Origin of the sequence: Enterobacter cloacae complex sp. SYL001 (assembly GCF_049237025.1) — a bacterium.
GTDB classification, from domain to species: Bacteria; Pseudomonadota; Gammaproteobacteria; order Enterobacterales; family Enterobacteriaceae; genus Enterobacter; species Enterobacter intestinihominis.
Map to the genome: position 1 here is coordinate 1 of NZ_JBMKJI010000025.1, position 57,671 is coordinate 57,671.

Genomic DNA, 57,671 nt, shown 5'->3' on the forward strand with positions numbered 1-57,671 from the left:
AAGTGAACGGAATGACCACCACCGCCGTATGTTCCCCTCACCCTAACCCTCTCCCCGGAGGGGCGAGGGGATTGCTCAGTGCTCGCATTAATTTGTGGGGAACCCTCTCCCACGGGGAGAGGGGAAAAGAATGTTACTGTGCTTCCGCCAGCTGACGATCGCGGCGACATTTAAACATCCAGCCCACCAGCAGCAGGACGATCCACGCGAAGCCTACGTACAGGGAAATGCGGGTATCCGGGTGGTAGCCAATCAGGCCGATGATAAACACCAGGAAGATGAGGCCAACGACGGTCGTCGCAACACCGCCCGGCACTTTAAACTTCAGCGCTTTGGCCTCTTCTGGCGACAGGCGGCGACGGAACGCAATCTGCGACAGCAGGATCATGATCCACACCCACACCGTCGCAAAGGTCGCCAGCGACGCAATCACCAGGAAGACGTTCTCCGGCATAATGTAGTTCAGGTAGACCGAGAACAGCAGCGCCACGGTCATGACCAGCACCGTTACCCACGGGGTACCGCGACGCGACGTTTTGGCAAACACCTTCGGCGCACTGCCCTGCTCCGCCATGCCGTGCAGCATACGGCCCACGCCGAACACGTCACTGTTGATGGCCGACAGCGAGGCGGTCAGCACCACAAAGTTGAGAATGCTGGCGGCAAACGCAATGCCCATATGCTGGAAAGTCAGGACAAACGGGCTGCCGTTGGTGCCCACCTGGTTCCACGGGTAGATGGACATAATCACAAACAGCGTGCCCACGTAGAACACCAGGATGCGCATCGGCACCGAGTTGATGGCGCGCGGAATAGACTTCTCCGGATCTTTCGCTTCCCCGGCGGTGATGCCGATAATCTCGATTCCGCCATAGGCGAACATGACCATCTGCAGCGACATGACCATCCCGAGCCAGCCGTTGCTAAAGAAGCCGCCGTTGCTCCACAGGTTGTGAATGCCGGTTGGCTGTCCACCGTTGCCGATCCCCCAGATGATAATGCCGAAACCGGCGAGGATCATGATGATAATGGTCGCGACCTTGAAGAAGGAGAACCAGAACTCCAGCTCGCCAAACACCTTCACGCTCATCAGGTTAACGGCGCAGATAATCAGCACCACGCTCAGCACCCAGATCCAGTGCGGCACGGCGGGGAACCAGACCCCCATATAGATACCAAACGCCGTCACATCGGCAATGGCAACAATCAGGATTTCGAAGCAGTAGGTCCAGCCGGTGATAAACCCGGCCAGCGGGCCTAAATTTTCCTGCGCGTAGCGGGAGAAGGAACTGGCAGAGGGGTTGTGAACCGACATTTCGCCAAGGGCGCGCATGATGATATACGCCGCCACGCCGCCGATGATGTAGGCCAGCAGAACGCTTGGACCGGCCATTTTGATGGCATCTGCCGAGCCATAAAAAAGACCGGTACCGATAGCCGAGCCCAGCGCCATAAAGCGGATGTGGCGGGTGCTCAATCCACGTTTAAGTTTGTTAGTGCTTTCCATTAAAATCTTGCCATTCAACACGAAAAAAACAAAAAACCACGGGGCCTTAAGCCCCGTGGTTAAACAATTTGTTGCCGTTGATTAATGGGCGTTGGATGTCACCTGACGCCCTGCCGCACGGTCCCAGATAATCGCCAGAACCAGCGCTACAACGGAAGGCATCAGCCAGGCCAGGCCCTGCTCGGACAGCGGCAGACGCTGTGTCCAGGCTGGCAGGATTTCTGCAAATGCTGATGCTTTGATCCCGTCAAGGATACCAAAAATCAGGCTGATAAACATGGCTGGCGCAATAATTCGCGTGGAGTTATGCCACCACGGACGGGTGAAGCTCAGCACTACCAGCACGATACATGGCGGATAGATCGCCGTCAGCACCGGAATTGAGACCTGAATCAGGTGGCTCAGACCGAGGTTTGACACCGCCATGGAGAAGATGCCGAGGATAAACACCAGCGTGCGGTAAGAAAGCGGCAGATACTGAGCGAAGAACTCCGCGCAGGCGCAGGTCAGACCCACCGCCGTCACCAGACAGGCCAGGAAAATCAGCGCCGCCAGCAGCATGCTGCCTGCACCACCAAAGGTGTGCTGCACGTAAGCATGCAGGATCGCCGCGCCGTTTGCGCTCTGATCGACCAGCGTTGCGCTATCTGACCCCAGACGGAACAGCGCCAGATACAGCAGCGTCAGGCCGACACCGGCCATCAGGCCAGCCCAGATGGTGTAGCGAGTCAGCAGACGCGCTTCGGTCACACCGCGGGAACGCGCGGCGTTAACGATAACGATACCAAACACCATCGCGCCAAGCGTATCCATCGTCAGATAGCCGTTCACGAAACCGTTTGAGAACGCCGCGTTCTGGTAGGCGTCCATCGCGGAGCTGATGGGCCCCGCAGGCCAGACGATGGCCGCAACCGCCAGCACAATCAGCGCCACAATTTTCAGCGGTGCCAGGAAGTTACCCACAGTATCCAGCAGTTTGCCCGGATAGAGAGAAACCAGAATCACGATGGCGAAGTAAATGAGGCTGTAAATAAACAGCGGCATCGCGCCGTCACCGGTCAGCGGGGCAATACCCACTTCAAAGGAGACGGTCGCCGTACGCGGGGTCGCGAACAGCGGGCCAACAGCCAGATAGCAGACGGTTGCCAGCAGAACGCCAGCCACTTTGCCAATCGGGGTGCTGAGGCTGTCCACACCGCCACCGACTTTCGCCAGCGCGATAACGGTCAGTACCGGCAGGCCCACGGCAGTAAGCAGGAAGCCAAACGCAGCCGTCCAGACGTGTTCACCCGCCTGTAAGCCAACCATTGGAGGAAAAATGATGTTACCTGCGCCAACGAACAGCGCAAATGTCATAAAGCCCAGCGCGATAATGTCACGCGATTTCAAGTGATGGGTCATAAAACCTTACTGCCTGTGGATGTGGTGTTGAATACGTTGAGATTTTCGCCATCCCTGACGGGACGATACAGCGGAAAATTTGCTCAATTTCAGCGGGATATGCTCCCGTCCAGGCGTGGCGAAGAATAGTTTTTCGATTTACCACGCAAATACAGTCGGTCTGACAGTATATGGGGGGCAATTTAAACGCTTATAACGTTTAAAGGCAAGAAGGGATCGTAAAACCAGAACAATATGCCAGCATGAAAATTCAGACCAAAATAATATGCCATGTATAAGAAAAACTCATGGCTAATCATGCGAACAAAAAAGCACCAGCCGTATAATATTCACTCGCGTTTCGCTTGACTGCAAAGCAAACGGGCCAGCAATCGCTGGCCCGTGGAAAGGTAGCCTGACACACACGCTGTCAGGCACTTTTTTTGGCAATTAATCGTTCCGGGATCACGAAGCTAAAGCGCGTGCCCTTACCCAGGGTGCTTTCGATATTGAGCCGGCTTTCGTGGTGGCTGACGGCATGCTTCACAATTGCCAGCCCCAGTCCGCTCCCGCCGGTCTGCCGCGAGCGCGCCTTATCCACCCGGTAGAACCGTTCGGTGAGACGCGGGAGGTGTTCAGGCCCAATCCCCGGCCCGTTGTCCTCGACGCTAAACTCAGCCCCTGCCGGAGTATGCTGCCACCGCACCGCGATATGCGTCCCTGTCGGGGTATGATTCACGGCGTTATAGACCAGGTTTGAGATAGCGCTTCGCAGCTCATCTTCACTGCCGAGCACTTTCAGCGTGTTATCAACATCAAAACTCAGGGTGTGTTGATTATGGCTCAGCGTTTGGGCTTCGCGCTCCACCACTCGCAGCATCATCGGCACATCAATGATGTCGTTTAGCGCCAGCGACGGGGCAGCCTCAATTTTTGAAAGCGTTAGTAGCTGTTTGACCAGCCCTTCCATGCGGAACGTCTGTTCCCGCATGGTATGCAGCGCTTTCTCACGCGGCGCCCCCTCAAGCGTTTGCTCCTGCATCATCTCCAGATAGCCCTGAAGCACCGTCAACGGCGTACGCAGCTCGTGGCTGACGTTGGCAAAGAAGTTACGTCTTGCGCCCTCAAGCTGATGCATCTGGGTGACATCCCGCGCCACCATCAGCCACTGCCGATCGCTGTAGGGCATCACGCGAATTTCAAGATGGCGACCGTTATTGAGCTTCAGATTGTGCGGACGACTAAAATCACGCGTTTTCAGATACAGCGTGAACTCGGGATAGCGCAGAAGGTTGAGGATGTTCTGACCGTTATCATCCGGCCAGCGCAGGCCCAACAGCTGCTGTGCGAGGCCATTGCACCAGAAGATGGTCCCTTCTTCCGTCGTCAGGATCACTGCGTCCGGCAGCGACTCCGCGCCGCTGCGAAAGCGTTTTATCAGGCTTCCCAGCTCACGACGGCGCTTTTTATTACGCATCTGCATCTGGTGCAGGCCGTAGAGTAGCGGTTCCCAGCTTCCGCTTCCCGGCGGGGGTGTCATACTTCTGTCGACCCACAGCCACCAGGAAAGACGCAGTAAATTCCAGAAATGCCAGACGAGCAACCCCGTCACGGCCACCAGTAAAAACCACGGCAGATAGCCAAAAATAGCCCCCAGAATGAGGGCCGGAATACAGCATAAGATCAGTTCAAAGACGAGCCTTTTCCATGACAGACGTTCCAGCACGCGTCACACTCCTGTCATTGTTCAGAAACGGGTCGAGAAGCGATAACCCGTGCCGCGGACCGTCTGTACCATGCGATCGTGGCCGCTCAGTTCCAGTGCTTTACGCAGGCGGCGAATATGGACGTCAACCGTTCGGTCTTCGACATAGACGTTAGTTCCCCAGACGTTATTCAGCAACTGTTCGCGGCTGTAAACGCGCTCCGGGTGTGTCATAAAGAAGTGCAGGAGTTTAAATTCGGTGGGGCCCATATCGAGGGGATTTTCACCGGTCATGACCCGGTGTGAGGTAGGATCCAGGCTCAGACCCTGCATCTCAATCACCTCTTCCACCGCCATCGGTGAAATACGGCGCATCACGGCTTTGATACGCGCCACCAGCTCTTTTGGAGAGAATGGCTTGGTGATGTAATCGTCCGCGCCAGTTTCCAGACCGCGCACGCGATCCTCTTCCTCACCGCGCGCCGTCAGCATCACCACCGGGATATCGCGGGTCATCGCCTCGCGTTTGATATGCTTGATAAACTGCAATCCTGAACCGCCAGGCAGCATCCAGTCCAGCAGGATCAGATCGGGCCAGGGTTCATTCAGCTGGTTCACCGCGCTGTCATAATCTTCCGCTTCAACCGGCTGGAAGCCATTTTGTTCAAGCACGAAGCACACCATTTCACGGATCGGAGCTTCATCTTCTACGACCAGAATACGTCTCGCCATACTTTGCCCTGTCTTATCGTATTTAAGTTACAAGTCTGTAATGCGGCGTCATTATGCGTCAGATTTATGACAGATTTATGAAAAACATTACCACGATAAATAGCAAACTGTTGTTTTATTACAGCGGTTATTTTCCGTTCCCCGAACGTTTATAATCCTGCTTTCTTATTATTGCCACGGATCTTTTATGCGCATACTTCACACCTCAGACTGGCACCTGGGTCAAAATTTTTACAGCAAAAGCCGCGCCGCGGAACATGACGCGTTCCTGAACTGGCTGCTGGAGACGGCTCAGGCTCACGAGGTGGACGCAATTATTGTGGCGGGCGACATTTTTGATACCGGATCGCCGCCGAGCTATGCGCGTGAGCTGTACAACCGTTTTGTGGTCAACCTCCAGCAAACCGGTTGTCACCTGGTGATTGTCGCCGGAAACCATGACTCGGTGGCGACGCTGAATGAATCCCGCGATATTCTGGCGTTCCTCAATACCACCGTGGTGGCCAGCGCCGGACACGCGCCGCAGATCCTGAAAAAACGTGACGGCACGCCGGGCGCGGTGCTATGCCCAATTCCGTTTTTACGCCCGCGCGATATCGTGCAAAGCCAGGCAGGCCTGTCCGGGAGCGAAAAACAGCAGCATCTGTTGCAGGCCATCACCCGCTATTATCACCAGCAGCATACGGAAGCCTGCGCCCTGCGCGGCGAACAGGCCATTCCGATCGTTGCCACCGGGCACCTCACCACCGTCGGGGCCAGTAAGAGTGACGCGGTGCGCGAGATTTATATCGGTACGCTGGACGCGTTTCCAGCGCAAAACTTTCCCCCCGCCGACTACATTGCCCTCGGGCATATTCACCGGGCCCAGATCGTCGGGGGATGCGAGCATATTCGCTATTGCGGCTCGCCCATTTCCCTCAGTTTTGACGAAACGGGCAAAGCCAAATCCGTGCATCTGGTGAGCTTCACCGAAGGCAAACTTAGCGCCGTTGAGACGCTTGAGGTGCCGGTCACCCAGCCGCTGGCGGTGCTGAAAGGCGATCTGGCCGCCATTACCGCTCAGCTTGAGCAGTGGCGCGGCGCAGCGCTTAATCCCCCCGTCTGGCTCGATATCGAAATCGCCACCGATGACTACCTGTACGATATGCAGCGTAAAATTCAGACGCTGACGGAAGACCTTCCCGTGGAGGTGCTGCTGGTACGTCGCAGCCGCGAGCAGCGCGAGAAAATTCTGCTGAACGCCCAGCGTGAAACGCTTAGCGAACTTCGGGTTGAAGAGGTGTTCGCGCGGCGGCTTGCGCATGAAGAAGTGGACGAGGCCAGGCGCACCAGGCTTAACGAGCTGTTTGCCCATACCCTGCATTCCCTCAATGACGAGGACGAAAACGCATGAAAATTCTGAGCCTGCGTCTGAAAAATCTGAATTCGCTAAAGGGTGAGTGGAAAATCGATTTCACCGCAGAGCCTTTCGCCAGCAATGGGCTGTTTGCCATCACCGGCGCAACCGGCGCGGGTAAAACCACGCTGCTGGATGCCATCTGCCTGGCGCTTTACCACGAAACACCGCGTCTTAATAAGGTCTCTCAGGCACAAAACGACCTGATGACGCGCGATACCGCCGAATGCCTGGCTGAAGTGGAATTTGAGGTCAAAGGCGTTGCTTATCGCGCTTTCTGGAGCCAGAACCGCGCCCGCAACCAGCCAGACGGGAACTTACAGGCACCGCGTGTTGAGCTGGCCCGCTGCGAAGACGGCAAAATTCTGGCCGATAAAGTCACGGATAAGCTGGAACAAACCGCCGCACTCACCGGGCTGGACTATGGTCGCTTTACCCGCTCGATGTTGCTCTCACAGGGGCAGTTTGCCGCCTTCCTGAATGCTAAACCGAGCGATCGCGCAGAGCTGCTGGAAGAACTGACCGGCACGGAAATTTACGGCCAGATTTCCGCCATGGTTTTTGAAAAACACAAAGCGGCACGCAACGCGCTGGAGATGTGCGAAGCGCAGGCCGCAGGCGTTGTGCTGCTGAGCGAGGAACAGCAGCAGCACTTGCAGCAAAGTTTGAAGGCACTTACTGATGAAGAAAAAATCCTGCTGGCACAGCAGCAGAGCCAACAGAAAGATTTTCAGTGGCTTACGCGTAACGACGAGCTGATACGTGAGCAGCAACGCGCAGCCGCTTCGCAGCAGCAGGCGCAACAGGCTCTGACGGACGCAGCGCCGCAACTGGCGAAGCTCCAGCTGGCACAGCCCGCCGCCCAGCTACGTCCGCTGTGGGAGTATCAGCAGGAGCAGACCACCCGCCTGGCGCAGACAACAGCGCGAATTGTTGAAGTAAACACTCGCTTACTCGACAGAGCGGCGCAGCGCTCGCGTATTCGCAACGGTGCGCTGCGCAACCGTGAACAGTTGCAGACAGAGCACAGGGTACTGACGCAGTGGCTAACAGAACACGAACGTTTCCGTCAGTGGGGGCAGGAAATTGCCGGCTGGCGGGCGCATTTTACGCAACTGAGTCGCGATAAAAATCAGCTTGTGGCCCAGTCAGCGCGTATGGCTGAGCTTCGTCAGAAACTGGCTGAGATGCCGGAGAGTACGCTGACGCTGACGGCTGAGGATCTCGCGACGGCAATGGAGCAACAGGCACAATCGCGGGCGCTCCGCCAGCGTCTGACTGCGCTTCACGCTCGCTATCAGCCGCTGCAAAAACGGCTGCGCCATAATGCGGAAAGCGTGCAGAAAGCGCAGGCTGAGCAGGGTAAGCTCAATGAAACGCTGATCCTGCGGCGTCAGCAGTTCAAAGAGAAAAATCAGCACTATGCCGACCTGAAAGCGCTCTGTGAGCGTGAGGCGACAATCAAGGATCTTGAGAACTATCGTGCACAGCTCGAAGCGGGTAAACCTTGCCCGCTCTGCGGTTCAAGCGAACATCCGGCAGTTGTGCAGTATCAGGCGCTTGAACTGACCGACAATCAGCGCCGCCGCGACGCGCTGGAGAAAGAGGTTGCCGCGCTAAAAGAGGAAGGATTGCTGGTGCTCGGGCAGGTGAATGCGCTCACCCAACAGATCCAGCGCGAGACAGAGGAAGTACAGGCCCTCTCTCAGGAAGAGCAAGCACTCACTAAAGAGTGGCTGGAGGTCTGCGCCTCCCTGAACATAGCGCTGAATATTCAGGATGATATTGCCCCCTGGATGAGTGAACAGGAGCAGTATGAACGCCAGCTGTATCAGCTTAGCCAGCGTCTGACGCTGCAAAACCAGCTCAATGAACAGGAAGATCAGGCGCGCCAGTACCAGCAGCAGCTGACGGCGACGCGTCAGGCGCTGGCGGCCTCGTTACAATCGCTGTCGCTTAGCGTGCCCGATGAAGGGGCTGAAAGCGCCTGGCTGAGCGCGCGCGAAAGCGAATATACCCTGTGGCAGGAAAAACAGGCCCAGCACGGTACGATTCAGGAAGGTATTAACGCCCTGATGCCCATTCTGGAGACGCTGCCGGTTACCAATGATGCAGAAGCCGACGCGGTTATCCCTGAGAACTGGCGCGGCATCCACGACGAATGCGTGTCGCTGCAAAGCCAGCTCGCCACCCTACAGCAGCAGGAGACGCTTGAGCGTGAACGGCTTCAGCAGTCGCAGGCTCAGTTCAGCGCCGCGCTGACCGCGAGCTGCTTTGCCAGTCAGGAGGCATTTCTCTCCGCCCTGCTGGATGAAGCGTCGATCCGCCAGCTTGAACAACAAAAGCAGACGCTGGAGAACCAGCTCCAGCAGGCCACGGCGCTCTCCGTACAGGCAAACCAGCAGCTTCAGGCGCACCAGGCACAACGCCCGGAGGGGCTGGAAACCGACGCCGCAACCCTTCAGGCGCAGTTACACCAGCTGGCGCAACAGCTTCGTGAAAACACCACGCGTCAGGGGGAGATCCGCCAGCAGCTCAAACAGGACGCCGATAACCGTCTGCACCAGCAGGCGCTTATGCAGCAGATTGAGGAGGCGGCGCGTCAGGCTGACGACTGGGGCTATCTCAATGCGCTGATAGGCTCCAGCACCGGCGATAAATTCCGTAAATTCGCCCAGGGGCTTACGCTGGATAATCTGGTGTGGCTTGCCAACCAGCAGCTCAACCGTCTGCATGGCCGCTATCTGCTTCAGCGTAAAGCCAGCGACGCGCTGGAGCTGGAGGTGGTTGATACCTGGCAGGCCGATGCGGTACGCGATACCCGTACCCTGTCCGGCGGGGAAAGTTTCCTCGTCAGTCTGGCGCTGGCTTTAGCGCTTTCCGATCTGGTCAGTCACAAAACGCGCATTGACTCGCTTTTCCTGGATGAAGGGTTCGGCACGCTCGACAGCGAAACGCTGGACACCGCGCTGGATGCGCTCGACGCGCTGAACGCCACCGGGAAAACCATCGGCGTGATCAGCCACGTAGAGGCAATGAAAGAACGTATTCCGGTGCAGATTAAGGTGAAGAAGATCAACGGGCTGGGGTATAGCAGGCTGGACAGGGAGTTTGCGGTGCAGTAAATGGGGGATGTTGCCCTCACCCTGGCCCTCTCTCTGTGGGAGAGGGTACAAACATCAAAAACGGCAACGCAAGTTGCCGTTTTGCGTTTATTCCGGCCAGAGCCACGCCGCGCCGCGCACACCGCTGGAATCTCCATGGACGGCTTTGCGGATCGGCGTTTCGCATTCGCCCCCAAATACCCACTGTTTCACCAGCGTTGGCACCGTCGCGTACAGCCGGTCAACGTTGCTCATGCCGCCGCCCAGCACAATCACGTCCGGATCGAGGATATTGATCACATGCGCCAGTGATTTAGCCAACCGCATTTCGTAGCGGCTGAGCGCCAGTTCAGCCACCGGATCCTGTTCCTCAACCAGACGCATAATCTCGTTGCCTTTCAGCGGCTGGCCGCTCAGACGATGATAATCAGTGGCAAACCCCGTGCCGGAAATAAAAGTCTCAATACAGCCCTGCTTGCCACAGTAGCACGGCACCTCGGCACGGTATTTGAGTTCATCTTCGTCCATCCACGGTAACGGGTTGTGCCCCCACTCACCTGCGGTGCCGTTGCCGCCAATATGCGAGCGCCCACCGAAGGCCACGCCCGCCCCGCAGCCGGTACCGATAATGACCGCAAATACGGTCTGCGCGCCAGCCGCTGCGCCATCTACGGCCTCAGAGACCGCCAGGCAGTTAGCGTCATTTGCCAGACGCACTTCCCGGTTCAGACGCTGGCTTAAGTCTTTATCAAACGGCTGACCGTTGAGCCAGGTAGAGTTGGCATTTTTCACCACGCCGGTATACGGCGAAATGGAGCCGGGGATCCCCATCCCGACCGTGCCCGTCTCGCCCGTTGCCTGCTCTGCCATATCGACCAGACGGGCAATCGTCTCTATGGTCTGGTGATAATCATCGCGCGGCGTAGGCAGACGGTGGCGAAACAGTTGCTCCCCCTGCTCGCTCAACGCAATAACTTCTGTTTTGGTGCCGCCCAAATCAATCCCAATACGCACAAGACACTCCTCATTATTTTGATTATCAACAGAGTAGAAGCCCACTTCCCGATTAGCAATGCAAGCGATGCGACAATTCGTTATCATGCCCGCTGATTTAACGACAAGGCCGTGGAAATTATCATGCTGTGGTTCAAAAATTTGATGGTTTACCGTCTCAGCCGCGACGTTTCGCTGCGTGCAGAAGAGATGGAAAAACAGTTAGCCGCTTACTCCTTTACCCCTTGCGGTAGCCAGGATATGGCAAAAACCGGCTGGGTTCCGCCAATGGGTTCTCAAAGCGATGCGCTGACCCACGCCAGCAGCACGGGGCAAATCATCGTTTGCGCCCGCAAAGAAGAGAAGATCCTGCCGACGCCTGTGGTGAAGCAGGCGCTCGAAGCGAAGATCTTCAAGCTGGAAGCTGAACAGGGCCGTAAGCTTAAAAAAACCGAAAAAGATTCACTGAAGGATGAAGTGCTGCACTCGCTGCTGCCGCGCGCCTTTAGCCGCTTTAGCCAGACTATGATGTGGATCGACACCGTGAACGGGCTGATCATGGTCGACTGCGCCAGCGCCAAAAAAGCGGAAGATACGCTGGCGCTGCTGCGTAAGAGCCTTGGCTCATTACCGGTGGTACCGCTGGCACTGGAGACGCCGATTGAGCTGACCCTGACTGAGTGGGTGCGCAGCGGGACTGCCGCGCAGGGCTTCCAGATCCTTGATGAAGCAGAGCTGAAAGCGCTGCTGGAAGATGGCGGCGTGATCCGCGCGAAGAAACAGGATCTGGTGAGCGACGAGATCGCCGTGCACATTGAAGCGGGCAAAGTGGTGACTAAACTGGCACTCGACTGGCAGCAGCGCATTCAGTTTGTGATGTGTGATGACGGCTCCGTGAAGCGCCTTAAATTCTGCGATGAACTGCGCGATCAGAACGAAGATATCGACCGCGAAGATTATGCTCAGCGCTTTGACGCAGACTTTATCCTGATGACCGGCGAGCTGGCGGCGCTGATCCAGAACCTGGTGGAAGGTCTCGGCGGCGAAGCGCAGCGTTGACAGGCAAAACGTAGGCCGGGTAAGCGAATGCGCCACCCGGCATGCTTTTATTTCAGATAGCGGCACAGATAAGAGGTTGGCTCTGCAACCTGCAAATGGAACTCGCTGTGGCCCGGCACGTTGAACACCTGCCCGGCACTATAGACTTTCCACTCCGTTTCACCCGGCAGCAGGACGTTCAGCGCACCACTGACCACCGTCATCTCTTCCGCTTCTGCGGTGCCAAAGGTGTATTCCCCTTCCGCCATGACGCCGACACTGGCGCGGCCAGTGCTGCTGCTGGTAAAACCAATGGATTTCACTTTACCGGAAAAGTATTCGTTACTTTGAAGCATGAACTGGCCCTTATATTTATTGAGAAAAATCCACTATAGGGGCCATGCTCATGACCTGTCACGCAAAATCATTACACCAGTAATTCTGACGCCAGGCGCGCCATCAGGACGTTAGAGAGCAGCACCGGAACATCCAGCGCCTTTTGCAGTAAATCACGATGCCGCTGATGGAAGCCCAGGCAGTCGAGCATCAGGACATCCGCCCCTCTGTCGATCAACTCCTGCCCGGCCGCAATCAGCTTCGCTTCGCTGTCCCAGAACGGGTTTGCCAGCGCGTACAACGGGGTGTGCTCCAGCGCGGCCCACTTCACCGTCTGGTTATCCAGCAGTTCTTCTACGGGAACGATGACCCCAACCTGATGACCATCAACAATTGAGGCCACCAGCGGGGGGATAATCCGCATCGGTTCGAGCAGAATGGCATTACGCGCGCTGAGTCCTTTAACGGGTGCCGTGCTCATCAGCAAAATAACGTCATAGTCCTGATTGTCGAGCACTTCGATCACGCCCTGTAGCGCGCGCTCGATTTTCTGGCGCGACACATGCGCCAGTTTACCGTCACTGAGTAACGTTGCCAGGGGATCTTCCCCCTCTCCGACCGCGTAGTCTTCCATGACCTCTTCCCGACTGAGCTTCCCTAACAGACTGAGATGCGTAATTTGTTGTTCAGAGACATGCTCGGTTAAGAGCGGTAATACTTCGCTTACAGGCACCACACCAATCGTGAGGATCGCCAACGTCGCCTTCATTTTGATCGCCTTCCGTTACTACCACAACTGCCACACAAGTACAGGCTCACTACGCTGCACTGTTCATTTTTTCAACAAAACAGCACCAAGGGTAGCAGGGGATCTCTACACCGTAATGTAAAGATCGACTGGCCTTTCCGAATCTACCTGTAATAACTAAATATTAACTGCTGCTTAACATCAGCGATATGTTAAAAGTGTGATTCAGGCACGGTTGTAACGAATTCGGATTCCTGTCAGGACTTCTCGGGATCCTCATAGCGCCGTTTCGCATCCAGCGCTTCCTGTTCGGTTTCATGTTCGCTGATCAGCGAATCAGGTTTAGGGTGATCGGCACGCAGCTGGTACCAGGTTACGGTCTGATCGCTATTACCTTTTTCAACGGTAACGATGCGGGCTTCACGTGGATAGGGAGGTCTGGTTGGCATAGCTCATCCTTTTTTTATGTCTGAGCTATGAGTATAGACGGCTGTCAGCTGGCGCAAGCCAAACGCAGGGCGGTAATAATCTGAATCGCAACTTTCTCGGGTGACGCTGACGCATCCACAACGTGGTGTGCCGCCTCGCGGTACAGTGCATCGCGTTCGGCGAGGACCTCGCTGACCTCTTCACTCAGCGGTTTCGCGGTCAGCGCCGGGCGCTGCCCTTCTTCCGGAAACGCCTCCAGCCGCCCCACCAGCGTAGAAACCGGGGCACAGAGGTAGATTACGACACCCTTTTCGCGCATAAACTGGCGGTTATACGGCGCCAGAATAATGCCTCCACCGGTCGCAATCACGGTCGACGGTGCGGTCACCGCTTCAAGCGTGGCCGTTTCGCGCGCACGAAAGCTCTCCCACCCCTCATTCTCCACGATATCGGCGATGGTCTTACCGGCATTCTCCTGGAGCCAGTGGTCAGTATCGACAAACTGACTCTGGCACAGACGCGCCAGCTCCAGACCAACGGTGGTTTTCCCACAGCCGCGAGGGCCAACTAAAAAGATGGGTGGGTTCATAACCAGGTGTTCCCCTTGCTGCCGGATAACTGAAGGCTGTAAAGAAATGATTGCAGAAGATGTTGCGCTAACTTTACTGCAAAGCGGTACGGAATGACAAGCCTGTGGAAGCCACACTGTACCACAAAACAGCCCGGAGGTGGGCTACGCCGGGCGGCGCTTCACTTCCAGCAGCCATTTATCCAGCTCGGCGGCAAACTGCTGGCGATCGCGCTGCGACAGGCTGTCCGGCCCACCGGTTTGCACGCCGCTGGAACGCAGGGTATCCATAAAATCACGCATGGTGAGCTTCTCCCGGATCGTTGCCGGAGAGTAGCGCTCGCCGCGCGGGTTAAGCGCCGCGGCCCCCTTCGCCAGCACGTCGGCAGCCAGCGGGATATCCGCCGTGATCACCAGATCTCCTGCGTCACACAGGCGTACTATCTCATTATCTGCCACGTCGAACCCGGCCGGCACGCGCAGAGAACGAATGAACCTGGAGGGCGGCACGCGGATATTCTGGTTCGCCACCAGCGTCATCGGCATCTGCACCCGCTCGGCGGCGCGGAATAAAATCTCTTTAATCACATTCGGACACGCGTCCGCATCAACCCAAATCGCCATAGTGTCTCCCCATTATGATTCTGGCGACTATTGTCGCCTGCATTTCGTTGTTAAGCTATCAATGAGAGATAACAACGCATAATAACGGAGAGACGTGATGGATAAGAAAATCGGGTTTATCGGCTGCGGAAACATGGGTAAAGCTATCCTCGGTGGACTGATAGCCAGCGGCCAGGTGCTGCCGGGGCAGATTTGGGTCTATACCCCATCCCCGGATAAAGTCGCGGCGCTGCGTGATGAGTATGGTATCAACGCCGCCGAAAGCGCGCAGGAAGTGGCTCAGGTGGCGGACATTGTCTTTGGCGCCGTTAAGCCGAATATCATGATTAAAGTCCTGAGCGAGATCACCTCCAGCCTGAACAAAGAGAGCCTGGTGGTGTCGATTGCCGCAGGCGTGACCCTCGACCAGCTCGCCCGCGCGCTGGGGCACGACCGTAAGATTGTTCGCGCCATGCCAAACACCCCGTCGCTGGTGAATGCCGGTATGACCTCCGTTACCCCGAACGCGCTGGTTACTTCTGAAGAGGTGGCGGATGTATTGAACATTTTCCGCTGCTTCGGCGAAGCGGAAGTGATTGCCGAACCGATGATCCACCCGGTTGTCGGCGTGAGCGGTTCTGCCCCAGCGTATGTCTTTATGTTTATCGAAGCCATGGCCGATGCCGCCGTACTTGGCGGTATGCCGCGCGCGCAGGCCTACAAATTTGCGGCGCAGGCGGTGATGGGCTCGGCCAAAATGGTGCTGGAAACGGGTAAACATCCGGGCGAACTGAAAGATATGGTGTGCTCGCCGGGTGGCACAACCATTGAAGCCGTGCGCGTGCTGGAAGAGCGCGGGTTCCGCTCCGCCGTGATCGAGGCGATGGAAAAATGCATGGAAAAATCAGAGAAGCTGAGTAAGTCCTGATGCGTTACGCCGGGCGTCAGGCGGCCACTTCGGTGCGACCCCGTCCGGCATTTTTGGCTTTATAGAGGGCCACGTCCGCGGCCTTTAGCCATTCACGATAGTGCGTGAACTGCGCCCCCCAGGGGGCAACCCCAACGCTGATACACAACCTCGCCATAGGTGCTCCGTGCAGCGGCATGTTGACCAGCCTTTCATGGACGCGCGCCATCGCCGCAATCGCATTGTCGGCAGGCGTGCCGGACATGATCACCGCAAATTCATCTCCCCCGAAGCGGCCAATATAATCGCCTGCGCGCAGGGTCAGCTGAAGCTGGCGCGTGATGGCGACAATCGCTTCATCCCCCACGTCATGCCCCCAGGTGTCGTTGATCGTCTTGAAGTGATCGATATCGATGAGCAGTATCGTCGCCTGTCGATGGCTGCGACGGCAGGCCTCAAATTCGTTACGCAGCAACGTTTCCCAGTGACGGCGATTGAACACGCCGGTCATTCCGTCGCGGGTACTCATCAGCTCAAGCCGACGCTTATGCTCTGCCAGCCGGATCGCCGTGCGGTGGCTGAGCCAGGCAAACAGCATGGGGTAGACCACCAGCACGGGGAGCGTCAGCCACAACGCCAGCGGTTCAGAGGTCAATAGCACAGGAGTACCCGTGGATTGCACGGTGAGCAGGGCAGACAGAGCAAGCAGCGCAAGTCCTGTCAGAAATAAGCGGCATCCCCCCGATCCCATCATGTTCATGCCGATCATCACGATCAGCGCCGCCTTTGGCAGCGCATTGAACCCTATTAATCCCATCCAGACGCCAGCAATGATGGCATCGATTTTCAGATTAACGATTTCACCGCCGTGGGGGCAGGTCGAACGAAAAGCCAGCTGCCAGGCCAGATGGGGCCAGACAAAGACCCAGCCCACCAATAGCAACCACCAGACGCCAGAAAGAAGCTGACTCACCAGAACGCTGGCAAGCGGAACAAACAGCGCCGCCAGACCAACGATGCGTGCCAGCCGTATTCGCCGGGCAAATCGCAGACCGGAACGGTATGAGTCATCCTGAGAAAGCTGCTGATACCACGCTTCCCGAATGTTCTCGTGATTGTCATAAAACTCATCATTCATCATTTTTGGGAATATTCTGAAACATTTTCCCAAATTATAGAGAGGGGGATAGCGGGGAAAGTATGAAATTTTGGGTGAGCCACAGCCGTGACTCACCCGTTAGCACTACGCCTGTTTTTTCAGGCACGCGCTCATAAACTTGCTGCGATCGTCGCCTTTCAGCATCTGCTGTGTCGCCTGGGCATTGCACTCGCGCATTTTTTGCTGCTGCGGGGTCAGGCTTTTTTCACCCGGTTTGGTCGTACCATTTTTAAGGCAGTCGCTCATATACGTTTTACGGGCATCCCCTTTCAGACTTTGCGAAGTCGCCTGTTGGTTACAGGTCGTCATGCGCTGCTGCTGGGGCGTTAACGTTTTCTCTTCCGCATGTGCTGAGGCGATCAGACACAGGCCAGAGAGCAGGGTAACCAGTATTGTTGTTTTCATTGCACCATCCTTTATGTGAAGTTCCACGTTAAGTCTGGTTCGTTACGGGAAAAAAACCACCCTGCGGCCATGATTTTCACCGTGATTAAGGGTTATTTCAGTCCCGTCGCAGCGCGATTATTATTAACCGGTTTCGCAGGGACGGAGGAGGTAATTACGAGCGAGTTTAATGCGGTGAAAAGTGTGCTCTGCTTCATTTTAATTTCCCCATGGTAACGGGGTAAAAATAAAAACAGAGCGACGCCAGGCATCCAGCATGACAATTCTGTGACACGTCATTTCACCTCTGGCCGGTTAACTGCGAGGATGCCTTAAAAGCTTCTTTACGTATTGCTGAAGCAGCTCCGCGTCCTCTGCGGGCACCTGTGAATCAGGGCGAGCTTTTTCCAGCGCGCCTTCAACGTTGTCGATCAACGCCTCCTGCTCTGGTTTTGCCATCTGTCGCAGCAGCGCCGTCACAACGATCTCCAGCGCCTCGACCTGGGCAACCAGCTCTTTCGACTCTTCTTCCTTTTGGGCAAGCTTAACCAACAACTCAGCAATGAGATTTTTCATGGTGCTATGTCCTTATGTGATTTCCCCTGAAATTAACACCCTCACTGAATAATGAAAAGCATGGATTGGTTTTATCTTATGCAAAAGTGACATTGCTGCCAAAAAAGATATTTCGGAGCGCAAGCGAAACGTTTTTCTAAAAGACAGAAGCCGCATTTCGTTATATAAAAATGCGGCCATCATAAGAATTAATAATATATTATCGTGTTTGCCGGGCTGACTTTGCCTCAGCGATTCGCCGGCGACGGCGCAAGGCAAAGGCCAGTTGAATAATATTAAGAAGCACCACCACCGCCGTCGCGGCAAATACCCAGCGGAAACCCGCCATCGCCGAGACCGAGGCGCCAATAAGCGGGCCCGCTACGTTGCCTAAATACATGAACGACTGGTTGTAGCCAAAAATGCGGCCGGTTACCTGGTCACTGGAATATTTCACCAGCAGCGTCTGTACAGCGGGCAGCATAGCACCATCCGCGAAGCCAAGCAGGAAGCGCAACACCCCGAGCTGAAGCGGTGTCGTGACGAACGACATGGCAAAGAAAAGGATCACCGCAATGATGAGCGTTGCCATCAGAATGCGTGCCGTACCGATCCTGTCGCCCAGTTTCCCCAGACGCGGAGCGGACATCAGCGCCGACACGCCCGGCACGGCGGCAATCATCCCGCTCAGAAAAGCAATGTTGCTGCTGTCCGGTGCCATCGACTTGATAAACAGCGCCAGAATCGGTCCCACCGAGCCGTTACAGAGCTGGATCACCATCGTTGTCACAAAAAGGCTAATCATCAGGCCAGGATAAGGTAGCGAGGCGAAAACCGCCTTTCCGCTCAGGCGTTCTGATTTGCTGACGACAGGCCGACCGCCCTCTTTAATCAGAAAAAGGGTGACCAGAAAGCTGACCGTTAGCAGGATGGCGGTAATGATAAAGACCGCACGCAGCCCAACATGGTCAGCCAGGAAGCCGCCGAGCAGGGGGCCGCCAATTACACCGCTAATCTGGGCCGTGGAAAGCGTGCTGAGTGCCCAGCCGCTCCGCTCGCGCGGTACCTGTGAGGCCACCAGCGCCATGGCATTCGGAATGTACCCGGAGGTCAGCCCCATTATCGCCCGCAGAATAAACAGCTGCCAGACGTTGGTGGCGAAGGCCTGGAGCAAAATGGCTATCGCCATCCCCAGCGAGGCGCGGAGCAGCATCAACTTGCGCCCCTTGCGATCCGCAAGGCTGCCCCACATCGGTGACACAATGGCGGACACCAGAAACGTCACGCTGAACGTCAGGCCGGACCACATAGAGAGCGCTTCATGGGAAGTGACCCCCAGCTGCGACACGTAAAGCGGCAGGAAGGGCAATATCTGGCTGATAGCCAGTCCGGTGAAGAAGCAGCCGAACCAGACTGAAATGAGGTTAACTTTCCAGGATTCCATAACAGAAATAGTCTTCATTTTTAGGCGAATTCGCCGACAGATTAGCAAGTTACGCGCAATGACATAGCGCCAGAGATGCGGCCTTGCAGACTTTGGTGTTTTATCTTCCCAGTCATCATATTTGTGAGATAAGTCACAATCTATCCAATTTTCGGCGGAAGATTATGCTTCATCGACATAAGCCATAGCCGCGCATTCCCAGATGGAAATGGTTGGCATGGGCGGCATTGTAGTCCGGCCCCAGACCGTTACCGTAATAGCCGCAGCTTGCCGACAGCAGCGCCTGTAGCCAGGGCTGCGTCTTTTCCGCTTTCCAGCCGTTGAGGACGGTAACACGCTGTCCGTTTGCCAGCCTGAAAGCGCTGATATCCAGCGCATCCGCCGTGGCATGTTCGCTGCGCCGCGCATCCGGGCGGCTGTAGATATTGCGGCAGGCGAAGCTGCCCAGATGTTCAATACGCGTAAGCTCGCTTCCGGTCCAGGTTTTGGTGAGCGGCCGGGCCTGCTGGCTGACAAACAGCGCCGAGCTTAACGCCAGCGGGCAACTGGCAATAAAGCTGCCGTTCAGGCTGACCGGGCCAAAATCGCGCACGCGCACCACGTTACTCAGCGGACACTCACCGGCGCTGTCAGCGACCGCCTGGGTACGGATAAGCTGGCGTTGATTCGCCTGCGCTAACAGGTTTGTGCACGCCTGCGGCGTTAAGCGCCGGAGTTTAAACTGGGTTATTTTTCCAGGCGGATCGTCAAGCGTAAGCGGCACGAAAGGGTTGTAATGCGGCGGCAACCAGCGGTAGCCCACCGTGGCGATCCCGGCAATAACAATAAGAATAAGCAGACCTTTTCCTTTCACGCGCCCCCCTTCAACATCCCTCAAAACATTATGGCAGAAGGCCGCGAAACCCGCCGGGCATCGTGGTATGTTATTGGCTTTTCGTCAGACTGGAAGAGAGTGAGATGGCAAAGCAGCGCGTAGGTATTGTCTTTGGGGGAAAATCATCAGAGCACGAGGTGTCATTGCAATCGGCTAAAAATATCGTTGATGCGATTGATATAAGCCGTTTTGACGTGGTGCTGCTGGGCATTGATAAACAGGGCCAGTGGCATGTTAACGATGCCAGCCAGTATCTGTTACACGCTGACGATCCGGCGCGCATCGCCCTTAATCCTTCTGATATCAGCGTCGCAACGGTTCCAGGCGTGGCACAGGGACAGCTTATCGATGCCGGGAACGCGCAGGCGCTGGCACAGATTGACGTGGTGTTCCCTATCGTTCACGGCACGCTGGGCGAAGACGGGTCCCTGCAAGGCATGTTGCGGATGGCAAACCTGCCGTTTGTCGGCTCCGATGTGCTGGGTTCTGCCGCCTGCATGGATAAAGACGTCACTAAACGTCTGCTGCGCGACGCCGGTCTGAATATTGCACCGTTCGTCACGCTCACTCGCGCCAACCGCGATAAACACAGCTTCGCGCAGATCCAGGCGCAACTCGGCCTGCCGCTGTTCGTGAAACCGGCGAATCAGGGCTCGTCCGTCGGCGTCAGCAAAGTCACCAGCGAAGCACAGTTTAACGATGCCGTTCGTCTGGCCTTTGAGTTTGACCACAAGGTGGTGGTTGAGCAGGGAATTAACGGGCGCGAAATTGAGTGCGCCGTACTGGGTAACGACTTCCCGCAGGCGAGTACCTGTGGTGAAGTGGTGCTGAATAGCGACTTCTACTCCTACGACACCAAATATATTGATGACAAAGGTGCCCAGGTTGTGGTCCCCGCCGCGCTCGATCCTGACGTTAACGACAAGATCCGGGCGATCGCCGTTGAAGCCTATCAGGCGCTGGGATGCAGTGGGATGGCGCGCGTCGATGTGTTTCTGACGGCGGATAACGAGGTAGTGATTAACGAAATCAACACCCTGCCGGGCTTTACCAATATCAGCATGTACCCGAAATTGTGGCAGGCCAGCGGAATAAGCTATCCGGAACTGATCACCCGCCTGATTGAACTGGCGCTGGAGCGTCACGCCGCTGACAGCGCCCTGAAAAGCTCTGTTAACTGACGGTTAGTCGGCTTTCTCTGCCGTCGTCTCATCGGGACGACGGCGGATAATGAATCCCGCCAGCCAGAAACTGATTACCCAGGTCACCAGCCCAACCGCATAGGTTTGCCAGCCCTTCGCTTCAAATCCCAGCAGCCCGACAACACCGTTGAGTATAAAGATCAGCCCGATCGCAAAGGCGTAGTAATGCCAGTCACGGCGTAGTTTGGAAGTGAGCTTCATGACAACTCCGGCAGAAAAAAAACTATCCTCTCACAGTTTGATAAAGCCGTCTGTGGCGGATACGTAAATTCTGAAAAGCAGCGCAGTTTCACTTATGTTATCAATTTGTGACGTGATGCAGAAATCGACAATCCAGGAGAAATCCTGAGCCGAATTTCCCACGATTCTGATATTGACAAATGCTATGACCTGTCACACTCACCCTGTACGACGCGTATTAAAACAGAGTGATATTTTCGGGAGGTCTTATGGCAGACTTTACATTGTCGAAACCGATTTTTGGCGGAAAACAACCAAAAACCTCCACGGCGGGGAATATTGCCTATGCCCTGTTTGTTCTGTTTTGTTTCTGGGCAGGAACCCAACTGCTGAACATGCTGGTGCATGCCCCTGGCGTGTATGAGCATCTGATGCAGGTGCAGGATACCGGCCGCCCGCGCGTTGAAATCGGTTTAGGCGTGAGCACCGTATTCGGGCTCATTCCCTTCCTCGCGGGCAGCATGGTTCTGGGCGTGATTGCGCTCGTGCTGCGCTGGCGCAACCGCCACTGATTACAGTCCCATACAGCGAGCCCGACGATCGTCCACGCGTTTTGCGAACCATGCGGTCGTCAGGTTACGCGTGATCTTCGGGCTTTCAAGCTGAATGCCTGGCAGAATGGCTCTGGGTAGTGCCTTTCCACTTTTCTTCTCTGCAAGCGCGAAAACCTGCTTATACAGATCCGTTTTCTCAAACGCCAGGCTGTCACCCTTCTCCAGCTGTCGGCGAATGTCACTGTTGCTCATCTCCAGCTTCGTCGAAAGTTTTCGCACTGCCCGTTCGGTGGACCCTGCCTCGCTGCTGCCGTAAGCAATGAGATCGCCATCCAAAGCGAGCTTCACACCGCTGGCACGGCTTACCGCATTCTGGAAGGCTGCATTTCGGCTGGCATACCAGCCCGCGTTAAAGTCGGCAAAACGATACAGCGGTTTATCGTAGTTGGCCGGATAATTCAGCAGGTGATACGTCCCAAACCACAGCCCACCGCGCAGGGAGAAGACTTCCTGACGCACCGTACCGTCGATATCCCACGGATAGCCGTCGGTATGCTTTTCCGCAAATGCGATGCTTACCTGCATCGGACCGCCGGTATGTACCGGATTCAGCGAGCCAAACAGCTTCTGCCCCATCGGAACCATATTGATGAAATCATCGAAAATGGCGCTGAGCTGCCTCTCGGTTTTCACCGTATCCAGCCGTTCGCTGTAGCTTTTCCCGTTTGGCGAGGTGATTTTAAGGGCGGTATGTACCAGGAAAACCGGGATATGCATCGATTCGGCCCGGCGGTCGATCTCCTTCCAGGCGATTTTGTTCAGGCCAGGCACAACAGGATCTGACTGATACATCGATTCCTGCTGCGCCACCGCCAGTACAGAGCAGATGTTCTCCTCGGTAGGCGCGATCTTCTGACTTTTGAAGGTCGTTGCCAGCGCATCAGCCCACTCACTGCGATCCTTCACGCTGGCGGGCATTTTTTGCCGCACCACGCTCGCCACATCAACGGGCTTCTCCCCTTCTTTGAGCGAGGTAGCCTCTTTCTCGGCACAGCCCGCCAGCACGACGGCGGCGAGTAACGTCAGTGGTAATGCACGTGGTACGGCAAATGGCATAGCAATTCCTTTTTAACCTAATGTATGGGTGACTTCCTGCAAATCCTTATCGTCCAGCTCACGCTCGAAACTGCGTAAACGTTTGTAGATGGACATCAGCTCCACCAGCGTAGTCCAGGAGCTAATCAGGTACTGGAACGAACCGCGAACCTGACCAAAAACGTTGGTGATCTGGGTCATCAGACCGAGTGTAATCGTACCCGCAACGATGGACGGGAACAGCAGGAACAACCCGAAAACGTTATCAACCTGAAGATAAAGGATGCGCGCGATATTGAAATACATGTAATGGAAATAGAGGCGGAAGTAATTACGACGTACGGCGCCAAACAGCTCACGCACGGTAGGCGGTGACGCACGGTTGGGATCGTCTTCACCATACACCAGCTCTTTACGGTAGGCCGCTTCCACGCGCTGGTTTTTAAATTCCAGCCCCGGCAGCTTGATCCCCACCACTGCCAGCAGTCCCGTTCCCATCAGCGACCAGACAATCGCGGCAATGACCAGGCCGTACGGCAGATGGCCGACAATCGGCAGTTCCGGAACGTGGGATGAGAGTGTCACCAGCACCGGCAGGAAGGCGATCAGCGTCATGATGGCATTAATAAAGCTCACGCCCATATCTTCGAGTGTAGAGGCAAAACGCATGGTGTCTTCCTGCACACGCTGTGCGGCACCTTCGATATGACGCAGGTGCTGCCAGTGCGCCATATAGTGTTCGTTCATCGCGGTACGCCAGCGGAACACATAGTGACTGACGAAAAAGTTATTCATCACGCCGATCACCACGGCGATGAGGGCGATGCCGAGGAAGATCCCCACCTCATGGTAGAACTGGTTAATGGTCACTTTATGCGGCGAACTCAGCGCCGTCTGGATCAGATCGTAAAACGGCGCATACCAGGCGTTGACCGCCACGCCCACTTCCACCAGGAACCAGGTGACAAAGATGATTAACGACGTGCCGAGAATCGACCAGTATTGCCAGCGGTGAGGCGAATAGATAAACCAGAACATGGCAAAAAGCCCCACGCAGAGCATGTAATAGGCGTAGAAAAGCAGATAGCTCATGGACCAGAAGCGCGCAGCGCTAATGGGAATGTCGCCCGTTGCCCCCGTAAGACGGGTCAGCCACGCGCCGCCACCGGCCTGCCAGAAAATGACAGCCAGCAGTGCCCAAATAAATGCCGACAGGAAAAAGGGCCCCGGCTTTGGGAAAAAAGACTTAAACATTGTGCTTCCTTCTTGTTGTTATGGCTGTTGCTGTGTTTAACATATCGCCACACGAAACCTTGCCTGGGCCAGCCTCCCGGCTCAGGCAAAAAAGTCAGACCTGCGGGTGAATTATTAGTTCGCTTTCCAGTTTTCAAGAATTGTTTCGGTGCGTTTCACCGAAGGCGGGTTGGCAGGGGCGATGAAGTTACGCCAGACATCGTTATAGTGCGCGATCAGAACCTGGGCATCGGCCGCTGGACGATTGGCCGTGGTGTGGGCATCCTCCGCAACCGTGATGTGGTAGCCCCGGCTGACACCGTTTTTAAAGGTGGCATCGACACAATAATCCGTCGCGCAGCCGCAGATAATAAATTCATCGATCTCCTGTTCGCGCAACAGTGCCTCGAGCGAAGTGTTATAGAAGGCATCGCAAGCGGTCTTCGTGACGTAAAACGCCCCTGCCGGCTGGTTGAGATCGGGCAGCAATGCAAACCCTTCGCTCCCCTCCTCTAGCCCGCCAGCTTCAGTATGCTGTATGAAAATAACGGCCTCAGCAGCCTGGGTAAGCTGATTGATCAGTGAGACACATTTCTCACTCTGATGGCGCGGCGTCTTAAACACCCCATTCTGCATATCAACCACCAAAACCACACGCTTTTCAGACATACCGTTCTCCGCAATAATGAATGTAACTGGTGACTATCATAAGCCCGATGTCACAAAATGGGAGTCTGGCCGTAAGTAAATTGTGCAAATTTACCCACGGTTACGTTTTTCTCGCTATCGTTATGCAAATCGGACGATTGCCCGACGCCGATTAGTAGTATAACTACCCGTAACTCTCCTTATTCACTGGATGGATGCTTTTCGTTGAAACGTTGTCTGCTCTCTTTCGCCGCGCTGTGTGCGGTGAGCCTGTCCACCGCCCAGGCAGCACAGCCTCTGACGGCACCGGTTCTGGCCTCTGACATTGCCGATCGCTATGCGAACCTTATTTATTACGGCAGTGGTGCGACGGGAATGGCGCTGGTCGTGATCGACGGTAACCAGCGGGTGTTTCGCAGCTTCGGTGAAACACGACCGGGAAATAACGTTCGCCCGCAGCTGGATTCCGTTATCCGTGTCGCGTCGATAACCAAGCTGATGACCAGCGAAATGCTGGTGAAATTGCTCGATCAAGGCGTGGTAAAACTCGACGATCCGCTCAGCAAATATGCGCCACCCGGCGCTCGCGTTCCGACATATCAGGGAACGCCGATCAGGCTGGTGAACCTGGCGACCCATACCAGCGCCCTGCCGCGAGAACAGCCCGGTGGCGCTGCGCATCGCCCTGTCTTTGTCTGGCCAACTCGCGAACAACGCTGGAACTACCTGAGCACCGCAACGCTGAAATCGGCCCCGGGTTCTCAGGCTGGCTATTCTAACCTGGCGTTTGATCTGCTGGCCGACGCGTTAGCAACGGCTTCAGGTAAGCCTTACCCTCAACTTTTTGAAGAGCAAATCACGCGTCCGCTCGGGATGAAAGATACTACTTACACTCCCTCCCCGGACCAGTGCAAGCGTCTGATGGTGGCGGAAAAAGGGGCCAGCCCGTGTAATAACACGCTGGCAGCCATTGGCAGCGGTGGGGTTTACTCTACGCCTGGCGACATGATGCGCTGGATGCAACAGTTCCTCTCATCGGATTTTTACGCGCGCAGTAATCAGGCCGACCGAATGCAGACGCTCATCTACCAGCGTGTTCAGTTACGTCGCGTCATTGGTATGGATGTTCCCGGTAAAGCCGATGCCCTCGGCATGGGCTGGGTATATATGGCGCCAAAAGATGGTCGCCCGGGTATTATTCAAAAAACCGGTGGGGGTGGCGGATTCATCACCTACATGGCGATGATTCCGCAATCAAACGTGGGCGCTTTTGTGGTGGTCACCCGGTCACCGAACACCCGCTTCGTGAATATGAGTGATGGCGTAAATAACCTTGTCGCCGAGCTGAGCGCCAATAAAGCGCAGGTACTTACGGCCGCTAACTGAGCTTAATAATCCGTGGGCAAACGGTTGATACTGATCAGTTTGCCCCGGCTCATATTGATGTAGTTCCCCTGACGCAGCGCCGCCAGAACCTCCGCAACCACCGAACGTGATATACGCGTGCTACGCTGAATATGATTCATCACACCAATTTTTGAGCGTAGCGTGTCATCCCACTCGGCCATATTGATTAGCATCGCCCGAATTTGGCTATACGAATTATTTCCGACCAGCTGGATATCACGTTTTCCCAGTAAATGATTTAGCCATGAAAGCCAGCAGAACGCTTCTTGCCAGAGTTGTGCTTCTTGAATAATTTCGCATGCAGTAGAGGCTGGCAAATAAAATCCGGTACAAGGTGTTTGTGCCATCAGGGAATATTCAAGATAGCTGTCATTAATCCATGCACTTAATCCATGAATATAGGGTGCCCGTGCAATACCCACGAGTAATTCATCTGATTTACGGTGAACGACTGTCAGGCCGGATTGTATTACAAATGTCAATGGTTCATCATCATTATTGCCGGTAGTTATAAATTGTTGTGGTTCCGTTTTAAATGGGGTACCGGCGACTTCCAGACACTTTATGAGCCGGCTTAATTCAGAAAGTGGTTTCGCATTAACGTTCATGCATACCTCAAGTCATCTGTATATGTCGGTTCTTTATTATTTTTAAAGCACATAAAAAAGCGGGGGCAAAATCCCCCGCGTTTTTTCTTACCAGGTATATTTCACACCCAGGTTTGCTCCCCAGTTCTGGTCAACGTCGCCGCCGCCCAGATAAGTCGCATCAGTGTAAGCACTGAAGTTTTTCGTGAAGCTGAACTGAGTGCCCAGTCCCACGCGAACCGCAGAGCCTTCCACGCCGTTGTCAATGCTGTCATTGTTGATATCAGCATTGTTGTCGGCATCGTCATACACGTAAGCCAGCTTGAAGTAAGGGGTTAATGCCTGCTCGCCACCGTAGTTGAAGGTATAACCTGCATCCACGCCGAGCTCATAACGCATACTGTCGTAAGACTGGCCATCGATACGCATGTCGTTGCTTAACTGATAGTCATCACCGGACTGGAACAGGCCAGAGATCGCCGCGTAAGGCGTGACGTAGCCAGACAGGTTTGGTTTCCAGTCATAGCCCAGTTTCATCCCGAAACCAACGGCGTCAGTCGTGGTATTACCGTCAACATACTGACCGTTGCTCATGGTAGCAGAGAGGTCGTTGTTGAAGCGGGTGTAGCTCATGGAGCTGTCGAGGAAGATGTCGTTCATGAACTTCGCCGACGCGTAGATCATCGCAGTCTGGCTGTCCTGATCGACCTGACCAGTACGATCGCTGATATCACCCTTCGCGAAACCAGCCGCACCACCGACAATCCACTTCGCGTTATTACCGTCGATCTGAGTATCCAGACCCACCATAATGCCGCTTACGTCCTGATCGTAGCTAACGGTGCCATTATCCGCGTCAAAGTTGCCGCCAAAATAGCTCACCCATGCGCCGCCGTTATCTGCCAGGCCATGACGGCTGTTGGTCAGACGGGTACCCACGGTATCCTGTTGCAGATTCCAGATGTTGGTATTAGCAGAAGGAATGCTCAGCGCCATGTTGGCGTAGTCAGTCAGCTCTTCCTGCTGGAGAACAACGGTGTCACCCTTCTGCTGCGCCTGATAGGTGTATGCACCTAAATCAGCTTTGTTTGCCGCAGTAAAGCTGGCAGCGGTATCCGCGTTATTGTCATAGACGCGAATGATCTCTTTGTTTTTGTAGTCAGCTACGGAGCCTGCACCGGTCGCATCGTCGATGCGCACTTTATAGTTACCGGCAACGTCACCGTTCACCGCCAGATGGCCGTCAGAGTTCAGCGCGACAACACCATAGTCGTAGTCCGCTTTATGGCTATCGTTGGTGATATAGCGTGCGTTGTTCAGGTCGCTGTTCAGCACATAATCGCGGCTGGCAACGTTGAGCACACCGCCATCGGTCAGCACCATATTGTGTGTATCAACCTGACCCAGACCCAGCGCCAGCTCTGCACCGTTGTCTACAGTAATGGTGTTGGCATACAGTTCTGCCGTCTCTTCAGTCAGTGCCGCACGGCTGTAGCTATCCAGATACAGACTGTCGGTTGCCACGGCACCGCTGTCGCCAATATTCAAGGTTGAAGCATTGGTCAGGGTGATGGAATCTGCCAGCAGGCCGGAGTTTTCAACATTGACCTGAGACTGGTTGTTCACCGTCAGTGCATCGATGTTGGAGATCTTGCGGGTATCCCACTCGGAACCGTTATCCAGCGCCACGTTGAACAGGCCGCTCTGATACACCTCTTCACCGGCAACGTGACCGTTGCTGTCAAAGGTAGAATCAGGCCAGATGCTATTCGGGGACAATGCGTGCCAGTCTACGTTGCTGTAGCCCTGGCCATACATCTGCGCAGTGCCGATAGCTTCAACGCTGGACTGCGCTGCACCCACCCACTTACTGCCGTTGGTCAGCGTGACATCCAGTTTATCGGTACCATCCCAGCCGTTGGTGGTTGGGTTATAGACGCCATCTTCTGTGGTATCCGTTGCCGGATCGCCATTCTCGTAGAAGTTGTTATCAAAGGTGCTGGAGAAAAGAATGTCACCCGTAACGGTAGAGTGATCGAGGGTAGCGGTGGTCTGCATGGCGTTATCAGACGCACTGGCAGCAACGATCAGCGCCGCATCATCCGCAGCCGTGGCGTTGGTTTCACCGTAGTCGCTTGGCTTCGCCGTTTGACCGTAGAAGCCGCTGGTGCCCAGATCGCTGTATGCGCCAGAGGTCAGCACAGAGTCTTTCACCACCAGCGTATCGGTAAAGATATTGCTGCTGTTAGCAACGCCTTCAACACCGTCGTATGGCGTGTTATCAAGCTCCTGATAACCCTGCGTCAGCGTGATGCCCGCGATGTGGGAATTGTTCTGAATAACGATATCAGACTCAACATCCAGGGTGATGGCGTTACCCAGACCATAGGTGTCCAGATAATGCGTTTCAGTGGTATCGCCATTAACGACATCATACGCATAATGCTCGTAGGTATCGTTGATGGTGGAGTTATCAACAGTCAGGCTAAAACGATCGTACTGGGTATGCGTAGTGCCGTCAGTATCCACGCCTTCTGCACACGTCGTGGTCATACACTCTGACGTGATCATGCCGTTAATGGTGCTGTTAGAAATACTCAACGCGTTCGCACGGCCATTGACACCATCATCCAGATAGTATGTCGAAATAACTCCGTTAACGGTTGATTTATTGATGACTGGATAAATGTCACCATCATGTGTGGCATCTGAATAATCCCAGTCAGCATAACCATAATACCAGGGCGTGGACGCAGTATTGTCATATCCAAAAGTATTATATGTCGTGCCGGATATATCTTTCGCATTGGCCTGAGAAGCGATAGCCAGTGTGCAGGCTAATGCAAGTTGTGATACAACCAGTTTCTTTTTCCATGTTTGCATTGGGTCATCCCTCCTCAGGGACGTAAGCAAGTTTGTCCATCAAATCATTTGGCAACGTTTAATTGCGGAAGGAATTATGCAGTTTCACTTCGAAAAGGTTCAATGAATGATTCCATTAAGTCCGTATTCAGACAAATAAGCTTATAAACCCAGGACAATATCAATCATTATGAATAAATATTATAAATTCAACTGATTGCAAACTACTTTAGTTGCTTCGACACATATAATAAAAAGCAATAAATCATTTATATTTATAATCCCAAACCAATATAGAAGCCTCACCAATATCACATACCACTCTGGACACCATAATAAGATTTATAATATATACAAAATACATGTAGCGTATATTAATCGATTTCGAAAATCTAAAAGACAACTTTAGTAAAACACCACTCTCCGCTTTCAGGTACACTAAGCCTCTTTGTTCCACAAACATCAGGCATACCATGACCGATTTAATTGCTCGTCCCCGTCGCCTGCGCAAGTCACCCGCACTGCGCGCCATGTTTGAAGAGACAACACTGACCTTAAACGATCTGGTGTTGCCGATTTTTGTTGAAGAAGAGATCGATGACTACAAAGCCATCGACGCGATGCCGGGCGTGATGCGCATTCCTGAAAAGCATCTGGCCCGCGAGATCGAACGCATTGCGAATGCGGGCATCCGCTCGGTGATGACGTTCGGTATCTCCCACCACACTGACGCAACCGGCAGTGATGCATGGAAAGAAGACGGCCTCGTGGCACGCATGTCGCGCATCTGCAAAGAGAGTGTGCCGGAGATGATCGTCATGTCCGATACCTGCTTCTGCGAATACACCTCTCATGGCCACTGCGGTGTGCTGTGCGATCACGGCGTGGACAACGATGCGACCCTGCTGAATCTGGGCAAGCAGGCGGTGGTTGCCGCCGCCGCGGGTGCGGATTTCATTGCACCTTCTGCGGCAATGGATGGTCAGGTTCAGGCTATTCGTCATGCGCTGGATGCGGCAGGCTTTACCGACACCGCCATCATGTCCTACTCCACCAAATTCGCCTCCTCCTTCTACGGCCCGTTCCGTGAAGCAGCAGGTACGGCGCTGAAGGGCGATCGTAAAACCTATCAGATGAACCCGCTGAACCGCCGCGAAGCGATTCGTGAATCTCTGCTCGATGAAGCACAGGGCGCAGAATGTCTGATGGTGAAACCGGCCGGCGCGTATCTGGATATCCTGCGCGACATTCGCGAACGCACCGAACTGCCTCTGGGCGCATACCAGGTGAGCGGCGAGTACGCGATGATCAAATTCGCCGCGCAGGCGGGTGCCATCGACGAAGAAAAGGTGATCCTCGAAAGCCTGGGGGCGATCAAACGCGCGGGCGCGGATCTGATCTTCAGCTACTTCGCGCTGGATCTGGCTGAGAAGAAAATTCTGCGTTAATCCGCTTTAGCGCCGGGTGGCTTCGCCATTCCCGGCCTACTCTCTGCGCGAATCTTCACTAAACTGCAATACAACCGACATCTCCTCCTTCTACTGTCTGGGCAAGACGGCAGGAGGAGTGATCAATGTTTAGTCTCGACAGCGTTCTTGATGACCTTTGGCCTCAGGCGAGGCCCGCACCCTGGCAAAAAAGTCTTTTAAAAAGACTGCTCCACGAAGACGAATTTCAGCAGTTTGCCGCCAGCCACCGTCACCTGAAAGGGCTGGATATGGTAGAGCAGGTTCTTGAACACCTTGATATTCTCTGCACCATTTCCGCCCGAGACCTCGAACAAATCCCCGAACACGGCCCACTCATTGTGATAGCGAACCACCCGACGGGCACCCTGGATGGGCTGGCGCTACTGTATGCCGTTTCGCGCGTGCGCCGGGACGTCAAGGTTGTCACCAACCGGATGCTGTCTCACCTTGAGCCTCTCAGCTCGTTGTTTATCCCCGTGGACAATATGGGCGGCAGAACCGCAAAAGCATCTCTGGTGAAGATGGAGCAGCACCTGCAAAACGCCGGCGTGCTGATCTTCTTCCCGGCGGGCGAAGTCTCCCGCCCAACGCGTAAAGGCATCCGCGATAAAAAGTGGCATCCGGGCTTTATCAAGCTGGCCAGCAAACTACGGGTACCGCTGCTACCGGTACATATTCAGGCCCACAACAGCCTGCTGTTTTATGCCAGCACCCTGGTATCGCCGACGGTATCCCTGCTGCTGCTGATGCAACAGATGTTTCGCCGCCGCCACAGCCAGCTGCCGATCAAAATCGGCCAGCAGATTGCCTGGAATGATCGGTTTAGCTCTACCCTTTCATCGCGTGAGATGGCCGAGCAGTGCCGTCAGCACGTGATACGACTTGGCAAGGGATTGCCTGGCGTCTTTAGAACCCAGTGCGCCATTGCCCGCCCGGAAGACAGGGCCACGCTGAAGCGGGAGCTGGCGCAGGCCGAATGTCTGGGCAAAACCAGCGATGGTAAAACCATCTATTTGTGGCAGCGCAACGGGCAGGAAGAGGCGCCTCTGCTGCGCGAGCTGGGGCGACTGCGCGAGATTGCCTTTCGCGCCGTGGAGGAAGGCAGCGGAAAGCGCCGGGATACCGACAGCTACGATGATGACTATCTGCACCTTATTCTGTGGGATGATGATGACCTCGAGATTGTCGGCGCGTACCGCTTTATGCCAACGGCCATGCAGGTGGAAAAGTGCGGCGTCGAGGGATTGTACAGTTACAGCCTGTTCCACTACGACGAAAAAATGCAGGACATACTGGAGCACGGCATTGAGCTGGGGCGCAGCTTTATACAGCCGCGCTACTGGGGACGTCGCGGTCTGGACTACCTGTGGTCAGGCATTGGCGCCTATCTGGCGCGCTATCCACATTACCGTTACCTGTTTGGTCCGGTGTCCATCTCCGGCGGCTTACCGCCTGCCGCCCGGGATCTGCTGGTCGCGTTTTATCGTCTCTGGTTTCCGGCCAGCCACCCGTTAGCCGCCTCGCGTCAACCCTACCCGGCGTCACTCCCGGACGTGCTGGCGCAATTTAGCGGGGTGGATTACGTGGATGACCTGACAAAGCTCAAATCCCTGCTCGGCAATCTGGGCTGCGGTATTCCGCCGCTTTATAAACAATATTCCGAGCTATGCGAGCCAGGCGGCGTGCAGTTTATCGATTTCGGCAGCGATCCGGCGTTCAATAACTGTATCGACGGGCTGGTGCTGGTGGATCTGTGTTATCTGAAGGCGAACCGCTATCAGCGGTATATTGAGGCGCACTTAATACCCTCACCCCTGCCCTCTCCCTAAAAGGGAGAGGGTGAAAACCGCACCGGTCAGTCCCCTCGCCCCTTTGGGGAGAGGGTTAGGGTGAGGGGCTCAAACCGCACGGTAGAACGGCTTATCCCCCAAAATCGTCGCCCGCTGCATAATCCTTCGCTGCGGCAGGTAATCCGCATTGGCGTAATGCTGCGTGACGCGGTTATCCCAGATCGCCAGATCGTTCTCCTGCCAGCGCCAGCGCACCTGAAACTCCGGCTTCGTGATATGCGCAAACAGGAAGCTGAGCAGCGCCTCGCTCTCTTTTTCCGTTACGTCCACAATGCGCGAGGTAAACCCTTCATTCACAAACAGTGCCTGCTTGCCGGTCACCGGATGGGTACGCACCACCGGGTGCAACAGCGGCGGATGCTTTGCAACCGCATCCAGCCAGCGCTGGTGCTCCTCTTCCGTTTTACGGTACTTATACTCCTGGAACGATTTTTTAAAATCATGCTCCGCCCGCAGGCCACTTAGCAAGGTCTGGAACGGCGCGGAGAGCGCCTCAAACGCCGCAATGCCGCTCGCCCACAGCGTATCGCCGCCGGTCTCTGGCAGTAGTTTTGCTGCCAGAATCGCCCCGGCTGGAGGTGTGTCGATAAAGGTAACATCCGTATGCCAGTTGTCATTATCGGGCGGGTTATCGTTATGAGTGTCCAGCACGATAATTTCCTCCACCCCTTCCGCATGCGGGTAGACCGGGTGGATATGCAGGTCGCCAAAACGCAGGGCCAGCGCGCGCTGCTGTTGCGGGGTGATGGCCTGATCGCGCAGGAACACCACCTGATGGCGCAGCACCGCGTGGTACAGCTGCTCAAACTGGTTATCGCTCAGCGGACGGGTTACGTCCAGGCCCGACACCTGCGCGCCAATGTACGGCCCCAGCGGGACAATCGTCAGACGTTCACTCATTGTATTTCTCCATGCCAGGGCGTCAGGCGACGCTGTAGCGTGCGCAGTCCCAGTTCTAATCCAAAGGCGATCGCGGCGATGACCGCGATCCCTGCCAGTACCACGTCAGTCGCCAGGAACTCTCCCGCCGACTGCACCATAAACCCAAGGCCGCGCGTGGCGGCAATCAGCTCTGCCGCCACCAGCGTTGACCAGCCCACCCCAAGGCCGATGCGCAACCCGGTCAATATCTCCGGCAGCGCACCTGGTAAAATGACGAACAGCAGTACCTGCGCGCGGCTGGCGCCGAGCGACTGCGCCGCACGTATGCGTACCTGCTGCGCACTCTTTACGCCAGCCAGGGCCGACATTGCTACCGGCGCAAAAATAGCCAGATATATCAGTAAGATCTTTGACGTCTCGCCGATGCCAAACCAGATCACCATCAGGGGCAGATAAGCCAGCGGCGGTACGGGACGGTAAAGCTCTATCAGCGGGTCGAGAATGCCGCGCACCGTCGGGCTCAGTCCCATCGCAATCCCCACCGGAACGCCAATAATGACCGCCGCCAGCAGCGCCACCAGAATACGCGTCAGACTGGCGCCTAAATGCTGCCAGAGGGTGGCATCCATAAAGCCCTGCGGTCCGGCGATGGCGATCAGTTTTTCCAGAACCTGGCCTGGCGGGGGCAGAAACAGCGGGCTGATCCACTGCTGCGCGGCAACCGCCCACCATACCGCCAGCAACACCACCAGCGTGCTGACGCTTAAGGTGAGCTGGCGAGAGAACGGCCAGCGTAAGGCACGGCGCGTCCGCCGCGTTTTTTCACTGAAGACAATGCTCATGAGAACGCCTCCCGCTGTTCAAACACACGGCTCAGGATGTATTCCCGTTTTTCGATAAATAGCGGGTCTGATTTAATGCTGCGTACTGGCTCTCCCGCCACATAGCGCCGGGCAAACTCAAGCGGCAGACGCTCCAGCACGCGTCCCGGTCCCGGTGAGAGCAGCACCAGCTCCGTCGCCATAAACACGGCCTCTTCGATATCGTGGGTGATTAACAGCACCTGCTTGCCGGTTTCGTGCCACAGGCGCAGCAGCAGGGTTTGCATCTGCTCACGGGTAAAGGCATCCAGCGCCCCGAAAGGTTCGTCCAGCAACAGCAGCTGAGGGTTAGCCGCCAGCGCACGGGCAATCCCGACGCGCTGACGCTGCCCGCCTGAAAGCTGCCAGATAAAGCGTTTTTCAGCCCCCTCCAGCCCGACCTTTTTCAACATGTCGAGCGCCGTATTCAGACGCTGTTCACGCGCTACGCCGGACAGTTGCAGACCAAACGCAACGTTTTCCTGCACGTTTCGCCACGGAAGTAGCCCTTCGTTCTGGAAGACCACGCCGCGCTCTGCGCCCGGCCCCGTTACCCGTTTTCCTTCGAGTTGGATCGTGCCGTGCTGATACGGTACAAACCCGGCGATCAGGTTCAGCAGCGTCGTTTTCCCGCAGCCGGACGGCCCCAGTACGACCAGCAGTTCACCGCTGTCCAGCGTCAGGTTGATCTCTTTCAGGGCGGGTTTGCCGCCGTAATCGGCAGACAGGTTTGTAATGTTCAGCATCGCAGCCCCCTTATTTCACAAAGCGGTCGGTCACGAACCGGCTGTAATCCGCTGCTACCGCAGGCACTTTGCCCTGCTCTTTCAGGAACGTCGCAGTGTCGACAATCGCTTTGCTCACCGGCCCGTTCAGCTGCTGGACCTGCTGCGCAGGTGTCAGATAGGTGTTGCCTTTCACCAGCCCCGGCACGTCAGCTTCCGGCACGCCGCTCAGACGTGAGAGTTTCTCCAGGTTGGCGGGCTGTTTCAGCCATTCATCCGGGTTGCTGATGTAAGGCTGCTGGGCGTCGATGGCGCTTTTGGCGAAGGCTTTCACCACTTCAGGGTGTTTTTCGGCAAAGTCCTTACGAACGACCCAGACATCAAGTGTTGGCGCCCCCCATTGCCCCACTTTTTCGGAGTCGGTCAGCACGGTGCCATCTTTTTCCAGCTCGTTGACGGCGGGCGCCCAGACGTATGCTCCGTCAATGTCGCCACGCTGCCAGGCGGCAATAATCGCTGGAGGTTGCAGGTTGATGATCTGCACCTGGCCCGGCTTAATGCCCCAGTGTTTCAGCGCTGCCAGCAGGCTGTAATGCGTGGTGGAGATAAACGGCACCGCGATGCGTTTGCCAATCAAATCTTCGGGTTTCGTGATGCTTTTCTTCACCACCAGCGCTTCGGAATTTCCGAGCTGCGATGCCAGCAGGAAGACTTCAATCGGCACCTGCTGGCTGGCGGCAACGGCCAGCGGGCTGGAACCCAGGTTGCCAATCTGCACGTCGCCCGAGGCTAACGCCCGCACAATTGCCGCGCCGCTGTCGAACTTGCGCCAGTCGACGTTCGCCCCGCTCGCTTTGGCGAAGGTGTTATCCGCCTGCGCGACTTTCGCCGGTTCCGCGGAAGTCTGATACGCCACGGTGACGTCCACCGCCTGCGCCTGAAATACCCACAGCGCCAGTGCACCAAGTAACGTGATTCGCGATGAAATTGCCATACCGTCTGCTCCCCTTGTTGTTATAAGGGCAGTATTTCCGGCGCGAGAATTTTGATAAAGGAATAAAAAAGAATCGCTAATGACGATTCGTTTTTAGAAAAAAAGCGGGAAAGGATAGTGAATTTTGTGCGGTTGTTTCGCAGGGTGGCGCTACGCTTACCCGGCCTACGGTTCGTGCAATTTGTAGGCCGGGTAAGGCGCAGCCGCCACCCGGCAAAGGCCTCAGCGCTGAACCGTCAGCGCAGCAATATCCTGCGGCGTGGTCCGACAGCAGCCGCCAATCAGCTTCGCGCCTGCTTCCAGCCACTGCGGTAAATACCCCGCCAGCGTCTCGCACGTTTCACCGTGGTGATGCCAGGTTTTACTCACCGCATCGTAATGCTCGCCGGAGTTCGGATAGACCACCAGGGGCAGCGACGTCAGGCTGTGCAGATGCGTCAGCGCCGCCGTGGTGTTTTCCAGCGCGATACAGTTAATCCCCAGCGCGACAACCTGCGGGTAGCTTTCCAGCGCAGAAACAACATCCCGCAGCGGCGTTCCGTCGCTCAGGTGCTCACTGTCACGCAGGGTAAATGAGAACCATGCCCGGGCGCGCGGATATGCCGTCAGCAACGCCGCCAGCGCCTTAATCTCAGTGAACGAAGGCAGCGTTTCACAGGCCAGGAGGTCCGCGCCCGCATCCAACAGCGCCTCTACACGCGGGCTGTGGAAGGCGGTAAATTCTTCAGCGCTACGCACATAATCGCCGCGATACTCGGAACCATCGGCCAGATACGCGCCGTAAGGGCCCACAGATCCCGCCACCAGCAGCGTGCCCGCCTGCGCATTCTCTGCCAGGTACGCTTCACGCGCTTTGCGTGCCAGCTCTACGCTTTTGCCGATCAGCGTCCGGGATTGCGACTCGTCCAGCCCGCGAGCGGCAAAGCCTGCGGGTGTCGCCTGATAGCTGGCGGTGATCGCCACCTGTGCCCCCGCGCGGTAGTAGTCGAGGTGTACGTCGCGGATCAGCTCCGGATTTTCCATCAGCACTTTGGCCGACCAGAGACTGTCGGCAAGGTTACAACCGCGCGCTTCCAGCTCCGTTGCCATCGCCCCATCCAGCACGACAAACGGCTGTTTTTCAAGGAGGGCGGTAAGCGGATTATTCTGCGACATGTTCAGGCTCCTGCGTGGTCAGATTTCGGGTCAGGTAGTACGCACCATAACACAGGGCGACAAACGGAAGCCCGCAATAAAGGGCAATACGCTGGCTGGGGTCAAACCACAGGCCGACGCAGGCCACCAGACAGAGGATAAAGCCAAGCACGGGCACCAGCGGATACCATGGCGCGCGATACTGCAACGCGGATAGCGGCTGGCCGGACTGCACGTGACGGCGACGAAACACGAAGTGCGACGCGCAAATGCTAATCCACACCGCCACCACCGCAAAACCGGAAATGGCTGACAGGGCCACAAACACCGTATCCGGCGCGACCACGCTGGAGAACAGCGCCAGCACGCCGCCCAGCATGGAAACAGAAAGCGCCGTCAGCGGCACGCCGTTTTTGTTGACGCGGGCAAAGCAGCGCGGCAGCGTTTTCTCGTTAGACAGAGACCACAGCATACGGCCAGAGGCGTACAGACCCGAGTTCGCCGCCGAGAGGATCGCCGTCAGGATCACGAAGTTAAAGATATCCGCCGCATACGGAATGCCGACCTTTTCAAACACCAGCACGAACGGACTTTTCTCCACGCCAGCCTGCTGCATCGGGATCAACGCCGCCAGCACAAACACGGTGCCAATAAAGAAGATGATGAGCCGGGCGATGGTGGTGCGAATAGCAACCGGAATAACCTTGTGTGGGTTTTCCGTTTCCCCTGCCGCGATGCCGATAAGCTCCGTTCCTGAGAAGGCAAAGTTGACCGCCACCATGGTCATCAGGATCGGCAGGCCACCGTGCGGGAACCAGCCTTCGGCGGTAATGTTGCTTAGTCCCGGCGCGGCAGAGCCGTCCGCCATCGGGATAAAGCCAAAGATGGCCGCGCCGCCGAGAATAATAAAGGCGACGATGGTGATAACCTTGACCAGCGAGAACCAGAATTCCCCTTCCGCGAAAAAGCGCGTGGAAATCACGTTAAGACCAAAAATCACAGCGCAAAAGACAACGCACCACGTCCAGACGGGAACCTGTGGGAACCAGTACTGCATGCAGAACCCGGCCGCGGTAAAGCTCGATCCCAGCGCCACTGTCCACGTAAGCCAGTAGAGCCACGCCACGGTATACCCCGTCGCCGGGCCGAGATAGCGGGCGGCATAGACGTGAAACGCGCCGGTTTCCGGCATCGCCACGGAAAGTTCGCCCAGACATTGCATGACCAGCCAGACCACCAGCGCACCGATAAGATATGCCAGCAGCGTGCCCGCCGCGCCGGTTGTCGAGATGATGTATCCGGTATTGAAGAATAACCCTGTGCCGATAACGCCACCCAGCGAGAGCATAATCAGGTGGCGGGTTTTCATGGTGCGCTTAAGTTGCCCGTTTTCTTGTTGTGTTTGCATGTTACCTTCTAAACGTATGGACATCTAAACATCCAAAGAAGGAGTGTTATACCGCGATTGTTAACAAAAAGCCACCCGGCGCGACTTCAGCGCAATTATTGGTAAATCCTTAAATCAGTTCTATAGTCGACACAGTTTCTTCTTCACCAGGACTCACTATGCGATTTAACGGACTGACCAAAGGTTTCTTTATTCTCATCCTGGCCCTTGTAACCTGGGCCTTCTTTGACGTGCTGTCTCCCTATTTCTCGGCGATTCTGTGGGCCGCGATCCTGACCATCATTTTCAACCCGGTGAAAAACAAACTGCGTACCGCGCTGGGCGATCGCAACGGGCTGGCTTCACTCCTCACACTCGGCATTATCTGCCTGATCGTGTTTATTCCGTTGATGGTGATCCTTTCCTCGCTCGCGGTGGAACTGAACATGGTTTACACCAGGCTGCAACAGAACAACACGCAGTTCCCGGAAGTGATCGCCGGTATCTTCAACCGCCTGCCGGACTGGGCCAGCGGCTTCCTGGCGGATCACAACCTGACCAACGCCGCGCAGATCCAGAAAAAACTCTCCGATGTCGCGTTACAGGGCGGGCAGTATCTGGCGGGCAGCGCGTTCCTGATTGGGAAAGGGACGTTCGGCTTTGCCATCAGCTTTGGCATTATGCTGTATCTGCTGTTTTTCTTGCTGAAAGACGGGCCGTATCTGGTGCGCCAGATCCTCGACTCGCTGCCGCTGTCTGACTTCGTCAAACAGCACCTGTTCGCTAAGTTTGTCGGCGTGTCGCGCGCCACGGTAAAAGGCACGGCGGTCGTGGCGGTGGTTCAGGGCACGCTCGGTGGTATCGCCTTTGCTATTGTCGGTATTGACGGCAGCGTATTGTGGGGCGCACTGATGGCATTTCTCTCCCTGGTGCCTGCCGTTGGGTCGGCCATCGTCTGGGTTCCCGCCGCCATCTTCCTGTTTGCCACTCACCAGCTGTGGCAGGGTCTGTTCATTGTGGGCTTCTTCGTCATTATCGTCGGGCTGGTGGACAACCTTTTGCGTCCGCTGCTGGTGGGCAAAGACACCAAAATGCCGGACTACCTGATACTGATCACCACGCTCGGCGGTATGGAGCTGTATGGCATTAACGGCTTTGTGATTGGGCCGCTGATTGCCGCTCTGTTTATCGCCTGCTGGAACCTCTTCTCCGGCCGCGATCACGCAGGCAACGCCGAGGAGCTGGACGCAGACTTTATCGAAGAGGGGAGAAATTCTCCGGATCTATAAAGAAAGGCGTTCTGTGAGGCGGCCCTGTGCCGCCTTTTTTTTCGCGATAAATCAGAGGTTTTCTATAATCTGAAATGAACGCTCTTCCACATTTGTCGTAGAAGGATCCAACAGGTGCGAATCGCCACGATCACGAACTGGGCTTATGGTGTCACGGTGTGCCTGACCATTGCCTCCGGCATCGTCATGCTGATGGCTTCCCACGCCGACAACGTAGAACGTCAGGCTGTTAAGCAACGACAAATTTTTGACCAGCTTACGGAAGAGATTGAAGCAGAAACCTGGATGCTCTCCGACTTAGCGCGCCTTTACGCCATCAAAAAAGAGCCCGATGTGCTGAAAACGTACCAGGCGAAAGAAGGCGAACTGAAGAATATCGAGCGCAAGCTGGGCCAGTTAAAAGATACGGGCGCAACGGGCGAAGAGCTGGCGCTGCTGTACGAAGGGCTGAAGATTGTCGATGACCTACAGGATGAACAGCAGGCAGCAATTGCCAGCGTCGCCCGGGGTGAGGAACAACAGGCCATTGCGTTACTCTTCGGCAAAATCTACGAACTTGAAATGGAACGCGCCCAAAGCAAGATTGACCATTTTCGTGTGCTTCTGGATAAGCGCATTATCGCCGATGTCCAGGCAGCGACCAACACGTCAAAAACCCTGCGTACCGCCTCTGAAATGATGGTCGGCCTGACCGCCCTGCTCTTCTTATTCGTGATGGGTTTTATTCTCAAGCACCGCGTGCTGCGCCCGGTGGTGCGCCTCAGTGATGTGGTTCACCGGCTGGCCTCACAGGATTACGCCGTCGAAACGCCAAATTTCAACCAGGTCGATGAGATAGGCGATATGGCGCAGGCGATTCGCATTTTCCGCGAGAACGGGCTAGCAAGGCAGCGGCTTGAAAAAGAACGCGACGCAGACTGGGCCATCCGCGAGCTGCTCGCGCGAATGACCCAGCGCCTGCAGGGCTGCGAGAACGTTAGCGACGTGATTGAGGTGGCAGAGCTGTTTGCTCCCAACATTGCGCCGGGTGTCGCCGGGCGTCTGTATATTCTGGATCGAAACCCGTGGGAGATGCGCTGTGCGGCGGAATGGTTATCTCCCCAGGGAGAAAAAAATGCTTTCCACCCCGATCAATGCTGGGCCATACGCCGTGGTCAGAGCCACCCACCGGTCAACGGCGAGCCGGATATCGGTTGCCAGCATCTGCCTGAATCACAAAAAGACAGTTCATTCTGCGTGCCGCTCATTGCGCAGGGGGAAGCCATTGGTTTGCTGTCGTTTCAGAACATCACGCCTGAAACGGCACCGTCCCGCGCATATCTCGAATTAATGGCGGAAGCCCTGGGTCTGGCGCTGGCCAACCAGCGTCTGCGCGATGCCCTGCTGGAAAAAGCGCTATTCGACCCGCTCACCGGCTTACGTAACCGCCACCACCTTGAAGATACCCTGCGCACTCAGATAGCTCAGGCGATGCGCAATGATGAACCGGTGAGCTGCATGATGATCGACATCGATCACTTTAAAAGCATTAACGATCGCTTCGGCCATGAGGCTGGCGATCATGTGATTAAGAGCGTGGCGACAATTGTTCAGCGTGCCGTGCACGATGCCGGCCTGGCATTCCGCTTTGGTGGCGAAGAGTTTCTGGTGCTGCTTACGGGTGCGGATGAGAACGCGGCTCACGCCTGCGCAACGGAGATTTATAACGGCGTCCATACGCTGTCGCTACGTTATGGGCTTGCTGAGATTGGCCCGGTAGATGTGTCGATCGGGATCGCCAGTTACCCGCAGCACGCCCAAAGCGACGACCTGCTGCGCGCGGCAGACGTGGCGCTCTACCGGGCGAAAGAGCTGGGGCGCTCGCGGATCGTCAGTTTCAGTATGCTGGAGGCGGGTTAAGCGAAACTCAGTGCCAACGACGTCAGAGGTACGCGCACTCTCTTATTCCCTCACATTGAGGGTGCGTTATCATTCTTTGTACAAATAAATTCATCTTAACGATGCCACCATTGATAAAAAATGGGGGTGCGTAAATATATCAATAAATCAAAGCGATCATTTTTTAAACTCGGGTGGTTTATTACACTAAGTTTTTATGTTTTAAAAAACGTAAGCTTCAGCCATCGGTCTGCAATCACGGGGAAAAATACAGCTATCCTTTTGATTTTTATGATTTTAATCAAGTAGCGTTTGCAAAAAGGCGTGGCGTTCAACAAAATAGACAAACTTATAGGATAAATAACTTATAATTCTTATACTTCTGTTAAAAAGAGGAGGCCAATATGCGAATAATCCTAATGCTGTGCTGCTTTTTGGTACAAAGTTTAAGCTGGGCTGGCGAACTGCCAAAGCCTGTGGGCAAACCCATCTTAACCATTACCGGTAATATAGAAAATACGAACGAAAATGGAAATGCCGTTTTTGATATTGCCAGCCTTGAAAAACTGGGCATGGTGAGTTTCCAGACGACCTCTCCCTGGTATAATGGCCGCACGAAGTTTGAGGGTATCCCGATGCGCAAACTCATGGAGTATGTGGGTGCAAAGGGTTCTGTCCTGAATGTGATTGCACTCAATGATTACACTACCGTCATCCCTCTCAGCGACTTCCAGAAATACAACGCCATCCTGGCTTTAAAGGTCAATGGCGAATATATGCGCATCCGCGATAAAGGTCCGTCATTCATCGTCTACCCTTATGACAGTCTTCCTGAACTCAATAATCAGATTTATTACTCGCGATCGGCATGGCAGGTCAGCAAAATGAAGATTGAATAGTAGTTCAGGAGAACATAATGAACAGGATACTGGTTGGTATCATTTTTTCTCTTTTTATCACTACTGGATATATAGCATTTCTTGTTTACGATCGTCAGCAAGAGTTGCAAAAATTGACTCACTACACTGAGTCCTGGTCTGTAGCCCAACTGGTATCTGAATATTACCGATTTGAATCATGGATTGGACTGTACGCAACCGAGACTGATGACGTTACGGTAGACCAGGTTCGCATGCGCCTGGAAATCATGCTGAGCCAGAATGATTTATTGAAAGAGGGCGGCCTGGGTCGTTATATAAACAGCGCGAAAGCGCATCAGGTGCTCGCCTTACGACTGGAAAATATACTGAACTATCTGGATGGTCATCTTGAGAAAATGAGCCGTTCAGAGTTAAAGCTCTATCTGAAAAATATGCATTTACTGGATGCACCGCTAAGCCAGCTTTCATCAACGGCTTTAACAAAAGATGTTAATACAATCAATGAAACTAACCTAAAAATACAGGTTCTGTATTATATTTATTCAGCACTTTCGCTGTTACTGGTTATTTTAAGCTTCATACTGGGCTTTTTGATTATCTATCAAAATAAAAACATTCTCAAAGCACATACACAGGTTAAAACGCTGGCTGAAGAACTTCAGCTGTCCAAAGAAACCCTGCAAATCCAGAACACAAAACTGGAATACGATGTTTATCATGACTCCCTTACCGGTATGAAAAACCGTCTTTTCTTCTGGGATGATCTCAATAAACTTAATCTACAGGCTGAGGAAAAACATATTTCGGTCACGGTGATGTTATTCGATTTAGACCGATTCAAAGAGGTGAATGATACCTACGGTCATGATACCGGGGATTTACTGTTACGTGAGGTATCCACGCGCCTTAATGCTTTGGGCCGCTTTTCAGAGACATTTTATCGTTTGGGCGGCGACGAATTTGCGTTTCTCTCCAGTGGCTTAACCGAAACCGCAGCCGTCACACGCGCGCGAGAAATCAGTGATAGCATCAGCAAGCCCTATACAATCAATAATCAACTCATCAAAATAGCCACCTGCGTGGGTATTGTTTTATCGGATAACGAACGACGTTCAGATTACCTTTATAAGTTTGCCGATCTGGCGCTCTATGAAGCCAAGAAAGAAGGTTCTCAGCAAATCAAAGTCTTCCGCCAGCGAATGCTACAGAAGTTGCAGGAAAGCAGAACCCTTGAAAATGATATGGCAAGAGCAATAGAGAATGATGAATTTGTTGTTTATTACCAGCCTATTGTGAATTCCGTCAGCAAGGAAATTTACGGCTATGAAGCGCTGATTCGCTGGATGCATCCTGTAAAGGGAGTGCTTTCCCCGGATAGCTTTATTTTCGCCGCTGAAAAAACAGGCATGATCAACGAGATAGGTAAAACCGTACTTAAACTGGCCTGTAGGGAAGCGGTCTCCTGGGCTGTTCCGGCCAGGATCTCCGTAAACGTCTCGCCTGTTCAATTAGGCAGCAAATCATTTATTAATACGGTGCAGACCGTTCTGGCTGAGACCGGGCTCCCGGCTAACCGTCTTGAGTTAGAGGTCACGGAGTCATCCCTCTTTAGTGACAGAAATAACCCCATTGCGATTCTGAAAAAACTCCGCGCACTGGGCGTAAGAATTTCCATTGATGATTTTGGCACGGGTTATTCGTCGCTCTCCAGACTCAGCGAGCTGAATTTTGATAAAATCAAGATCGATAAATCTTTTGTCAATCCGATATCTACACAAGAAGATGCGCTTAATATTGTGAAGCTTATTACCGGTATGGCTAAGAGCCTTAATATGGGCGTTATAGCCGAGGGCGTTGAGACCGAAGAGCAGCTTGAGCGGCTTCAGGCTCTGGGTTGTGAGCTTGTGCAGGGATATCTTTTCAGCAAACCACAGCCTCAGGTCGACAGCAAAATTAAGAGCGGCCAGGAATGAATCCCTCTCCTCAGCCCGATGCCAACCGTGATCACGTTTTTCACGCCTGGGTATTCACTTATAAAAATCAGGTGTTACCATTCACCCCGTAAATACCTTTCAACTCAACCCGAGGCTTTGATGCTGGAGAATGTAATCATCTGATAATCAGCTTACCGACCTTTCCAGGCCGGACTGATTATCAATGCGCCGAAATCGAATGCGGACACCGCTGTGTGTTTGCACGTTTTGCACATGATGATTAAACAGGTTCTTCAGTATGAATTTATCCCGTCAGGAACAACGTACCTTACACGTTCTCGCCAAAGGTGGCCGTATTGTGCACGTCCGCAATACCTCCGGCCGCGTCACCGCCGTTGAATGCTATAGCCGCGAAGGGCTACTGCTGGCTGACTGCACGCTCGCCGTTTTCAAAAAGCTCAAAACCAAAAAGCTGATCAAATCCGTTAACGGTCAGCCCTACCGCATTAACACTACCGGGCTGAACAACGTTCGCGCGCAGCTTGATAACCGTTAAGGAGGGGATGATGGATATCAGCACCCTTATTTCCGCGTCCCGGCACATCCAGCTGTCAGCGGAGGAAAGTAAAATTCCCTGGGACGAACCGGCCTTCAGCCAGCGCATGCTGGCGAACCATTTGTCGCAGGAGCACGACTGGGCCAGCCGCAGGCAGGAGGTTATTGAGCAGCAGGTCGAATGGATCGCCAGCCAGTTATCACCTGGCGCACATATCCTCGATCTCGGCTGCGGCCCCGGCTTTTATACCCACCGCTTAGCGGAACGTGGATTTCACTGCACCGGCGTGGATTTCTCACCGGCATCCGTGAGCTGGGCCCGTCAGCAGGCGCAGAACACCGGATTGAATATCGATTATGTTCAGCAGGATGTCCGCGCATACTGGCCGGATAAATCGTTCAATTTCATCATGATGACATTCGGGGAACTGAATGTGTTTAGCACGGCGGATGCGCGCTCACTCGTCAGCCGCTGCGCGCTGTGGCTGGAGCCGGGTGGCAGGCTGCTCACTGAAGTACATACTTTCGACGAAGTTAAGCGTCAGGGAATGGCTGAACCGAGCTGGCAACGCTGTCCCGACGGGCTGTTTCTGGGCGTCCCTCACCTGCTGCTGACGGAACATGGCTGGGATGAAGAAGCACAGACCAGCTCAACGCAGTTCTGGGCCATAGAAGCAAACGGTCAAACCACCCGTTTCGGCAGCCAGATGACGGCCTGGCGCGATGATGAGTACGTCAGCCTGCTCGGTAATGTCGGTTTTACTCTGCTTCCTCCTCCTGAAAGCAACGACTGGCCAGTCAGCGAGACATTTGAAGGAAAGCTGTTTGCTCTGCTGGCTGAAAAAGCAAATACCTCAGAGAAACGCCCTCTTAATACTCAACGCAATAAAAGGAATTCCACATTGGATATCCCACGTATTTTTACCATCAGTGAAAGCGAGCACCGCATCCACAACCCGTTCACCGAAGAAAAGTACGCCACGCTTGGCCGCGTGCTGCGCATGAAGCCGGAGACCCGCATTCTTGACCTCGGCAGTGGCTCGGGCGAGATGCTCTGCACCTGGGCCAGGGATCACGCCATTACCGGTGTCGGTATCGATTTGAGCCAGTTGTTCAGCGAGCAGGCCAGACGCCGCGCCGAAGAGCTCGGCGTCAGCAACCGGGTTCAGTTCATACATAACGACGCCGCCGGATACGTTACAGAAGAGAAATGCGATGTGGCAGCCTGTGTCGGTGCGACATGGATAGCCGGTGGGTTTGCCGGGACCGTCGAGCTGCTGGCACAAAGCCTGAAACCGGGCGGGATCATGCTTATCGGCGAACCCTACTGGCGTCAGCTACCTGCGACGGAAGAGATTGCCCAGGCCTGCGGCGTCAGCTCGACGACCGATTTCCTGACGCTGCCAGGGCTTGTCAACGCGTTCGATGAACTCGGCTACGACGTGGTGGAAATGGTACTGGCAGACCAGGAAGGCTGGGACCGGTATGAAGCCGCGAAATGGCTGACCATGCGCCGCTGGCTGGAAGCGAATCCTGACGACGGCTTCGCCGCCGAAGTCAGGGCCGAGCTATCACTCTCGCCGAAACGCCACGTAACTTACGCGCGGGAATACTTTGGCTGGGGCGTGTTCGCGCTAATTGCCAGGTAATAACAGGTGCCCGGTATTACTGACTGGAGATACCGGGAGCTTCGCCTTTGCTTTGATCTGATGCATCACCTGCACAATATATATTCAGTATGTTTATTAATCAGGACGTCGCCATAAGGAGCATCATATGTCACAACATAAACAGTTCTGTCAGGCTTGCGGAATGCCGATGTCGGCACCCGATGCACATAGTGCAAGCGATCACTATTGTGCGTACTGCAGCGACAGCAACGGCAATCTCAAACCCTGGGAAGAAGCGGTATCAGGCTTAGCCAGCTTCCTTGATTCCTGGCAAAAAGTCGGCCCGGAAAAAGCACAGAAGCGGGCAAAACGTTATCTGACGGCAATGCCCGCCTGGGCTCATAAAGCGGACGAGTGATTTGAGCTGATTATAGTCACTCCCCCTGAATCCATTAAGGAGAGCCCATGTTTTCTTACATTATGCCTGGAACCAACGACCTGCCACGCGCCATAACATTCTACGATCCGCTGATGGAGATGCTGGGGTATCCCCGTGGCGGCAGGAATGAGGACGTCGCATGGTGGGGCGTTTTCAACGGTAATAACACGACGGCACTGGGTATCGGCAGACCTTTTGATAAACAGGATGCCACGACCGGAAATGGTGTGATGGTCGCCCTGATTGCCCGCTCTGCCGAACATATCCAGCAGCTTCACGCGCTCGCTTTAAACCAGGGCGGCACGGACGAGGGAGCACCAGGCCTGCGCCCGCATTACGGCGAAGGTTTGTATAGCGCTTATGTCAGAGACCCCGATGGCAACAAGCTGGCATTCGTCTATTACACCGCACAATCCTGAGTACGATAAATCGGGGGCCTTAGTGCCCCCATCTGAAACTAAACCTATCCCGTAGATTTCAGAGGAGCGTTGTACGAGTTTATAAATGTCGAGATGTCTCACTGTTTTACGTCAGAACTGCATGGTGTGACAACTACGCTGCAATGAATCACCACAGGTTTAACAGACACCTCAGAGTCATTTAAGATGACTTAAAAGAGAGGTGCCCATGAGTGGTAAACGTTACCCCGAAGGGTTTAAAATTGATGTGATAAAACAGGTTGTTACGCGTGGTCATTTTGCTTCCAGTATCGCAACACGTTTCTATACCACTACCCACAGTCTTTAATACTGGATAAAAAAGTATGGGCCGAACTCCTCCACCAATAAAGAACAGTCAGATGCTCAGGCCGAGATCCGCTGGCTCCAGAAGGAACTGAAGCGGGTTACTGACGAACGGGACATATTAAAAAAAGCCGCGGCGTACTTCGCAAAGCTGTCCGACTAAGGTACGCCTTTATCTGTGACAACACCGGTTGCTGGCCTGTCCGTCTGCTCTGCCATGTGCTGAATGTGCGCCCGAGTGGGTTTTACGCCTGGCTTCAGCAGCCACATTCACGACGGTATCATGCTGACCTGAAGCTTACGGGGCTTATCAAGCAGTTCTGGCTGGTATCGGGCTGTGTTTATGGCTATCACAAGATCTATCTCGATCTGCGGGATACCCCGGGCAACAGTGCGGTATAAAAAAGTCTGGCGCTTGAAGCAACATGAGGGGATAAAGTCTCAGTTCGGATACCAAAGCCCACGGGTGCGTAAAGGTGAAGCCAGTATTGTGACGCCCAACAGGCACCAGTGGCAGTTCAACCCGGAAACACCAGATAAACGTTGGGTAACAGACATTACCTATATACGAACACACGCAGGCTGGCTGTATCTTGCTGTGGTCGTTGATCTGTTCTCGCGCAAAGTTATCAGCTGGTTAATGCAACCCTGGATGACAAAAGATATTGTCCTAAATAAGCTTCTGATGTCCCTGTGGCGACGTAATCCTCAATAACAGGTGCTGGTTTATTCTGATCAGGGTAGTCGGTACACATGCTATGAATGGTAGTCGTTACTGAAATCGCACGGACTGGAGGGCAGAATGAGCCGTCGCGGTAACTGTCATGCCAACGCGGTTGCTGAAGGCTTTTTCCAGCTACGGAAGCGTAAACGGATAAAGAAAAATATCTACGGAACGAGAGACGAAGCCAGAAGCGATATTTTTGATTACATCGAAATGTTTTAGAACAGTAAGCATCGGTATGGTTCGACCGATAAAATGCCACCTAAGGAAGATGAAAATCAATATTATCAACGGCTCAGTGGTGTCCAGATTATCATGTCGATTCAAAGCAATCTTATCAGCGACTCATGAGTTTTTATGATTATTTATGAGGATTTACCATTGCAAGCATCAGCAAGATCTTCCTGTGTCACACACGAAACGTGATGCCTCTCTGAACTTAACATCCCAGACATTGCTTTTAATTTAATACAAATGCAATAATATTCTCTGGATATGCATTTTTTCAAACAGGCCCTTACATGAAGATTAGTGCACTAACTGAAAGAATCTCTCAGAAAATTATGGGGTTAATTAATAATGGTGATATTGCTCCAGGTTCACATTTAAGTGTACCGAAGCTGGCCGAAATCTTTGATGTCTCCCGTTCCCCCGTACGCGAAGCATTAGTTTATCTTGAACAAAAAGATGTTTTGTTACAGAAGCAAAACCGCGGTTTTTTTGTTAAGGATGACTACATCCCTCATGCTGATACCAAGCAAGAGCTGTCAGAAGAACTCGACTTGCCTGAGTATTATCAACTGGCTGAGGATTGGCTGCAGGATAAAATCGAATCTGAAGTAACCGAGCTTTTTCTGATGAAACGCTACAACCTCACCAAAAGCCAGTTGTCTACAGTGCTCGCCAGAGGCATTAGTGAAGGATGGGTTGAACGTAAGCAAGGTTACGGCTGGCGCTTTCTACCGGTGGCAAAAACCAAGACCGCACTGGAGCAGATTTTCAGCTTCCGTATGGTCATAGAACCTATGGCCATCCTGGAACCCACGTTCAATGCTCCTCAGGAAAAAATCAACGATATACGACGCGAACTGGAAATGCTGCTGGAGAGCGGAATTGAGCGCCTCACCCCTACCCAGCTACAGCTGGCAGGCTATCGCTTTCACGAAACGATTATCGCTTTTTCGAATAATCCGTTTTTTGAAATCTCGCTGCGCAATGTCAACCGCATGCGCCGGCTGATGGACTATCGGATCATGGATGACCGTAACCGTTACTACGCTGAGGTAAAAGATCATATGCGGATCCTCGCCCTGATTGAATCCGGGCAGCGCATTGAGGCGTCCTATACCATGAAGCAGCACCTGTCCGTCGCCCTCGATAATAAAAAAATGCGCCGAATCAGCGCGGAAAGTTAACCCCTGCACCAAAAAAATCGGCTCACACTGTGAGCCGATTGTCTGTTAACTGGCGACCGAATAGAGCGGATAAAGCCCCAGCAATAATCCCGAGCCCAGGAATATCATGCACAGCAGGAACGCCCACTTGAAGGTGTATTTTTGATGGTCGCTGAACTCGACCCCTGCCAGCCCCACCAGCAGATAGGTGGAAGCCACCAGCGGGCTTAACAGGTGCACCGGCTGCCCCACCAGTGATGCCCGCCCAATCTCAACCGGATCAATGCCGTAGGCTTTTGCCGCCTCAGCCAGAACCGGCAGCACGCCATAATAGAAAGCGTCGTTGGACATAAAAAAGGTGCCCGGAAGGCTGATCAGCGCGGTAATCGGTGCGAGATAAGGCCCCCAGGACTGCGGCAGAATGTCCAGCAGCGTGTTGGACATTGCGTTAACCATCCCCGTCCCTGACAAAATACCTGCGAAGATCCCGGCCGCGAGGAAAATCGAGGTCTGGTTCAGCGCGGCGGGGGCATGAGCAGCAATACGCTGACGCTGCGCATCCAGATGCGGGTAGTTAATCAACAGTGCGATGGCAAACGCCACCATGAACAGCACGGACAGTGGAAGCAGTTCCATCACCAGCGAGGCCATCAGCGCAAGCGTTAAGGCGGCATTAAACCAGAACATTTTTGGCCGACGCAGCTCGTCATTCACTTCATTGATGGCAGGCAGATAGCTTTCGGCATCTTCTTCGATGACCGCGCCATGTGCATTGGTCTGGATACTCAGTTTACCTAAACGACGGCGTTCACGAATGCCAATATACCAGGAGAGCGCCAGCACCCCTACCAGCCCGCAGATCATCGAGGGAATCAGCGGTATAAATAGCTCACTCGACTCCACCTTTAACGATGCCGATACGCGCGCCAGCGGGCCGCCCCAGGGAAGCAGGTTGGTGACGCTCCCGGAGAGGAAGACCACACAGGTCAGAGCAAGCGGGTCAAGACGAATACGTTTAAACAGAGGAAGCATCGCCGTAACGCAGATCATGTAGGTGGTTGAACCGTCCCCGTCGAGGGAGACCATCGCCGCCAGCAGCGCGGTACACATCACCGCCTTAACCGGATCGCCATCAATAATACGTAAGAAGAACCGTATTATCGGGTCGAATAATCCGGTATCGAACATGGTACAAAAATAAAGAATGGCGAAAATTACCATAATCGCGGTAGGCGCGACCTTCTTTAATCCCTCAATCATCATTTCGCCCATCTCGCCACCGAAGCCAGCAATCAGTGCAAACAGGATGGGAATAATAGTCAGGGCGGTCAGCGCGGATAATTTTTTGGTCATGATGAGGATCATAAAGACCACAATCATGCCGTAACCCAGGAACGAGAGCATAAGAGTCTCCGACGCAGATATTGCTAACTGCGTAATGAAAGAATGTACGTTATTAAATTATTAGGGAGAGCGATTAACTCATGTGCATACCGCCGTTGACGGAGAAGTTCGCCCCGGTGGCATAACCCGCTTCATCGGAAGCCAGCCAGGCACAAATAGAGGCAATTTCTTTTGGCGATCCCAGACGCCGGACCGGAATTTCCTGAACGATTTTATCGATGACCTGAACGGGAGTGACCGTCTTCAGTTTGCTGGTGGCCAGATAGCCGGGAGAGACGGTATTAACCGTGACGCCACGCGCCGAAACCTCACGCGCCAGGGCGCGGGTAAAGCCACGCACGGCATATTTTGCGGTGGAGTAGTTAACCTGCCCGACGGTGCCAATCTGCGCATTCAGGGAGGAGATATTAATAATGCGCCCCCAGCCGCGCGCCATCATGCTATCTACCACCTGACGCGTTACGTTAAATAAGGAGTTCATGTTAGTATCGATAACGGCCTGCCACTCCTGAGGCTGCATATCGCGGAATAAGACATTACGCGCGGTCCCGGAATTATTAATCAGCACATCCACCTCGCCGACCTCGGCACGAATTTTTTCAAAGGCATTTACCGTTGAATTCCAGTCTGCAACGTTTCCCTCAGAGGCGATAAAATCAAAACCTAACTTCTTGTTATCTTCCAGCCAGGCGTCCTTTCTTTTGGAATCAGGACCGCAACCGGCAACGACAATAAAGCCATCCTGCGCTAACCGACGACATATTGCCGTACCGAGACTACCCATTCCAGATGTGACATACGCGATACGTTGGGTCATACCCCTCTCCCGTTGCATTTTATTAACATTTACTCACCACTTATTAACATTAAGCGGTGGGCACAGGGATTCCGCAACCTAACCTTGTTGGAAATGTGAGCAGGATCGTTCAATTTCTGCATTTAACAACATTCAAATGCAATTTAAACGTGAGACAAAAACTGCACTCACGCTCTCCACATCGTTTTACATCGCTAAAATCCGCTAAACACCAGGCATAACAGGAAGACATACAGAGAAGTGAGATAAATATCACAGCGCAATAAATGCATTTATTATATAAAAAATGCAAATAAGACAGGAGTAACCATGACAACCTATGCTTACGTTGGCTGCCGGACCTCGGCATGGCGCGGTGCGCGCGGTAAGGGGATTAGCGTCTACCGGATTGCCGATTCCGGAAATTGGGAACTGTTACAATGCATCGCCTCCGTGCAGGACAACCCCGCCTGGCTGACGCTCGATCCCGGGCGTAACCGGCTCTACGTTCTGCACGGCGATGGCGACCGCGTGGCGGTATTCAATCGAGATCCCGACACCGGCCTGCTGAGCCTTTATCACCATCAAACCACCGGCCCACGTCACAGCAACCCGGACCTCGATCCCGCCCGTAGAAATAATCCGGTTGGCGCCTCGCTGACGCCTGACGGGAACACCCTGCTGATCGCCAATCATGAGGGCGGCAACATTGCTGCCCTGCCTGTCAGCGACGAGGGTCTGGAGCCGCCAGTGCACTTTGCGCCTATCGAAGGCCATACCGCCGCCCATGCCACACTGTCGCGCCCGCATGAAGTCGTTTTTGCGCCCGGCAGTCCGCTGTTTGCCGTGCCGGTTCAGGGCCGAAAGGCTGGCAACGGCATCGATATGATCCGTCTGTACCACTGGGAGGAGACCCGCTCATGCCTGGCCGATGAGGTGCAGCTCCCGGAAGGCAGCTGGCCGCGTCACGTCGATTTTCACCCCAGCGGAAAATGGCTGTATGGCATCAGCGAGCTGAGCAGCACCGTCACGGTTTATCATCTCGACCGGGAAAAGGGGACGTTCTCACTCACACAAACCCTCAGCGCGCTGCCGGCAGGCTATACGAGCCGGAGCGATGCCAGTGAAATCGAGGTGCACCCGTCCGGGCGATTTGTCTATGCCGCCAACCGGGGCCATGACTCCATCGCCGTGTTCAGCATCAATCAACAGGATGGCTCACTGACGCCCAATGGATGGGTGCCCTGCGGCGGGAAAACGCCCCGCTTCACCACCCTTTCGCCCGATGGCTCACGCTTCTTCAGCGCGAATGAAGACTCCGACACCATTCAGGTGTTCGACGTCGACAGTGACACCGGCATGCTTTCCGCGACAGAAATCGTCATTGCAACGGCCAGCCCAACCTGCATCTGCTTCGCCTGATCCCGCAGGCTCAGCGTCGCTCTGCCTCTCCTTCGGGTTGCACAGCCTGCTCCGCCGGGAGCAGGCTGCCGATTAGCGTTTTCACCGACGGCGAAGCCTGCCCGTAATCCCGCACGCCGACAAGCAGCTCCCGTCTCGCCCAGGGCTCCGCTAACGGAATGACGCGGACGCCGCTGTGCAGGGTTGAGGATGCCACCTCATTCACCGGTAGCACCGCAATCCCCAGCTGCTGCGCCACCAGCTCGGCCATCGCACTAAAGCTGCTCACGCGCAGCCCCACGCTAAGGTTTTTCCCCAGGGCGCGCGCCTGGCGTTCAAGGATATGGCTCACGGCGCTGTTGCGGTGCGAGCCGATCAGTTTTTCATTCACAATATCGGCAAAAGTTAACTCGCTGCGCGCCGCCAGGGGGTGAGAGGGCCACACCAGCACCGAGAGGAGATCGTGCTGCCAGGGCCAGTACTCAATCCCTGCCGACGGGGTCCAGCTGGAGAAGAAGCCGACATCGGCCTCGCCAGCCAGTAACCCCTGCACAACGCTCATCCCGGTCTGTTCTTCAATTTCAATGTCGGTCTGCGGGTAATGCGAAAGATAGTCGCTCACCACCCGCGGCAGGTGATTCATCAGCGCCGCGGAGATGGTGTAAATACGGATGTGTCCCCGGATGCCTGCGGCATAATCGCTGAGCTCCTCTTCCATCTTCTCCAGATTGCGGAACACCTGGCGGGCATGATAGAGCAGGGAATGACCTGCCGGGGTCAGGGTTATGCCCCTCGGCATACGCAGCATCAGCTGCGTACCCACCTGCTGCTCCAGCTCGGCGATACGTTTGCTGACCGCAGATACCGCGGTATGTTTTCTGCGGGCCGCATGGGTGAGATTTTGCGTCTCCGCGACCGCCACAAAAAGAGATAAAGAGACCAGATCAAAACGCATCGTTTTATCCATAGTTAATGCTTCAGTGTTTGCTGAATGACGTAAGGCAGAATCCCACCGTGCCGGAGATAGCGCAGCTCCTGCTGCGAATCGAGGGTCAGCGTAAGCATGAATTCGCCCAGCAGCGATGTGCCGCGTCGGATCTGCATCGTCAGGGGTGTGCAGCCCGTCTGCAAATGATCCAGCCCGTCAACGTTAATCTCCTCGCGCCCGTCCATTTCTGGTAAACGCGCCGCCTCTTCAGGCGAGATATGTAACGGCAAAATCCCCATCCCGATAAGGTTAGTGCGGTGGATACGTTCAAAACTGTGCGCCACCACCGCCTTAACCCCCAGCAGCGCCTGGGCTTTAGCGGCCCAGTCCCGGCTGGAGCCTGCGCCATACCGCTCACCGGCGAAGATCACCAGGGGGGTTTCACGCTGCAGCCAGCTTTGCGCCGCTTCATACGCCGGCAGGATCTGCTGATGCTGCGCATCCCAGGCCTTGCCGCCGCCGCTGCGCTGCGCCTGCGGAAGCAAACGGTTGACCAGCGCGGTATTGGTGAACGCGCCGCGAACCATGACTTCGTGGTTACTGCGCCGCGTGGAGTAAAGGTTCAGATCCTGCGGATTTTCATGATGCTCAACCAGCCATTGCCCCGCCAGGCTTGCGAGCGGGATCGCCCCGGCCGGCGAGATGTGGTCGGTGGTGACATCATCGCCTAACCACAGGAAGGGATGCGCGCCAGAGAGGGTCAGGGTTGCGGCCGGATCCCGGGGCAGACGTTCAAGATAACCCGGACGGCGCAGATAGGTGGAGGTCGCCTCCCAGGGATAATGCACGCTTCCGGGGGCCACAATCTGCTGCCAGTGCGGGGTCCCCTGCCAGATAATGTCCCGGCGTTTGACGTAGTGCTCCGGTTTCATGATCCGTCCGAGCCACATTTCCACCTCCTCCCGGGACGGCATTAAATCGCGCATGGTAAGTGGCCGCCCTGCCTCGTCAACGCCAAGCAGGTCGTTCACCATGTCATGAGAGATATGTCCGGCAATCGCCCAGGCAATCACCAGCGCCGGAGAGGTGAGATAGCCGTGCCCGAGAGAAGGGTTCACGCGACGGGGGAAATTACGATTGCCGGACAGGACGCATACCGCCTGTAGCCCCTCGCTGACCAGCGCCTCCATTGCTGGTTGCAGGGCACCCGAGCTGCCAATGCAGGTCATGCAACCGTAGCCGGTGACGTCAAAGCCCATTTTCTCCAGTTCGCTCAGCAAACCCGATGCACTGAGGTAGTCGGTGACCGCTCTGGAGCCCGGCGAGAACGAGGTTTTAACCCACGGCTTAGGCCGCAGCCCGTGTCTGGCGGCATTGCGGGCAAAGAGAGCTGCCTGAATGATAAGCCAGGGATTCGCCGTGGTCGTACAGCTGGTAATGGCGGCAATAGCCACCGCGCCCTGGCGGATCGGTTCAGGATATTCAGACCGCGACCAGTGGCGATCCCGCACTTGCGGACTGAGCGTGTCGGTGAAGCTGCTGGCCGCCTGACCCAGCGGGATCTGTTGATGGGGATTAACCGGCCCGGCCATGCACGGCTCAATGGTGGTGAGGTCGAGCGCAATAAGCTGGCTGAATTCAGGCTGCGGTGCATCCGCCGTCCGCCACAGATGCTGCGCCTGCATGTAGGCGCTGATGAGGGCCTGCTTCTCTTCGCTACGCCCGGTTAACGCCACGTATTCAGCGCTGCGTTCGTCAAAGGGAAAGAACACCACCGTCGCGCCGTATTCCGGTGCCATGTTGGCGATGGTGGCCCGGGATTCAACGGACATGCTGGCTAACGCAGGTCCGGTAAACTCGACAAACTTACCGACAACGCCTGTTTCGCGCAGCAAGCGGGTGATATGCAGGGCCAAGTCGCTGTCGCTGACATCGGGTGACAGCGCCCCTGATAGCGAAATGCCAATCACCTCGGGGAAGCTCAGGGTGACGGGTTCCCCCACCAGCGCGGCCTGCCCTTCGAGCCCGCCCACGCCCCACCCCAGAATGCCCAGGGCGTTGATCATCGGGGTATGGCTATCGGTGGCGATCATGCAATCCGCATGCAGGAGCGGCACAGGCGCGGTGTTATCCACCGTCACCACTTCGGCAATGGTTTCAAGGTTCATCAGATGAATAATCCCGGTGCCCGGCGGGATCACGCGGAAGTTATCCAGGCTCTTTTCGGCCCAGCGGATAAAGCGGTACCGCTCAGCGTTGCGGCGAAAATCAAACTGCAGGTTATCTTCCAGCGCAGAGGCGGAGGCATAGCTTTCGACAATCACCGAGTGATCGATAGTCAGTACCGCCGGAATACGCGGATTGATCGCCGTGGCATCGCCGCCCAGCTCGGTTGTTAAATCGCGCATCGCCGCGAAATCAGCCAGTGCTGGCAGGCAGGTGGTGTCGTGGAACATCAGCCGACCGGGATAGAACTCAACCTCGCTCTTGTCCGCCGCCCCGGCCAGCATCTGCAAAAATTGTGGCAGGGCCTCCGGGGAGCGCAGCGCGACGTTTTCCAGCAGCACGCTCAGGCTGAAAGGGAGGGCCTGCAACTGCGCCAGGGGCAACAGCTGGGTGAGATCCACAAAATGATAGCGCTGATGATGAATCACCAGGTCAGAACGTTCGAGAGCCAGGGTTGATGTCATAGGGTCTTCCGTCACAGCAGTAATGTTATGTTCGTCAGGGGATAACGTGCCATGTCCGGGACGGGGCGAAAATT

Annotated in this window: 50 protein-coding genes and 1 pseudogene; 20 read left to right on the forward strand and 31 right to left on the reverse strand. The window is 54.9% G+C overall.

From position 1 onward, the window contains the following. Positions 1-133: 133 nt before the first annotated feature. The 4 genes from proY to phoB form a co-directional block, all read right to left on the reverse strand. The gene (gene proY / locus ACOTZP_RS18925; RefSeq protein WP_023299434.1) at positions 134-1,507 is read right to left on the reverse strand and encodes a proline-specific permease ProY; all 1,374 of its coding nucleotides are present in this window, start codon (positions 1,505-1,507) and stop codon (positions 134-136) included. Between the two features lie 81 nt (positions 1,508-1,588). Continuing rightward, a complete protein-coding gene (gene brnQ, locus ACOTZP_RS18930; protein ID WP_003859118.1) occupies positions 1,589-2,908 on the reverse strand; it encodes a branched-chain amino acid transporter carrier protein BrnQ in 1,320 nt (439 codons plus the stop codon). Positions 2,909-3,317: 409 nt separating this feature from the next. After that, positions 3,318-4,613 carry a phosphate regulon sensor histidine kinase PhoR gene (gene phoR / locus ACOTZP_RS18935; RefSeq protein ID WP_023299433.1) on the reverse strand — a complete coding sequence of 432 codons (1,296 nt, stop codon included), beginning with the start codon at positions 4,611-4,613 and terminating at the stop codon, positions 3,318-3,320. Positions 4,614-4,634: 21 nt separating this feature from the next. Then, the gene (phoB, locus tag ACOTZP_RS18940; protein ID WP_003859122.1) at positions 4,635-5,324 is read right to left on the reverse strand and encodes a phosphate response regulator transcription factor PhoB; all 690 of its coding nucleotides are present in this window, start codon (positions 5,322-5,324) and stop codon (positions 4,635-4,637) included. Positions 5,325-5,511: 187 nt separating this feature from the next. On the opposite strand from phoB, the gene sbcD reads away from it, so the two are divergent. Both sbcD and sbcC read left to right on the forward strand, forming a co-directional pair. Then, a complete protein-coding gene (gene sbcD, locus ACOTZP_RS18945; RefSeq protein ID WP_271075175.1) occupies positions 5,512-6,717 on the forward strand; it encodes an exonuclease subunit SbcD in 1,206 nt (401 codons plus the stop codon). Next, entirely contained in the window at positions 6,714-9,845 is a 3,132-nt protein-coding gene (gene sbcC, locus ACOTZP_RS18950; protein WP_271075176.1) for an exonuclease subunit SbcC, read from the forward strand. Before sbcD ends, sbcC begins: the two co-directional genes overlap by 4 nt. Before the next feature lie 87 nt (positions 9,846-9,932). On the opposite strand, the gene mak is transcribed toward sbcC, so the two are convergent. After that, entirely contained in the window at positions 9,933-10,838 is a 906-nt protein-coding gene (mak, locus tag ACOTZP_RS18955) for a fructokinase (protein WP_003859127.1), read from the reverse strand. Between the two features lie 123 nt (positions 10,839-10,961). Between mak and rdgC the strand changes: the two genes are divergently transcribed. Continuing rightward, a complete protein-coding gene (gene rdgC, locus ACOTZP_RS18960) occupies positions 10,962-11,876 on the forward strand; it encodes a recombination-associated protein RdgC (RefSeq protein ID WP_006809928.1) in 915 nt (304 codons plus the stop codon). A gap of 47 nt (positions 11,877-11,923) precedes the next feature. Here the strand turns inward: rdgC and ppnP are convergent, their stop codons facing one another. From ppnP to ACOTZP_RS18985, 5 genes are all read right to left on the reverse strand, one after another. Further along, a complete protein-coding gene (ppnP, locus tag ACOTZP_RS18965) occupies positions 11,924-12,211 on the reverse strand; it encodes a pyrimidine/purine nucleoside phosphorylase (protein WP_003859131.1) in 288 nt (95 codons plus the stop codon). Positions 12,212-12,282: 71 nt separating this feature from the next. Further along, the gene (locus tag ACOTZP_RS18970; RefSeq protein ID WP_003859133.1) at positions 12,283-12,960 is read right to left on the reverse strand and encodes an AroM family protein; all 678 of its coding nucleotides are present in this window, start codon (positions 12,958-12,960) and stop codon (positions 12,283-12,285) included. Positions 12,961-13,196: 236 nt separating this feature from the next. After that, positions 13,197-13,388, reverse strand: coding sequence for a protein YaiA (gene yaiA, locus ACOTZP_RS18975; protein ID WP_023305565.1), 192 nt, complete (start codon positions 13,386-13,388; stop codon positions 13,197-13,199). Positions 13,389-13,432: 44 nt separating this feature from the next. Beyond that, positions 13,433-13,957, reverse strand: a complete 525-nt coding sequence (gene aroL / locus ACOTZP_RS18980; protein ID WP_023305564.1) for a shikimate kinase AroL — start codon at positions 13,955-13,957, stop codon at positions 13,433-13,435. Between the two features lie 144 nt (positions 13,958-14,101). Next, positions 14,102-14,560: a YaiI/YqxD family protein gene (locus tag ACOTZP_RS18985; protein WP_022647211.1), complete on the reverse strand. Its 459-nt coding sequence runs from the start codon at positions 14,558-14,560 to the stop codon at positions 14,102-14,104. A 97-nt stretch (positions 14,561-14,657) separates the two neighbouring features. Here ACOTZP_RS18985 and proC point away from each other — a divergent pair, with 97 nt between their 5' ends. Continuing rightward, complete coding sequence (proC, locus tag ACOTZP_RS18990; protein ID WP_038415461.1) at positions 14,658-15,467, forward strand: pyrroline-5-carboxylate reductase; 810 nt, start codon at positions 14,658-14,660, stop codon at positions 15,465-15,467. A 16-nt stretch (positions 15,468-15,483) separates the two neighbouring features. On the opposite strand, the gene adrA is transcribed toward proC, so the two are convergent. From adrA to ACOTZP_RS19015, 5 genes are all read right to left on the reverse strand, one after another. Continuing rightward, positions 15,484-16,587 carry a diguanylate cyclase AdrA gene (gene adrA, locus ACOTZP_RS18995; RefSeq protein ID WP_271075177.1) on the reverse strand — a complete coding sequence of 368 codons (1,104 nt, stop codon included), beginning with the start codon at positions 16,585-16,587 and terminating at the stop codon, positions 15,484-15,486. Between the two features lie 102 nt (positions 16,588-16,689). Beyond that, positions 16,690-17,010, reverse strand: coding sequence for a phosphate starvation-inducible protein PsiF (gene psiF, locus ACOTZP_RS19000; protein WP_022647208.1), 321 nt, complete (start codon positions 17,008-17,010; stop codon positions 16,690-16,692). Positions 17,011-17,304: 294 nt separating this feature from the next. Continuing rightward, entirely contained in the window at positions 17,305-17,565 is a 261-nt protein-coding gene (gene iraP, locus ACOTZP_RS19005) for an anti-adapter protein IraP (RefSeq protein WP_003859148.1), read from the reverse strand. A gap of 199 nt (positions 17,566-17,764) precedes the next feature. Beyond that, on the reverse strand, positions 17,765-18,988 hold the full coding sequence (locus ACOTZP_RS19010; RefSeq protein WP_023299423.1) for a multidrug efflux MFS transporter: 1,224 nt from the start codon (positions 18,986-18,988) through the stop codon (positions 17,765-17,767). A 169-nt stretch (positions 18,989-19,157) separates the two neighbouring features. Next, a complete protein-coding gene (locus ACOTZP_RS19015; protein WP_271075178.1) occupies positions 19,158-19,841 on the reverse strand; it encodes an extensin family protein in 684 nt (227 codons plus the stop codon). A gap of 104 nt (positions 19,842-19,945) precedes the next feature. Between ACOTZP_RS19015 and ddlA the strand changes: the two genes are divergently transcribed. After that, a complete protein-coding gene (gene ddlA, locus ACOTZP_RS19020) occupies positions 19,946-21,043 on the forward strand; it encodes a D-alanine--D-alanine ligase (protein ID WP_271075179.1) in 1,098 nt (365 codons plus the stop codon). Positions 21,044-21,046: 3 nt separating this feature from the next. On the opposite strand, the gene ACOTZP_RS19025 is transcribed toward ddlA, so the two are convergent. Then, positions 21,047-21,265 carry a DUF2754 domain-containing protein gene (locus tag ACOTZP_RS19025; protein WP_022647204.1) on the reverse strand — a complete coding sequence of 73 codons (219 nt, stop codon included), beginning with the start codon at positions 21,263-21,265 and terminating at the stop codon, positions 21,047-21,049. Positions 21,266-21,513: 248 nt separating this feature from the next. On the opposite strand from ACOTZP_RS19025, the gene ACOTZP_RS19030 reads away from it, so the two are divergent. Continuing rightward, positions 21,514-21,816, forward strand: a complete 303-nt coding sequence (locus tag ACOTZP_RS19030; RefSeq protein ID WP_003859159.1) for a DUF2755 family protein — start codon at positions 21,514-21,516, stop codon at positions 21,814-21,816. Here the strand turns inward: ACOTZP_RS19030 and ACOTZP_RS19035 are convergent, their stop codons facing one another. The 3 genes from ACOTZP_RS19035 to ACOTZP_RS19045 all read right to left on the reverse strand — a co-directional run bounded on the left by ACOTZP_RS19035 (position 21,817) and on the right by ACOTZP_RS19045 (position 24,795). Continuing rightward, on the reverse strand, positions 21,817-22,914 hold the full coding sequence (locus ACOTZP_RS19035) for a DUF1615 domain-containing protein (protein WP_271075180.1): 1,098 nt from the start codon (positions 22,912-22,914) through the stop codon (positions 21,817-21,819). It lies immediately after the preceding gene. A gap of 12 nt (positions 22,915-22,926) precedes the next feature. Continuing rightward, positions 22,927-24,147, reverse strand: a complete 1,221-nt coding sequence (sbmA, locus tag ACOTZP_RS19040; protein WP_022647202.1) for a peptide antibiotic transporter SbmA — start codon at positions 24,145-24,147, stop codon at positions 22,927-22,929. A gap of 114 nt (positions 24,148-24,261) precedes the next feature. Beyond that, positions 24,262-24,795, reverse strand: coding sequence for an isochorismatase family protein (locus tag ACOTZP_RS19045; RefSeq protein ID WP_023305557.1), 534 nt, complete (start codon positions 24,793-24,795; stop codon positions 24,262-24,264). Positions 24,796-24,999: 204 nt separating this feature from the next. Between ACOTZP_RS19045 and ampH the strand changes: the two genes are divergently transcribed. Beyond that, entirely contained in the window at positions 25,000-26,160 is a 1,161-nt protein-coding gene (ampH, locus tag ACOTZP_RS19050) for a D-alanyl-D-alanine-carboxypeptidase/endopeptidase AmpH (protein ID WP_032624778.1), read from the forward strand. Positions 26,161-26,162: 2 nt separating this feature from the next. Here the strand turns inward: ampH and ACOTZP_RS19055 are convergent, their stop codons facing one another. Then, positions 26,163-26,789: a helix-turn-helix domain-containing protein gene (locus ACOTZP_RS19055; RefSeq protein WP_022647199.1), complete on the reverse strand. Its 627-nt coding sequence runs from the start codon at positions 26,787-26,789 to the stop codon at positions 26,163-26,165. An 87-nt stretch (positions 26,790-26,876) separates the two neighbouring features. Further along, entirely contained in the window at positions 26,877-29,651 is a 2,775-nt protein-coding gene (locus tag ACOTZP_RS19060; RefSeq protein ID WP_271075181.1) for an autotransporter outer membrane beta-barrel domain-containing protein, read from the reverse strand. A gap of 452 nt (positions 29,652-30,103) precedes the next feature. On the opposite strand from ACOTZP_RS19060, the gene hemB reads away from it, so the two are divergent. Further along, entirely contained in the window at positions 30,104-31,078 is a 975-nt protein-coding gene (hemB, locus tag ACOTZP_RS19065) for a porphobilinogen synthase (RefSeq protein ID WP_271075182.1), read from the forward strand. Positions 31,079-31,203: 125 nt separating this feature from the next. Then, complete coding sequence (locus ACOTZP_RS19070; protein WP_232934544.1) at positions 31,204-32,928, forward strand: lysophospholipid acyltransferase family protein; 1,725 nt, start codon at positions 31,204-31,206, stop codon at positions 32,926-32,928. A gap of 69 nt (positions 32,929-32,997) precedes the next feature. Here the strand turns inward: ACOTZP_RS19070 and tauD are convergent, their stop codons facing one another. The 6 genes from tauD to mmuP all read right to left on the reverse strand — a co-directional run bounded on the left by tauD (position 32,998) and on the right by mmuP (position 38,952). Continuing rightward, complete coding sequence (gene tauD, locus ACOTZP_RS19075; protein ID WP_063163716.1) at positions 32,998-33,849, reverse strand: taurine dioxygenase; 852 nt, start codon at positions 33,847-33,849, stop codon at positions 32,998-33,000. Beyond that, entirely contained in the window at positions 33,846-34,673 is an 828-nt protein-coding gene (gene tauC, locus ACOTZP_RS19080) for a taurine ABC transporter permease TauC (protein ID WP_022647195.1), read from the reverse strand. Before tauC ends, tauD begins: the two co-directional genes overlap by 4 nt. Continuing rightward, positions 34,670-35,437, reverse strand: coding sequence for a taurine ABC transporter ATP-binding subunit (tauB, locus tag ACOTZP_RS19085; RefSeq protein WP_271075183.1), 768 nt, complete (start codon positions 35,435-35,437; stop codon positions 34,670-34,672). Before tauB ends, tauC begins: the two co-directional genes overlap by 4 nt. A gap of 10 nt (positions 35,438-35,447) precedes the next feature. Continuing rightward, positions 35,448-36,410: a taurine ABC transporter substrate-binding protein gene (tauA, locus tag ACOTZP_RS19090; RefSeq protein ID WP_038415446.1), complete on the reverse strand. Its 963-nt coding sequence runs from the start codon at positions 36,408-36,410 to the stop codon at positions 35,448-35,450. A gap of 222 nt (positions 36,411-36,632) precedes the next feature. After that, entirely contained in the window at positions 36,633-37,565 is a 933-nt protein-coding gene (gene mmuM / locus ACOTZP_RS19095; RefSeq protein WP_271075184.1) for a homocysteine S-methyltransferase, read from the reverse strand. After that, the gene (gene mmuP / locus ACOTZP_RS19100) at positions 37,552-38,952 is read right to left on the reverse strand and encodes an S-methylmethionine permease (RefSeq protein ID WP_023305550.1); all 1,401 of its coding nucleotides are present in this window, start codon (positions 38,950-38,952) and stop codon (positions 37,552-37,554) included. The genes mmuM and mmuP overlap by 14 nt, the downstream gene beginning before the upstream one ends. Before the next feature lie 158 nt (positions 38,953-39,110). Here mmuP and ACOTZP_RS19105 point away from each other — a divergent pair, with 158 nt between their 5' ends. The 10 genes and pseudogenes from ACOTZP_RS19105 to ACOTZP_RS19150 all read left to right on the forward strand — a co-directional run bounded on the left by ACOTZP_RS19105 (position 39,111) and on the right by ACOTZP_RS19150 (position 50,399). Further along, the gene (locus tag ACOTZP_RS19105; RefSeq protein ID WP_022647190.1) at positions 39,111-40,220 is read left to right on the forward strand and encodes an AI-2E family transporter; all 1,110 of its coding nucleotides are present in this window, start codon (positions 39,111-39,113) and stop codon (positions 40,218-40,220) included. 114 nt (positions 40,221-40,334) lie between these two features. Then, positions 40,335-42,119: a diguanylate cyclase gene (locus ACOTZP_RS19110; protein WP_271075185.1), complete on the forward strand. Its 1,785-nt coding sequence runs from the start codon at positions 40,335-40,337 to the stop codon at positions 42,117-42,119. Positions 42,120-42,502: 383 nt separating this feature from the next. After that, a complete protein-coding gene (locus tag ACOTZP_RS19115; protein WP_022650440.1) occupies positions 42,503-42,997 on the forward strand; it encodes a molybdopterin-dependent oxidoreductase in 495 nt (164 codons plus the stop codon). 17 nt (positions 42,998-43,014) lie between these two features. Further along, positions 43,015-44,952: a putative bifunctional diguanylate cyclase/phosphodiesterase gene (locus ACOTZP_RS19120; protein ID WP_271075186.1), complete on the forward strand. Its 1,938-nt coding sequence runs from the start codon at positions 43,015-43,017 to the stop codon at positions 44,950-44,952. Positions 44,953-45,211: 259 nt separating this feature from the next. Then, positions 45,212-45,469 carry a YjhX family toxin gene (locus ACOTZP_RS19125; RefSeq protein WP_063850152.1) on the forward strand — a complete coding sequence of 86 codons (258 nt, stop codon included), beginning with the start codon at positions 45,212-45,214 and terminating at the stop codon, positions 45,467-45,469. A gap of 7 nt (positions 45,470-45,476) precedes the next feature. Next, positions 45,477-47,117, forward strand: coding sequence for a class I SAM-dependent methyltransferase (locus ACOTZP_RS19130; protein WP_271075187.1), 1,641 nt, complete (start codon positions 45,477-45,479; stop codon positions 47,115-47,117). Positions 47,118-47,244: 127 nt separating this feature from the next. After that, positions 47,245-47,496, forward strand: coding sequence for a zinc ribbon domain-containing protein (locus tag ACOTZP_RS19135; RefSeq protein WP_271075188.1), 252 nt, complete (start codon positions 47,245-47,247; stop codon positions 47,494-47,496). A 47-nt stretch (positions 47,497-47,543) separates the two neighbouring features. Beyond that, on the forward strand, positions 47,544-47,936 hold the full coding sequence (locus tag ACOTZP_RS19140) for a VOC family protein (RefSeq protein ID WP_271075189.1): 393 nt from the start codon (positions 47,544-47,546) through the stop codon (positions 47,934-47,936). Positions 47,937-48,144: 208 nt separating this feature from the next. Beyond that, positions 48,145-49,335 (forward strand): annotated as a pseudogene (locus ACOTZP_RS19145) (IS3 family transposase). A gap of 170 nt (positions 49,336-49,505) precedes the next feature. Continuing rightward, positions 49,506-50,399: a GntR family transcriptional regulator gene (locus ACOTZP_RS19150; protein WP_063152659.1), complete on the forward strand. Its 894-nt coding sequence runs from the start codon at positions 49,506-49,508 to the stop codon at positions 50,397-50,399. A 45-nt stretch (positions 50,400-50,444) separates the two neighbouring features. Here the strand turns inward: ACOTZP_RS19150 and ACOTZP_RS19155 are convergent, their stop codons facing one another. Continuing rightward, entirely contained in the window at positions 50,445-51,782 is a 1,338-nt protein-coding gene (locus ACOTZP_RS19155; protein ID WP_063163735.1) for a CitMHS family transporter, read from the reverse strand. Between the two features lie 73 nt (positions 51,783-51,855). Next, positions 51,856-52,599, reverse strand: a complete 744-nt coding sequence (gene phbB / locus ACOTZP_RS19160; RefSeq protein ID WP_063163736.1) for an acetoacetyl-CoA reductase — start codon at positions 52,597-52,599, stop codon at positions 51,856-51,858. A gap of 309 nt (positions 52,600-52,908) precedes the next feature. Between phbB and ACOTZP_RS19165 the strand changes: the two genes are divergently transcribed. After that, the gene (locus ACOTZP_RS19165) at positions 52,909-54,000 is read left to right on the forward strand and encodes a lactonase family protein (RefSeq protein ID WP_271075190.1); all 1,092 of its coding nucleotides are present in this window, start codon (positions 52,909-52,911) and stop codon (positions 53,998-54,000) included. 10 nt (positions 54,001-54,010) lie between these two features. On the opposite strand, the gene ACOTZP_RS19170 is transcribed toward ACOTZP_RS19165, so the two are convergent. Next, on the reverse strand, positions 54,011-54,946 hold the full coding sequence (locus tag ACOTZP_RS19170; RefSeq protein ID WP_063163738.1) for a LysR substrate-binding domain-containing protein: 936 nt from the start codon (positions 54,944-54,946) through the stop codon (positions 54,011-54,013). Positions 54,947-54,948: 2 nt separating this feature from the next. Next, entirely contained in the window at positions 54,949-57,597 is a 2,649-nt protein-coding gene (locus ACOTZP_RS19175; protein ID WP_271075191.1) for an aconitate hydratase, read from the reverse strand. Between the last annotated feature and the right edge of the window lie 74 nt (positions 57,598-57,671).

Bases quoted from the DNA above. Each gene is read 5' to 3' on its own strand.
- proY (WP_023299434.1), bottom strand. From the start codon at position 1,507: ATGGAAAGCACTAACAAACTTAAACGTGGATTGAGCACCCGCCACATC.
- brnQ (WP_003859118.1), bottom strand. From the start codon at position 2,908: ATGACCCATCACTTGAAATCGCGTGACATTATCGCGCTGGGCTTTATG.
- phoB (WP_003859122.1), bottom strand. From the start codon at position 5,324: ATGGCGAGACGTATTCTGGTCGTAGAAGATGAAGCTCCGATCCGTGAA.
- sbcD (WP_271075175.1), top strand. From the start codon at position 5,512: ATGCGCATACTTCACACCTCAGACTGGCACCTGGGTCAAAATTTTTAC.
- sbcC (WP_271075176.1), top strand. From the start codon at position 6,714: ATGAAAATTCTGAGCCTGCGTCTGAAAAATCTGAATTCGCTAAAGGGT.
- rdgC (WP_006809928.1), top strand. From the start codon at position 10,962: ATGCTGTGGTTCAAAAATTTGATGGTTTACCGTCTCAGCCGCGACGTT.
- ppnP (WP_003859131.1), bottom strand. From the start codon at position 12,211: ATGCTTCAAAGTAACGAATACTTTTCCGGTAAAGTGAAATCCATTGGT.
- ACOTZP_RS18970 (WP_003859133.1), bottom strand. From the start codon at position 12,960: ATGAAGGCGACGTTGGCGATCCTCACGATTGGTGTGGTGCCTGTAAGC.
- yaiA (WP_023305565.1), bottom strand. From the start codon at position 13,388: ATGCCAACCAGACCTCCCTATCCACGTGAAGCCCGCATCGTTACCGTT.
- aroL (WP_023305564.1), bottom strand. From the start codon at position 13,957: ATGAACCCACCCATCTTTTTAGTTGGCCCTCGCGGCTGTGGGAAAACC.
- ACOTZP_RS18985 (WP_022647211.1), bottom strand. From the start codon at position 14,560: ATGGCGATTTGGGTTGATGCGGACGCGTGTCCGAATGTGATTAAAGAG.
- proC (WP_038415461.1), top strand. From the start codon at position 14,658: ATGGATAAGAAAATCGGGTTTATCGGCTGCGGAAACATGGGTAAAGCT.
- adrA (WP_271075177.1), bottom strand. From the start codon at position 16,587: ATGATGAATGATGAGTTTTATGACAATCACGAGAACATTCGGGAAGCG.
- psiF (WP_022647208.1), bottom strand. From the start codon at position 17,010: ATGAAAACAACAATACTGGTTACCCTGCTCTCTGGCCTGTGTCTGATC.
- iraP (WP_003859148.1), bottom strand. From the start codon at position 17,565: ATGAAAAATCTCATTGCTGAGTTGTTGGTTAAGCTTGCCCAAAAGGAA.
- ACOTZP_RS19010 (WP_023299423.1), bottom strand. From the start codon at position 18,988: ATGGAATCCTGGAAAGTTAACCTCATTTCAGTCTGGTTCGGCTGCTTC.
- ddlA (WP_271075179.1), top strand. From the start codon at position 19,946: ATGGCAAAGCAGCGCGTAGGTATTGTCTTTGGGGGAAAATCATCAGAG.
- ACOTZP_RS19025 (WP_022647204.1), bottom strand. From the start codon at position 21,265: ATGAAGCTCACTTCCAAACTACGCCGTGACTGGCATTACTACGCCTTT.
- ACOTZP_RS19030 (WP_003859159.1), top strand. From the start codon at position 21,514: ATGGCAGACTTTACATTGTCGAAACCGATTTTTGGCGGAAAACAACCA.
- ACOTZP_RS19035 (WP_271075180.1), bottom strand. From the start codon at position 22,914: ATGCCATTTGCCGTACCACGTGCATTACCACTGACGTTACTCGCCGCC.
- sbmA (WP_022647202.1), bottom strand. From the start codon at position 24,147: ATGTTTAAGTCTTTTTTCCCAAAGCCGGGGCCCTTTTTCCTGTCGGCA.
- ACOTZP_RS19045 (WP_023305557.1), bottom strand. From the start codon at position 24,795: ATGTCTGAAAAGCGTGTGGTTTTGGTGGTTGATATGCAGAATGGGGTG.
- ACOTZP_RS19055 (WP_022647199.1), bottom strand. From the start codon at position 26,789: ATGAACGTTAATGCGAAACCACTTTCTGAATTAAGCCGGCTCATAAAG.
- ACOTZP_RS19060 (WP_271075181.1), bottom strand. From the start codon at position 29,651: ATGCAAACATGGAAAAAGAAACTGGTTGTATCACAACTTGCATTAGCC.
- hemB (WP_271075182.1), top strand. From the start codon at position 30,104: ATGACCGATTTAATTGCTCGTCCCCGTCGCCTGCGCAAGTCACCCGCA.
- ACOTZP_RS19070 (WP_232934544.1), top strand. From the start codon at position 31,204: ATGTTTAGTCTCGACAGCGTTCTTGATGACCTTTGGCCTCAGGCGAGG.
- tauD (WP_063163716.1), bottom strand. From the start codon at position 33,849: ATGAGTGAACGTCTGACGATTGTCCCGCTGGGGCCGTACATTGGCGCG.
- tauC (WP_022647195.1), bottom strand. From the start codon at position 34,673: ATGAGCATTGTCTTCAGTGAAAAAACGCGGCGGACGCGCCGTGCCTTA.
- tauB (WP_271075183.1), bottom strand. From the start codon at position 35,437: ATGCTGAACATTACAAACCTGTCTGCCGATTACGGCGGCAAACCCGCC.
- tauA (WP_038415446.1), bottom strand. From the start codon at position 36,410: ATGGCAATTTCATCGCGAATCACGTTACTTGGTGCACTGGCGCTGTGG.
- mmuM (WP_271075184.1), bottom strand. From the start codon at position 37,565: ATGTCGCAGAATAATCCGCTTACCGCCCTCCTTGAAAAACAGCCGTTT.
- mmuP (WP_023305550.1), bottom strand. From the start codon at position 38,952: ATGCAAACACAACAAGAAAACGGGCAACTTAAGCGCACCATGAAAACC.
- ACOTZP_RS19105 (WP_022647190.1), top strand. From the start codon at position 39,111: ATGCGATTTAACGGACTGACCAAAGGTTTCTTTATTCTCATCCTGGCC.
- ACOTZP_RS19115 (WP_022650440.1), top strand. From the start codon at position 42,503: ATGCGAATAATCCTAATGCTGTGCTGCTTTTTGGTACAAAGTTTAAGC.
- ACOTZP_RS19120 (WP_271075186.1), top strand. From the start codon at position 43,015: ATGAACAGGATACTGGTTGGTATCATTTTTTCTCTTTTTATCACTACT.
- ACOTZP_RS19125 (WP_063850152.1), top strand. From the start codon at position 45,212: ATGAATTTATCCCGTCAGGAACAACGTACCTTACACGTTCTCGCCAAA.
- ACOTZP_RS19130 (WP_271075187.1), top strand. From the start codon at position 45,477: ATGATGGATATCAGCACCCTTATTTCCGCGTCCCGGCACATCCAGCTG.
- ACOTZP_RS19135 (WP_271075188.1), top strand. From the start codon at position 47,245: ATGTCACAACATAAACAGTTCTGTCAGGCTTGCGGAATGCCGATGTCG.
- ACOTZP_RS19140 (WP_271075189.1), top strand. From the start codon at position 47,544: ATGTTTTCTTACATTATGCCTGGAACCAACGACCTGCCACGCGCCATA.
- ACOTZP_RS19150 (WP_063152659.1), top strand. From the start codon at position 49,506: ATGAAGATTAGTGCACTAACTGAAAGAATCTCTCAGAAAATTATGGGG.
- ACOTZP_RS19155 (WP_063163735.1), bottom strand. From the start codon at position 51,782: ATGCTCTCGTTCCTGGGTTACGGCATGATTGTGGTCTTTATGATCCTC.
- phbB (WP_063163736.1), bottom strand. From the start codon at position 52,599: ATGACCCAACGTATCGCGTATGTCACATCTGGAATGGGTAGTCTCGGT.
- ACOTZP_RS19165 (WP_271075190.1), top strand. From the start codon at position 52,909: ATGACAACCTATGCTTACGTTGGCTGCCGGACCTCGGCATGGCGCGGT.
- ACOTZP_RS19170 (WP_063163738.1), bottom strand. From the start codon at position 54,946: ATGGATAAAACGATGCGTTTTGATCTGGTCTCTTTATCTCTTTTTGTG.
- ACOTZP_RS19175 (WP_271075191.1), bottom strand. From the start codon at position 57,597: ATGACATCAACCCTGGCTCTCGAACGTTCTGACCTGGTGATTCATCAT.